48 protein-coding genes (1 of these 48 running past the window's edge) are annotated in these 57,671 nt (G+C 31.4%); 28 read left to right on the forward strand and 20 right to left on the reverse strand.

Features of this window, described 5'->3' with window-relative positions; all coding sequences use genetic code 11:
• Positions 1-142: 142 nt before the first annotated feature.
• The 3 genes from ACEW8E_RS06415 to ACEW8E_RS06425 form a co-directional block, all read right to left on the reverse strand.
• Entirely contained in the window at positions 143-1,948 is a 1,806-nt protein-coding gene (locus ACEW8E_RS06415; protein ID WP_373479508.1) for an aspartate kinase, read from the reverse strand.
• A 125-nt stretch (positions 1,949-2,073) separates the two neighbouring features.
• Positions 2,074-3,282: an argininosuccinate synthase gene (locus ACEW8E_RS06420; protein ID WP_373479509.1), complete on the reverse strand. Its 1,209-nt coding sequence runs from the start codon at positions 3,280-3,282 to the stop codon at positions 2,074-2,076.
• A gap of 114 nt (positions 3,283-3,396) precedes the next feature.
• Positions 3,397-3,981: a molybdenum cofactor guanylyltransferase gene (locus tag ACEW8E_RS06425; protein WP_373479510.1), complete on the reverse strand. Its 585-nt coding sequence runs from the start codon at positions 3,979-3,981 to the stop codon at positions 3,397-3,399.
• Positions 3,982-4,059: 78 nt separating this feature from the next.
• Here ACEW8E_RS06425 and ACEW8E_RS06430 point away from each other — a divergent pair, with 78 nt between their 5' ends.
• The 14 genes from ACEW8E_RS06430 (at position 4,060) to ACEW8E_RS06495 (ending at position 19,573) form a co-directional block, all read left to right on the forward strand.
• A complete protein-coding gene (locus tag ACEW8E_RS06430; protein ID WP_373479511.1) occupies positions 4,060-4,524 on the forward strand; it encodes a DNA phosphorothioation-associated protein 4 in 465 nt (154 codons plus the stop codon).
• 107 nt (positions 4,525-4,631) lie between these two features.
• Complete coding sequence (gene msrB / locus ACEW8E_RS06435) at positions 4,632-5,030, forward strand: peptide-methionine (R)-S-oxide reductase MsrB (RefSeq protein WP_373479512.1); 399 nt, start codon at positions 4,632-4,634, stop codon at positions 5,028-5,030.
• Positions 5,031-5,143: 113 nt separating this feature from the next.
• A complete protein-coding gene (locus ACEW8E_RS06440) occupies positions 5,144-6,487 on the forward strand; it encodes an oligosaccharide flippase family protein (RefSeq protein WP_373479513.1) in 1,344 nt (447 codons plus the stop codon).
• Between the two features lie 34 nt (positions 6,488-6,521).
• Positions 6,522-7,709 (forward strand): glycosyltransferase family 4 protein, encoded by a 1,188-nt coding sequence (locus ACEW8E_RS06445; RefSeq protein ID WP_373479514.1) that lies wholly within the window; start codon positions 6,522-6,524, stop codon positions 7,707-7,709.
• 137 nt (positions 7,710-7,846) lie between these two features.
• Positions 7,847-8,767 (forward strand): sulfotransferase domain-containing protein, encoded by a 921-nt coding sequence (locus tag ACEW8E_RS06450; protein ID WP_373479515.1) that lies wholly within the window; start codon positions 7,847-7,849, stop codon positions 8,765-8,767.
• A gap of 14 nt (positions 8,768-8,781) precedes the next feature.
• Positions 8,782-9,738 (forward strand): sulfotransferase domain-containing protein, encoded by a 957-nt coding sequence (locus ACEW8E_RS06455; RefSeq protein ID WP_373479516.1) that lies wholly within the window; start codon positions 8,782-8,784, stop codon positions 9,736-9,738.
• A gap of 205 nt (positions 9,739-9,943) precedes the next feature.
• Positions 9,944-11,368: an O-antigen ligase domain-containing protein gene (locus tag ACEW8E_RS06460; protein WP_373479517.1), complete on the forward strand. Its 1,425-nt coding sequence runs from the start codon at positions 9,944-9,946 to the stop codon at positions 11,366-11,368.
• Positions 11,362-13,086 carry a cellulose-binding protein gene (locus ACEW8E_RS06465; protein ID WP_373479518.1) on the forward strand — a complete coding sequence of 575 codons (1,725 nt, stop codon included), beginning with the start codon at positions 11,362-11,364 and terminating at the stop codon, positions 13,084-13,086. Before ACEW8E_RS06460 ends, ACEW8E_RS06465 begins: the two co-directional genes overlap by 7 nt.
• A gap of 45 nt (positions 13,087-13,131) precedes the next feature.
• Positions 13,132-14,112 carry a glycosyltransferase family 2 protein gene (locus ACEW8E_RS06470; protein ID WP_373479519.1) on the forward strand — a complete coding sequence of 327 codons (981 nt, stop codon included), beginning with the start codon at positions 13,132-13,134 and terminating at the stop codon, positions 14,110-14,112.
• A gap of 17 nt (positions 14,113-14,129) precedes the next feature.
• Positions 14,130-14,678, forward strand: coding sequence for a serine O-acetyltransferase (locus ACEW8E_RS06475; RefSeq protein WP_373479520.1), 549 nt, complete (start codon positions 14,130-14,132; stop codon positions 14,676-14,678).
• 218 nt (positions 14,679-14,896) lie between these two features.
• Positions 14,897-16,549 carry an alkaline phosphatase family protein gene (locus ACEW8E_RS06480; protein ID WP_373479521.1) on the forward strand — a complete coding sequence of 551 codons (1,653 nt, stop codon included), beginning with the start codon at positions 14,897-14,899 and terminating at the stop codon, positions 16,547-16,549.
• 79 nt (positions 16,550-16,628) lie between these two features.
• On the forward strand, positions 16,629-17,387 hold the full coding sequence (locus ACEW8E_RS06485) for a PEP-CTERM sorting domain-containing protein (protein WP_373479522.1): 759 nt from the start codon (positions 16,629-16,631) through the stop codon (positions 17,385-17,387).
• Between the two features lie 154 nt (positions 17,388-17,541).
• Positions 17,542-18,354 (forward strand): sulfotransferase domain-containing protein, encoded by an 813-nt coding sequence (locus ACEW8E_RS06490; RefSeq protein WP_373479523.1) that lies wholly within the window; start codon positions 17,542-17,544, stop codon positions 18,352-18,354.
• Between the two features lie 67 nt (positions 18,355-18,421).
• Entirely contained in the window at positions 18,422-19,573 is a 1,152-nt protein-coding gene (locus tag ACEW8E_RS06495) for a glycosyltransferase family 4 protein (protein ID WP_373479524.1), read from the forward strand.
• Here the strand turns inward: ACEW8E_RS06495 and ACEW8E_RS06500 are convergent.
• Positions 19,566-20,495 (reverse strand): NAD-dependent epimerase/dehydratase family protein, encoded by a 930-nt coding sequence (locus ACEW8E_RS06500; protein WP_373479525.1) that lies wholly within the window; start codon positions 20,493-20,495, stop codon positions 19,566-19,568. The two genes, ACEW8E_RS06495 and ACEW8E_RS06500, sit on opposite strands and share 8 nt — an antisense overlap.
• A gap of 322 nt (positions 20,496-20,817) precedes the next feature.
• Here ACEW8E_RS06500 and ACEW8E_RS06505 point away from each other — a divergent pair, with 322 nt between their 5' ends.
• Positions 20,818-22,218: a Rieske 2Fe-2S domain-containing protein gene (locus ACEW8E_RS06505; RefSeq protein ID WP_373479526.1), complete on the forward strand. Its 1,401-nt coding sequence runs from the start codon at positions 20,818-20,820 to the stop codon at positions 22,216-22,218.
• Positions 22,219-22,491: 273 nt separating this feature from the next.
• Here the strand turns inward: ACEW8E_RS06505 and ACEW8E_RS06510 are convergent, their stop codons facing one another.
• The 3 genes from ACEW8E_RS06510 to ACEW8E_RS06520 all read right to left on the reverse strand — a co-directional run bounded on the left by ACEW8E_RS06510 (position 22,492) and on the right by ACEW8E_RS06520 (position 26,942).
• Positions 22,492-23,016, reverse strand: a complete 525-nt coding sequence (locus tag ACEW8E_RS06510) for a cofactor assembly of complex C subunit B (protein ID WP_373479527.1) — start codon at positions 23,014-23,016, stop codon at positions 22,492-22,494.
• A 50-nt stretch (positions 23,017-23,066) separates the two neighbouring features.
• A complete protein-coding gene (locus ACEW8E_RS06515; RefSeq protein WP_373479528.1) occupies positions 23,067-25,403 on the reverse strand; it encodes a GumC family protein in 2,337 nt (778 codons plus the stop codon).
• Between the two features lie 108 nt (positions 25,404-25,511).
• Positions 25,512-26,942, reverse strand: a complete 1,431-nt coding sequence (locus ACEW8E_RS06520) for an SLBB domain-containing protein (protein WP_373479529.1) — start codon at positions 26,940-26,942, stop codon at positions 25,512-25,514.
• A gap of 126 nt (positions 26,943-27,068) precedes the next feature.
• Between ACEW8E_RS06520 and ACEW8E_RS06525 the strand changes: the two genes are divergently transcribed.
• Entirely contained in the window at positions 27,069-27,308 is a 240-nt protein-coding gene (locus ACEW8E_RS06525; RefSeq protein ID WP_373479530.1) for a TIGR02450 family Trp-rich protein, read from the forward strand.
• Between the two features lie 287 nt (positions 27,309-27,595).
• Here the strand turns inward: ACEW8E_RS06525 and ACEW8E_RS06530 are convergent, their stop codons facing one another.
• From ACEW8E_RS06530 to grxC, 4 genes are read right to left on the reverse strand one after another with little or no spacing between them, the layout of a single operon-like run.
• On the reverse strand, positions 27,596-29,593 hold the full coding sequence (locus tag ACEW8E_RS06530; RefSeq protein WP_373479531.1) for a TrkA family potassium uptake protein: 1,998 nt from the start codon (positions 29,591-29,593) through the stop codon (positions 27,596-27,598).
• Positions 29,594-29,647: 54 nt separating this feature from the next.
• A complete protein-coding gene (gene cbiD / locus ACEW8E_RS06535) occupies positions 29,648-30,772 on the reverse strand; it encodes a cobalt-precorrin-5B (C(1))-methyltransferase CbiD (protein WP_373479532.1) in 1,125 nt (374 codons plus the stop codon).
• A 43-nt stretch (positions 30,773-30,815) separates the two neighbouring features.
• On the reverse strand, positions 30,816-31,772 hold the full coding sequence (gene gshB, locus ACEW8E_RS06540) for a glutathione synthase (protein ID WP_373479533.1): 957 nt from the start codon (positions 31,770-31,772) through the stop codon (positions 30,816-30,818).
• Between the two features lie 42 nt (positions 31,773-31,814).
• On the reverse strand, positions 31,815-32,075 hold the full coding sequence (gene grxC, locus ACEW8E_RS06545; protein WP_373479534.1) for a glutaredoxin 3: 261 nt from the start codon (positions 32,073-32,075) through the stop codon (positions 31,815-31,817).
• A gap of 168 nt (positions 32,076-32,243) precedes the next feature.
• Between grxC and ACEW8E_RS06550 the strand changes: the two genes are divergently transcribed.
• From ACEW8E_RS06550 to ACEW8E_RS06585, 8 genes are all read left to right on the forward strand, one after another.
• Complete coding sequence (locus ACEW8E_RS06550) at positions 32,244-32,705, forward strand: GNAT family N-acetyltransferase (protein ID WP_373479535.1); 462 nt, start codon at positions 32,244-32,246, stop codon at positions 32,703-32,705.
• 11 nt (positions 32,706-32,716) lie between these two features.
• Positions 32,717-33,301, forward strand: coding sequence for a rhomboid family intramembrane serine protease (locus ACEW8E_RS06555; RefSeq protein WP_373479536.1), 585 nt, complete (start codon positions 32,717-32,719; stop codon positions 33,299-33,301).
• Positions 33,302-33,453: 152 nt separating this feature from the next.
• Positions 33,454-34,698: a DNA cytosine methyltransferase gene (locus ACEW8E_RS06560; RefSeq protein WP_373479537.1), complete on the forward strand. Its 1,245-nt coding sequence runs from the start codon at positions 33,454-33,456 to the stop codon at positions 34,696-34,698.
• 82 nt (positions 34,699-34,780) lie between these two features.
• A complete protein-coding gene (locus tag ACEW8E_RS06565) occupies positions 34,781-35,848 on the forward strand; it encodes a DNA cytosine methyltransferase (protein WP_373479538.1) in 1,068 nt (355 codons plus the stop codon).
• 274 nt (positions 35,849-36,122) lie between these two features.
• Entirely contained in the window at positions 36,123-37,202 is a 1,080-nt protein-coding gene (gene hrcA / locus ACEW8E_RS06570) for a heat-inducible transcriptional repressor HrcA (RefSeq protein ID WP_373479539.1), read from the forward strand.
• A gap of 99 nt (positions 37,203-37,301) precedes the next feature.
• Entirely contained in the window at positions 37,302-37,532 is a 231-nt protein-coding gene (locus ACEW8E_RS06575; RefSeq protein WP_373479540.1) for a photosystem I reaction center subunit IV, read from the forward strand.
• A gap of 34 nt (positions 37,533-37,566) precedes the next feature.
• Entirely contained in the window at positions 37,567-38,406 is an 840-nt protein-coding gene (locus ACEW8E_RS06580) for a DNA-formamidopyrimidine glycosylase (protein ID WP_373479541.1), read from the forward strand.
• A gap of 294 nt (positions 38,407-38,700) precedes the next feature.
• A complete protein-coding gene (locus tag ACEW8E_RS06585; protein WP_373479542.1) occupies positions 38,701-40,392 on the forward strand; it encodes a SulP family inorganic anion transporter in 1,692 nt (563 codons plus the stop codon).
• Positions 40,393-40,447: 55 nt separating this feature from the next.
• Here the strand turns inward: ACEW8E_RS06585 and rpmA are convergent, their stop codons facing one another.
• From rpmA to galE, 5 genes are all read right to left on the reverse strand, one after another.
• Positions 40,448-40,723: a 50S ribosomal protein L27 gene (rpmA, locus tag ACEW8E_RS06590; RefSeq protein ID WP_373479543.1), complete on the reverse strand. Its 276-nt coding sequence runs from the start codon at positions 40,721-40,723 to the stop codon at positions 40,448-40,450.
• 53 nt (positions 40,724-40,776) lie between these two features.
• The gene (gene rplU / locus ACEW8E_RS06595; protein WP_373479544.1) at positions 40,777-41,154 is read right to left on the reverse strand and encodes a 50S ribosomal protein L21; all 378 of its coding nucleotides are present in this window, start codon (positions 41,152-41,154) and stop codon (positions 40,777-40,779) included.
• Positions 41,155-41,402: 248 nt separating this feature from the next.
• A complete protein-coding gene (locus tag ACEW8E_RS06600; protein WP_373479545.1) occupies positions 41,403-42,677 on the reverse strand; it encodes a sensor histidine kinase in 1,275 nt (424 codons plus the stop codon).
• Between the two features lie 47 nt (positions 42,678-42,724).
• Positions 42,725-43,498, reverse strand: coding sequence for an ABC transporter permease (locus ACEW8E_RS06605; protein WP_373479546.1), 774 nt, complete (start codon positions 43,496-43,498; stop codon positions 42,725-42,727).
• 430 nt (positions 43,499-43,928) lie between these two features.
• On the reverse strand, positions 43,929-44,903 hold the full coding sequence (gene galE, locus ACEW8E_RS06610; protein WP_373479547.1) for a UDP-glucose 4-epimerase GalE: 975 nt from the start codon (positions 44,901-44,903) through the stop codon (positions 43,929-43,931).
• A 313-nt stretch (positions 44,904-45,216) separates the two neighbouring features.
• Here galE and ACEW8E_RS06615 point away from each other — a divergent pair, with 313 nt between their 5' ends.
• Entirely contained in the window at positions 45,217-46,299 is a 1,083-nt protein-coding gene (locus ACEW8E_RS06615; protein ID WP_373479548.1) for a PIN/TRAM domain-containing protein, read from the forward strand.
• A gap of 1 nt (position 46,300) precedes the next feature.
• On the opposite strand, the gene ACEW8E_RS06620 is transcribed toward ACEW8E_RS06615, so the two are convergent.
• Positions 46,301-46,840 carry a hypothetical protein gene (locus tag ACEW8E_RS06620; RefSeq protein WP_373479549.1) on the reverse strand — a complete coding sequence of 180 codons (540 nt, stop codon included), beginning with the start codon at positions 46,838-46,840 and terminating at the stop codon, positions 46,301-46,303.
• Positions 46,841-46,854: 14 nt separating this feature from the next.
• Positions 46,855-50,007: a valine--tRNA ligase gene (locus tag ACEW8E_RS06625; protein ID WP_373479550.1), complete on the reverse strand. Its 3,153-nt coding sequence runs from the start codon at positions 50,005-50,007 to the stop codon at positions 46,855-46,857.
• A gap of 203 nt (positions 50,008-50,210) precedes the next feature.
• Between ACEW8E_RS06625 and ACEW8E_RS06630 the strand changes: the two genes are divergently transcribed.
• Positions 50,211-52,214 carry a glycoside hydrolase family 10 protein gene (locus ACEW8E_RS06630; protein WP_373479551.1) on the forward strand — a complete coding sequence of 668 codons (2,004 nt, stop codon included), beginning with the start codon at positions 50,211-50,213 and terminating at the stop codon, positions 52,212-52,214.
• Positions 52,215-52,367: 153 nt separating this feature from the next.
• Complete coding sequence (locus tag ACEW8E_RS06635) at positions 52,368-54,158, forward strand: diguanylate cyclase domain-containing protein (protein WP_373479552.1); 1,791 nt, start codon at positions 52,368-52,370, stop codon at positions 54,156-54,158.
• 57 nt (positions 54,159-54,215) lie between these two features.
• Here ACEW8E_RS06635 and ACEW8E_RS06640 read toward each other — a convergent pair whose 3' ends face one another.
• Both ACEW8E_RS06640 and ACEW8E_RS06645 read right to left on the reverse strand, forming a co-directional pair.
• Positions 54,216-55,772 carry a hypothetical protein gene (locus tag ACEW8E_RS06640; protein ID WP_373479553.1) on the reverse strand — a complete coding sequence of 519 codons (1,557 nt, stop codon included), beginning with the start codon at positions 55,770-55,772 and terminating at the stop codon, positions 54,216-54,218.
• 189 nt (positions 55,773-55,961) lie between these two features.
• Positions 55,962-57,062 carry a Gfo/Idh/MocA family protein gene (locus ACEW8E_RS06645; RefSeq protein WP_373479554.1) on the reverse strand — a complete coding sequence of 367 codons (1,101 nt, stop codon included), beginning with the start codon at positions 57,060-57,062 and terminating at the stop codon, positions 55,962-55,964.
• 116 nt (positions 57,063-57,178) lie between these two features.
• Between ACEW8E_RS06645 and ACEW8E_RS06650 the strand changes: the two genes are divergently transcribed.
• Positions 57,179-57,671 carry the start of an RNA-guided endonuclease InsQ/TnpB family protein gene (locus ACEW8E_RS06650; RefSeq protein ID WP_373479555.1) on the forward strand. Its footprint extends 767 nt past the window's final position, so 493 of the gene's 1,260 nt are visible here — the first part of the coding sequence; its start codon is at positions 57,179-57,181; its stop codon lies off the right edge, out of view.

Consider the following 57,671-nt stretch of genomic DNA (forward strand, 5'->3'; position numbering starts at 1 on the left):
TTTTTGAAATTAGAGCTTGTAACTGTATAATACTACCCTGTTTTTTGAGCAAAAATGCCTAAAACTACGCACTTTTTTATTAACTTAACGATGCCCCAAGCCTTGATTTTAATAGCTTTCTGATTTATTCAGCAAACCCTATTTATCCTTCTTTTGAAGGTACTTCTAAAATCGTATTACCACTTAATTCAAAGGCTTCATGTACTGCTTTTAAGGCTTGAATACCTTGAGATTGAGCAACTACACAACTAATTTTAATTTCTGAGGTAGTAATCATATAGATGTTAATATTTTCCTTTGCTAAAGCCTCAAAAAACTTCCCCGCAACTCCGGGTGAGCCAATCATTCCCGAACCGACTATACTAACTTTAGCGATGTTGGTATCTACGACAATATCCCTGAATTTAATCTCAGATTGTAACTTATAAAGGGCTTTTTTTCCTTGTTCTGCATCTTGTTGTGCAACGGTAAAGGCTATATCTCTCATGGGAATATCATCCACTAAACGGCATCTTTGAGATTGAATTATCATATCAACGCTGATATTTTCTCCCGCTAATACTGTAAATACTTTTGCAGCCATACCGGGTAAATCTGGCACATATAAAATAGCTAATTGTGCTTGATTTTCATCTAAAGCAACTCCTCTAACTGGTACTAAGATATTATTCTTGTCCACAGGATTTTGTATAATATTTGAACTGTCAATATCAAAAGCCGAACATAATGCGGCGATGGCCTGATCACATTCGTCTTGATCTACAATACAACTTACCTTAACTTCTGAAGTGGAAATCATTTGAATATTAACTCTGGCATCGGCTAGAGATTGAAACATTTTGGCCGCAATACCAGGCCTTCCAATCATACCAGCACCAGTAATAGCAATTTTAGCGATTTTTTTCTCAATCAAAATATCTGTATTACCATTTTCATCTAAAATAGGGGCGATGGCCATAGCGACAGATTCAGCGTGAGGTAAAACGCCTTTAACCACAGTGAAAGCAATATCATTACTATTTCCTTCGTGGATAGATTGAATAATCAAGTCAACATCGACGTTTTGACGGGCAATTTCTCCAAAAAGTTTTGCGGCAATACCTGGGCGATCAGCAACCCTTAAAAGAGCTATTTTAGCTTGATCTGAGTCAAATTGAACGGCATCAACGGCTTTTGTAATTTCTAATCCCACAAGAGATCTACCAACATTAGGAGGAGAAATAACTTTAGTACCAACATCGTCAGTCCAACTAGATTTTACCACCAAAGGCATTCCAAAATTACGAGCAATTTCCACCGCACGAGGATGTAAAACTTTTGCCCCTAAACTAGCTAACTCTAACATTTCATCGCTAGTAATTTCCGTCATTAGTTTTGCTGATGGTATTATACGAGGATCGGTGGTTAAAATCCCGGGTACATCGGTATAAATCTCACAACAATCCGCTTGAAGAGCAACGGCTAGAGCTACGGCTGAAGTATCAGATCCCCCTCTACCTAAAGTTGTAATTTCTAAATCAGCTAAGTTAGTTATACCTTGAAAACCAGCAACAACAACAACTTTACCTTTTTGTAATTCTCGATTAATACGATCTGGTTTAATTTCTAAAATACGAGCTTTACTATGATTCGCTTCTGTAACAATACCAACTTGCCCTCCCGTTAAAGAAATAGCAGGTTGCCCGATTTCTTGTAACGCCATACTTAACAAAGAGATTGAAACTTGTTCTCCTGTGGAAAGCAACATATCCATTTCCCGACGACTGGGATTAGTAGAAATTTCTTGGGCTAATTTTACCAAGCCATCAGTGGTTTTTCCCATAGCAGAAACTACCACAACAACTTGGTTTCCTTCTTTGACAGTGCGAAAAATTCTTTGACTAACCGACTTAATACGATCTGTTGAACCTACCGAACTACCACCATATTTCTGGACAATTAGCGCCATATTCTAAATCATGATCAAAATTTACTGATTAATAGTAACAAAATTTGCCAACTAAATTCAAACTTCTTCTTTTGTCATGACTCAGGGATTCTTCGGGCGAATATTCTTCGCCACTAAGATTTTACTTATAAAGAGCGTGTTTTTTCAGCCCAAACTCTGGAAGATAAGCCCCAAATATAAATAAATCCTTCTGCTGCTTTATGATCAAATTTATCATCAGCACCGTAAGTAGATAAATCTGAAGTATAAAGAGAATAATCGGATCTTCTACCCACAATAGTAGCGTTACCTTTAAAGAATTTAATTCTGACGACACCGCTAACTCTTTCTTGAGTTTTATCGATAAAAGCATCTAAAGCAGTTTTAAGAGGGCTATACCATAAACCTTCATAGACTAAACGAGTGTACATTAAATCCACCTGAGAGCGTTTATAATGAGTGACATCGCTGGTTAAAGTAAGACTTTCTAAATCTTCATGGGCTTTGATTAAAACTAATAACGCAGGTGCTTCATAAATTTCTCTCGATTTAATACCCACAACACGGTTTTCAACCATGTCTAATCGCCCAACACCATGATTACCTGCAATTTCATTTAATTTAGTAACCAGAGTAACAGGGGATAATGCTTCACCATCAACGGCTACGGGGATACCTTTTTCAAAAGTAATTTCAACGTATTGAGGTTCGTTAGGTGCATCTATAACGGATTTTGTCAAGTCGTAAATTTCTTCAGGAGGCTCAGTCATGGGATCTTCCAAAGGTCCTGCTTCTATACTACGCCCTAATAGATTACGATCAATACTAAAAGGAGAGGATTTTTTTACAGGAGATTCAATGCCAAATTTTTCGCCATAGGCAATGGTTTCTTCTCTACTCATACCCCATTCTCTAGCTGGAGCGAGGATTTTTAGGCTAGGATTTAACGCTGTAATACCTAAGTCAAAACGTACTTGATCATTTCCTTTAGCTGTACAACCATGAGCTACAGCATCAGCACCGTATTTTTCTGCAACTCGCACTAACATTTTAGCAATTAAAGGACGAGCTAAAGCCGTAGATAGAGGATAACGATTTTCGTATAAAGCATTAGCTTTAATGGCAGGAAAAGCATAATCAGTGACAAATTCTTCAATAGCATTTTCTACTAAAGATTCCACCGCACCACATCTTAACGCCTTTTCTTGAATAGGACCTAATTCTTCTCCTTGCCCTAAATCCGCCGCTAAGGTGATAACTTCTTTAACACCCCATTCTTTCATTAAATAAGGAATACAAACGGAGGTATCAACCCCACCAGAATAAGCTAAAACTACTTTATTAGCACGACTCATAAAATTTACTCTATTATCTATAGAACTAAGTGGTTATTGTAGCAATAAGAGTATTTTTAACCAATTAAAAGTCAAGATTTGCCTACTTTTTCTTGATCAACTTGATTTTATCGGTTATTTCTTGGTAATATCTTTCAACAGTTCATAATCTTCAGGAGTATTACAATTAAATAATATTTCTCTATTGTTTACTAATATTTCTGCTACTTTTTCTTGATTTAACCATTGTTGAAAAGATCGATTTCCTTCACTTAAATACTTTTGTAAAGATTCTCGACAACTAGGGCGATAAAAACCACATAAACAATCCCAACCTTTCTCATTTTTAGGCAAAAAAGCCATGATATTTTCTGACAGATTAGATAAAAAATTAATCCAATATTTAAGTTCAATTACTGTTAAAAAAGGTAAATCACAAGCTAATAATAAAACCCAATCACTTTGGACATAATTTAAAGCCTCATGAAAAGCCATTAATGGCCCTTGAAAAAATTGCGATTCAGGAATAAAATTACAAAATGGTAAGATAGAAATATATTTTTTAGGTTGAGGACAAATAACATAAACTTCTTCTGTACATTGTTGAGCAACATGATAAATATTCCTTAAAAAAACTTCCCCATTTACCTCTAATAAATTCTTATCTTCTCCCATGCGTGAACTTTTCCCCCCAGCTAAAATAACGGTAACAATTTTCATCAATTAATAATTTATAATTAGGCTAATTTACAGATTTTATTTAATTAAAAAAAAGACAAATAATTATTTATTAATACCATGGCTATCAGAATTAAAATTGCTCAAGATAAAGCTAATTTAGTCCAAAGTTTAGTCTTAAATAACCAAAATAGTCAAGGAGTTTTTGCTACTTATGCTGATATTATGGCTTTTGCTGCTGCTTTAGGTAAAAATAATAAAATTAGATTACCATTAAACGCTATTGCTAAAGAACCATCTCCCATAAGTTTAGATGTTTTTAGTACTCGTGGTTATGATTTTTTATTTAAACTTTTAGCTATTACCGAGACTCATAATCCAGACATCATTTCTGCTTATGATATGATTGCGGAAGAAGAAAGAGTAATGATTTTTGAAGAATATGCTAATGGTGGATTAATGAAACTACAAGATCAACTAAAAGGCGCAGTAGATTATAGTGAGAGAATATTATTAATTTTGAATCAAGGAAAAAGTCAAAAATCTCCTACTTTTAGTAATTTTGATTTGACTAAATTTTTATAGTAATTTTTATTTCAAAAACCATCTAGTAATTAATTTCATCCTATTAACCTTTGATCAATTAAGGTAAAATATAAAAGTTATTTTATCTCACAAATTATCACAATATCATGGTAGAAAAAGTCACAAAAACTGAAGCACAATGGAAAGAAATTCTTACCCCTGAGCAATTTCAAGTTACGAGAAAACATGGTACAGAAAGAGCTTTTACGGGAGCATATTACAAAAATAAAGCCGATGGTATTTATAGATGCGTTTGCTGTGACAATGAGTTATTTACTGCTGACACTAAATATGATTCAGGCACAGGGTGGCCCAGTTTTTGGCAACCCGTTAGAGAAGATAGCGTCACCTATAAAACTGATATTAGCCTCTTTATGAAACGAGTAGAAGTCTTATGTGGTGCTTGTGACGCTCATTTAGGTCATGTTTTTGACGATGGGCCAAAACCCACAGGAAAACGCTACTGTATGAATTCTGTCGCCCTCAAATTTGAACCTCAAGAATAATTAATTAAATAACAATTAGCAATTATCAGCAAGAGGAATTAACAATTTTTGAGTAAAAAATTAATTCTATATTTTGACTATTTAGCGAATAAAAGAAACAACATAATTTAGAAATGTCATCCCTCAAAAAATTAGCAATTCGTGGCACAATTTGGACTTTTATTGGTTATGGGGGTAGTCAAGTTTTACGTTTGGGGGCAAATTTAATCCTTACTCGTTTATTAGTGCCTGAAGTTTTTGGCTTGATGTCTTTAGTCAATACTTTTATTATGGGTTTAGTTTTATTTTCTGATGTAGGAGTCGGACCTAGTATTATTCAGAATAAACGTGGAAATGATCCAAATTTTTATAATACAGCATGGACTGTAAGAGTAATAAGAGGATTCTTTATCTGGTTTGCTTGTTTATTAATTGCTTATCCTTTATCGATTTTTTATGATACTCCCGAATTAAAATGGTTAATTCCAATTCTAGGTTTAAATTCCATTGTCACTGGTTTTCAGTCAACGGCTTTACATTTACTTGATAGAAATATCAATGTAGAAAAAAAAACATTATTTGACATAGGAATACAAATTTTTTCTCTAACAATTACCATTATTCTCGTATGGTTTAATCGTAATATTTTATCTTTAGTTATTGCTACGATTATATCAGGTCTATTGAGTACTATTATTAGTCATCAATTAATTAAAGAAGTTAAAAATACTTTTACATGGGATAAAAAATCATTAGAAGAATTATTTTCCTTTGGTAAGTGGATTTTTATTTCCACCATCGGAACTTTTTTAGCAATGCAATCCGATAGATTAATTTTAGGTAGATTATTCTCCATCGAAATATTAGGAATTTATACCATAGCTTTTACTTTTGCGGATATTTCTTTACAGATGATAAATCGCATTAATGGTACAGTAGTTTTTCCTCTTATTTCTAAATCCAGTGACTTACCTAGAAAAATTTTAAGAGAAAAGATTCTAAGTAAAAGAAAGTTTTTATTAGCTATTGGTATTTTATTTGTAACTGTTTTAAGTTGTTTTGGAGATTTATTAATTCTAACTCTATACGATGATCGTTATAAACAAGGTTCTTGGATGTTACCAATTTTAGCATTAGGAATTTGGCCTAATTTACTTGCTGTCACCATGAGAAGTGTACAAATGGGAATCGGAAAACCCATGTATGGTGCTTATGGATATTTGTTAAAATTTATCTACATGATTATTCTACTGCCTTTAATGTCGAATATTATGGGTATATTAGGAGCAATTTTAGTGATTGCCTTTAACGATTTTCCTTTTTATATAGCTGTACAATATGGTTTATGGAAAGAAGGATTAATGACCATTAAACAAGATATTTTAGCAACTTTATTGTTAATAACTATAATAAGTTTAATCATCTTAATTAGATACTATTTAGGTGCAGGTTTTCCTTTAGCTTATTTATCATTATAAAATATAGAAAAAATCAATCGCATTATCATTAACTATGCGTTTATTAATCATTCAATACGGTGGATATTATCGAGAAACCTATCAAAGATTAGTTAATGGAGAAAAAGAAATCTATGGTTATCAAAAATATTCCGTTGATTATGTAGCTAAACTTGCAGAAACCTTAGAAGAACTAACTACAATATGTGTATCTTCAAAAGATAGTTACAACGAATTATTAAAACCTAAATTAAGAGCTATCGGATTAGGTCTAAAAAATAATTATGATCAGCAAAAAATTAAACAAAATATTAGTCAATATATACAACAATTAAAACCTGATAAATTGATTTTAAGATTTCCATCACCAGAAATTTTATCATTAGCAATTAAATACAAAATATCAACTTTAACAACATTTTCTGACTATATAGAAAATAAAACCATTAAACAAAAAATTAAAAACTATTTTCTTGCTAAACAGTTGAATAATTCATCTATTAATTGGGTTGCTAATCATGGTATTTATGCTTCTAAAACATTGCAATATATAGGAGTTAATCCAAATAAAATTATTCCTTGGGATTGGCCTAATGATAAATTTTACGAAGACTTTATTACTAAAACTAAACCTAAAGATAATGAAAATATATCTATACTATACTGTGGTTCAATTATAGAACAAAAAGGAGTGGGAGATGTAATTAAGGCAATAAATATCTTAAATAAACAACGATTATATTTAACTTTAAATATAGCTGGGAAGGGAGATATTGATAAATTTTCTACTCTGGCTAAAAATTTAAAAATTGACAATCAAATAAAGTTTTTAGGCGTAGTAAATCATAACCAAGTATTTTCTTTGATGAGAAATTCTGATTTAATCATTATACCCAGTAGAACAGAATATGCAGAAGGTTTCCCCAAAGTTATTAAAGAAGCATTAACCTGTAAAACACCCATTGTCGCTTCTAATCATCCAGTATTTGTTAATAAATTAATTAATGAAGTTAATGCCATGATTTTTCCTTCAGGTGATTCTCTAGCTTTAGCAAATAGTATTAAAAAAGTTCTTTCTAATGATGATTTATATCATAAACTATCTTTAAATTCTGCTGAAACACTTTTAAATTTGGAAATTCCTTGTAACTTTGGAGAATTAATTGATCATTGGTTATCAAATACTCAGGAAGATATTGATTGGTTATTACAACATAATTTAACATCAAATTATTATATTTAATCAACATCTGAGAAAATTAAGTCTTTCTATAAATAGTTTTAATAACTACATAATAATCTTTATTTTCTGTAACAACATAATGATTTTTATGGAATAATTAACTATAGTTTAGACTGGAATAACCTAAATTTTTATTTATGTCCTTATTGATTCATATTGGTTACCATAAAACAGGGAGTACTTTTTTACAAAAACAAGTTTTTAATCAAGAAAATTTCGGGTTTATTTCTCCTTGGTGTCGTCAAGATTATTATAAAAAGTTACTTTTAGTAAACCCTTTTCTTTTTGATATTAATAAAACTCGTTTATTTTTTGAGGAAAAAATAGAAAAAGCGGCGAAAGAAAACTTAGTTTCTGTGATAAGTGAAGAAAGATTATCGGGGAGTATAACTTCAGGTGGTTATAATAATTATAATATGGCAAATAAATTATATTCCTTGTTTCCACAGTCGAAAATATTAATTATAATCAGAAATCAATTAGATATGATTTGGTCTATTTATAAACATAGATTAAATAGTGATTTAGCGGTAGGAATTGATGAATATTTAGAGCAAATACAAAAAGATTTTCCTAGTTTTGAACCGTTTTTTAACTTTGATTATCTTCAATATCACTGGTTAATTAATCACTATCAAAGTTTATTTGGAAAAGATCAGGTTTTAGTTTTACCCTATGAAATGCTAAAAGATAATAAGGTACTTTTTCTTGAAAAAATATCTAATTTTACACAAACAAACATTGACACTAAAATAAATTTTTCACAAGTTAATAAAAGTAATTTATATTTATCTCTTTATTTTAAACGATGGACTAATTTTTTTGCCCCTAGAATTTGTAGGGTAAATTCATCTTTATATCAAAAAATAAATAATTCTTTTTTTTATCGATTAAATCAAGTTATTGAAAACACAATACCAAAAGCATTAAGTGAAAAAGTGGAGAATCATTTGAAAGAAATAATCGCTGAAAAAATACATAATTACTATATAGAAAGCAATCAAAAAACCAGTAATATAATTAACATGGATCTTTCTCCATATAATTATCAAATGTAATAATTAAGTTGTAAATGTTAAACAATCAATTACTAATTCATATTGGTTATCCTAAAACAGCTTCTACATGGCTTCAACAAGAAATTTTTAAAGACGAGAAAATGGGCTTTTTTTCTCCTTGGAGGGGACATTGGTCTGATAGTATTGCTGTAGATCAATTTATCACAGTGAATAGTTTTTCTTTCTCTCCTGAAAATGCTTACGCCGCTTTTGAAAATGGTTTAAAAGAAGGGAAAAAAAAACATTTATGTACCGTATTATCTCAAGAGATGCTTTCTTGTAATTTTATGGATCAAAGTGGATATTGGGGAAAAGAAGTGGCGCAAAGACTTTATCAAGTTTTCCCTAAAGCTAAAATTTTAATCGTTATTAGAGAACAAAAGTCGATGATTTTTTCTGCTTATGGACATTATATTCGGAAAGGAGGAAGACACTCTATAGAACAATTAATTAGTACTAAAAATATTAAATCAGGCTTATATCCACTCTTGAGATTGTATTGTTTAGAATATCATTATTTAATTAATTATTACTATAATCTTTTTGGGGAAAATCAAGTTTTAGTATTGCCTTTTGAGTTATTAAAAAAGGATAAAAATCTCTATTTACAAAAAATATGTCAGTTTGTAGGTATTGAAAATCAAAGTTTTGATAATATCCCATCAAAAGAGACTAATGTTAATTATAAAGCGGCGACATTAGCTATTCATAGAAAAATTAATAACTTTATTCTTTTTCAAGATAAGAGATTGATTTCTTCCTCAAATTCTTGGAGATGGATAATGATTTGGAAAATCTTGCGTTTACTTGATAATACATTACCTGAAGAACTGCAAAATAAGGCAAAATCTCAGATTAAAGATTTTATTCAAGAATATACAGAAAATATGTTTGTTGAAAGTAATCAAAAAACCAGTGAATTAATTAACATCAATCTCAGGGATTTTGGTTATGATTTAATGGATAAGTAGAATATCAAGATCAGAAAACCTGTGAGTTAAAAGGACAAAATGATTTTAAAAATAACTAACATTGTTAATATAGTAATTTTCTTTGAGTGGTAACAAAATAATAATTTAATTTCCCTCAAAATTGCGTTTAGGGAAGTAAAAATCCTCACAAATGATTTAAGAATGTTATATCATCAATTCATCTCAAATAATTAATGAATCAATAATGAGTTTTCAAGCACAATTAGCCATGATTTTATGGCTGCCGATAACTATATATTTATTTAAAAAATTTCCCCCCAGAAAAGCCGTAATTGTTAGTTTTTTAGGCGGTTTATTATTTCTGCCCAGAAAAGCAGGTTTTGCTTTACCTCTAATTCCTGATTATGAAGGAATGATTGCAACTTGTTATGGTATTTTTATCGCTATTATTATTTACGATTCCCAAATATTTAGGAAATTTAAGTTTAGTTGGTTTGATCTTCCCATCATTTTATTTGGTATTAGTCCCTTTTTTTCGAGCCTCAGTAATTTTTCTGACCTTAATATTATTTTCGCTTTATATGATGGTATTAATCAGTCTATTAGTCAAAGTTTTCAATGGGGAATGCCTTATTTTTTAGGGCGATTATATCTCAATAATTTATCAGGATTAAAAGAGTTAGCCATTAATACTATTAAAGGGGGATTAATTTATGTTCCTTTATGTCTTTATGAAATAAGAATGAGTCCTCAAATCCATAAAATTGTATATGGCTACTTTCCTCATTCTTTTGCACAAACTATACGTTTAGGAGGATGGAGACCACAAGTTTTCATGAATCACGGCTTAATGTTAGGGTTATTTATGATGAGCGCTACCCTTCTGGCTATTTGGTTATGGCAGGGAAAAGTGATCAAAAAAATCTGGGGAATTCCCATGGAATGGGTAGTAGTGATTTTACTTGTTACTTTTATTTTAATCAAATCGTCTGGCGCTTATGTACTACTAGGTTTGGGCTTAATCATTTTAGCTTCGGCTAAATGGTTACGATCAAATTTACCTTTAATTTTATTAATGATTGGTATTGTTTACTATTTAGCCATCGCTTCTACGGGGAATTTCAACGGAGATAATTTAGTACGATTCGCAAATAATTCCTTTGGAGAAGAAAGAAGTGGCTCTTTAGAATTTAGATTAAATAATGAAAAACTATTAGGAGAAAGAGCTAGAGAAAGAATATTATTTGGTTGGGCTGGATGGGGAAGAAATAAGGTATTAACGGCAGATTGGAAAGGGAGGTTAGAAGATAAATCTGTTACAGATAGTTTCTGGATTATTGTTTTCGGAGTTAATGGTTTATTTGGTTTAATTACCTTAATAACATCTTTATTATTACCAGTATTTTACTTTGCAGTTTTTCGTTATCCAGCAAAAACTTGGTTTCATCCACAGGTAGCATCAGCAGCAGTTTTAAGCGTTTCTCTTACTTTATTTGTCATTGATTGTCTCGTTAATGCCATGTTTAACCCTATTTTTCCTTTAATTAGCGGTGGATTATCAGGATTAGTAGTTAATAATGTTCCTTCTAAAAATAAAAAACGCAAAAAGTTAGCTATAAAACCTAAACAATTAAGTCCATTGAGAACATCCATAACAAAAAAATGTTAATCAAAAATTTTAAAATTATCACTTTGTTGTCTTTATTAGCAGTATTAATTTCTGCTTGTCAATCTTTGAAAGAAGAGGCAGTTCAATCTTCCCCTGTTGTAATAGTTCCTAATAAGTCAAATCTTCCTCCACAAAAAGCTAATGTCGGTATTGGTTTAAATGGTATAGCTGATTGGTCAACTCAACTTCCTTTTATCAACCATTTTAAAACTTCTCGTGCTTGGATTACTCAATGTCTTAATTCAGAACCAGATTGTCAAGGAAAGTGGAGTACAGAAGAAAATAAGCTATTAAATTTAGATGAAAATGGTTGGGTAAAATCATTACCGAAGCCAGAAGATCCACAAGAATACACTCGTGTTAGTACATTGTTATTTAGAGGCATACCAAATAAATTTAGGGGAGGAAAATATTTAGTTTTATATGACGGAGAAGGAACATTAGAATATAAATTCGCAGCAAAGAAAATTTCTTCAGAATCTAAAGCAGGAAGAGACGTTATCGAAGTTGATTCAAGTATTAGAGATGGAATACTCCTTACCATAACCGCTACAGATCCTAAAAACAATGGTAATTATATTCGTAATATAAAAGTTATTGAAGCGAAAAACGAGAAACTTTTTAATCAAGGTGAAATTTTTAATCCTCTGTTTTTAGAAAAAATTAAACCTTTTACCACTCTTCGTTTTATGGATTGGATACAAACTAACAATTCCCAACAGAAACAATGGAGTGACAGACCAACTTCAAGTATTTCTTCCTATGCCCTTAAAGGTGCTTCCATAGAAACTATGGTTGCTTTAGGAAATAAACTTAATAAAGATGTTTGGTTTAATATACCTCATCAAGCTACCGATGAATATATAACAAAATTTGCTCAATTAGCCAAAGCAAAATTAAATCCTGAGTTAAAAATTTATATTGAATATTCTAATGAAGTGTGGAATTGGCAATTTAAACAATCTCAATACGTTTTAGCACAGGGTAAAGCAAAATGGAATCAAGAAGGTAATGCTTATATGCAGTGGTATGGAATGCGCACAGCTCAAATGTGTGATATTTGGAAAAAAGAATTTGGAGATCAAAAAAATCGAGTCCTTTGTGTAATTTCTACTCAAACTGCTTATAAAGCATTAGAAAAACCCGTGTTAGATTGTCCGTTATGGGTGAAAGAAGGTAATAAACCCTGTTATCAACATGGTATTGATGTTTATGCCATTACTGGTTATTTTGGTGGCAGTTTAGGTCATCCTGATAATGAATCAAAAGTCAAATCATGGTTAAATGAATCTGATGGTGGATTTAGTAAAGCAATTGAACAATTAAAAACAGGAAAATTACTCCCAGGCAAAACAAAGGATGGTTTACCAGATCTTTTTGATTTATTCAATTATCATCGTCAAGTAGCCCAAGAAAGAGGCTTACAATTAGTTGCTTATGAAGGTGGACAACATATCGTTGGTGTAGGGAAAGTTAAAGAAAATGAACAGTTAAATGACTTTTTTATGGAATTGAATCGACGACCAGAAATGTATGATTTATATACAGAGGTATTAAATAACTGGGAAAAAACTAGAGGAGGTTTATTTATGCACTTTGTTGATATTGGACAACCAAGTAAACATGGTAGTTGGGGAAGTTTAGAATATTTAGATCAAAAAGAATCTCCTAAATATAATGCTTTAATGGATTTTATTCGCAATCATAAGAAGAAATAAATTAATTATTTTAAAATATTTTCACAATAATTTTTACCCTTAGTTATGGCTTTACAAATAAATATACCCAGTTTATATATAGTAATAGTTAACTACCGCACTCCCCAATTAACCATTGACTGTTTAGATTCTTTATCCTCAGAAATCAAAGATTTACCCTCGACAAAAGTATTGGTAGTAGATAATAATTCTGGTGACAACTCTATTATATTGATTCAAAATGCGATCGCCTCCAATGATTGGAAAGAATGGGTTTCCTTAATTTCCTCTCCCATTAACGGCGGATTTTCCTATGGTAATAACTTTGCTATTCGCCCATTAATGGAATCTGATAATTTACCTCAATATATTTTGTTACTAAATCCTGATACCATCGTCAGAAAAGGAGCATTAAATGCCCTGATTGAATTTATGAATGAGAATCCAACGGTTGGGATAGCAGGAAGCAGATTAGAAAATTTAGACACTACTCCTCAACAATCAGCTTTTCGTTTTCGTACAATTTTGAGCGAGTTAGATTCTGGGTTACGATTAGGAATCGTCTCAAAAATACTGAATAAATGGACTGTCGCTCCTCCTGTCTCCCATGATAATTGCTCCACAGACTGGGTAGCAGGAGCAAGTATGATCATTCGGCGAGAAGTTTTTAAAGATATAGGGTTACTAGATGAAGGTTATTTTATGTACTGCGAAGAAATGGACTTTTGTTTACAAGCAAAAAAAGCAGGTTGGAGTTGTTGGTATGTACCAAAAAGTAGAGTAGTTCATCTTGTAGGACAAAGTTCAGGTATTGATCAAGGTAACAAAAAACCTAAAAGACTACCAAAATATTGGTTTGATTCCAGACGTAGATATTTTTTAAAAAATTATGGTTGGTTTTATACTGCCATCACAGATTTAGTTTGGGTTTTCAGCTATATTCTTTGGAGAATAAGACAATTTATACAACAAAAACCTGATCATGATCCTCCTTATTTATTAATAGATTTTTGGATTAATACGGTATTTTGTTATCCTTTTCTATAAAAGTTGAATAAAATTTTATGTCAGATAAACTAATAGAAAACATTGAAAATATTGGATTATTTACACAAATAAAAGAAGACTGGATTGCCCACGGAAAAGATTGGACAAAACCAGGATTTCGTGCTGTTGCTATCCATCGTTTTGGCAATTGGCGGATGAATATTGAGCCAAAAATATTACGAGCTCCTTTTAGTATTTTATATAGAATGTTATTTCGTAAAGTACGCAATACCTATGGCATAGAACTACCTTACACAGTGGTATTAGGAAGGAGAGTTATTATTGAACATCAAAGTGCTATTGTCATTCATGGCAACGCTTTCATCGGTGATGATTGTATTATTCGTCAAGGTGTAACTATAGGTAATCGTTATCTTGATCGTCCGTTAGAAGCTCCAAAATTAGGTAAAAAAGTCAATATTGGGGCAGGAGCAAAACTTTTTGGTAATATTACTATTGGCGATAACGTTAATATTGGTGCGAATGCAGTAGTTTTAAATGATATACCAGAAGGCAATACAGCAGTGGGTATTCCTGCAAGGATAATTTTTCCAAAAGAGAGATAATTCAGTTTTTAATTTATTTATGATTATCGCTCTATTTTCTTATTCTTTATGTAAAATTTTGACTAAAGTATTAATAAGTTTTTTATTTTTTAGATCATAATAAAATCAATTGTATTGTGAAAATTAAATATTTCTTAATATTTATTATATCTATTAATCGTTAAATTACGATATATTCAAATAAATTAAAATTGTTCAATTATTATTTATAAGTAAAAATGGTCACTAAATCTCAACATCCTCTTATAGTTATTGGTATTGATGCCGTTCAACCATCATTACTTGAAGAATGGATGTCTAAAGGATTTTTACCCCATATATCTAGTCTGCTTGATAGAGGAAGTTATGGGCATTTAGAGAATTTTCGAGACTCTAATGTCGAAACTGCTTGGACAACTGTTGCTACTGGTTGCGCTCCTCAAACAACGGGATTTTGGGGAATGATGGGATTAAAAGAAGATACTTACGAAACTGAAACTCGTGGAGCTTATAATTTTCAAGAATATCCAGCTTTTTTCTCTCACTTAAAAGATTATCGGATAGCTACGTTTGATGTACCACAATTAAGAATATCCCCAGACATTAATGGAATTCAAATGGGAGGATGGGGAGCTCATTCTCCTCAAGTACCTAGTTCTTCCGTACCTGAATCTTTTTTTAATGAGATTATTTCTAAACATGGTAATCACCCGGGTTTACATGATGATTATGCAGCTTGTTTAGATTTAGAGCAAACCTTAGCTATAGAGAAAAGACTATTAACGGGTATTGCCAGACGTTCAGCAATTTGTCAAGATTTGTTAACCAGAGAGCCTTGGGATTTATTTTATACTGTTTTTGGAGAATCTCACGGAGGAGGACATCTTTTTTGGCACTTAAGTCAACCCGAACACCCACTCTATGAATTTTTTAGATCCAAAATTGATCATGATCCTTTACTGAATACTTATCAAGCTATTGACAAAGCTATTGGGGAAATACTTAAAGTTGCTCCTCCTCATGCCAATATAGTTTTATTTTCAGCTCATGGTATGGGTACAGCACAAATTGACTTACCTAGCTTTGTTTTTTTACCAGAATTACTCTATCGTTATAGTTTTCCCGGTAAATATGCTCTAGGTTATAGTGATCCTTCCGAACCCATACCATCAATGATCACTACCATGAAGTGGAATTATTGGGAAAGACATATCTGGGGAACAAAATATGACTCTAATTCCTTCCGTCGTTTTTTACGCAATGAACTTCCCAGTAAACTATTTAATCTCTTTGCGCCATGGATTGATCCTATCAGTGAAAATGATTTGATTTTTGATACCTCATTAAGAAAACAAGGTGAAACAGTAGTTCCTTGGTGTCCTGCCCAATGGTATAAGCCTTTATGGTCAAAAATGAAAGCCTTTGCTATTCCTAGCTTTGCGGAAGGTTATGTAAGAATTAATCTCAAAGGAAGAGAACCTCAAGGCATTGTTGAACCTGATGAGTATAATACAGTTTGTGACGAAATTTCTGAACTTCTTTATTCTCTTAAAGATGCTCGTAACGGTCTTCCCATGGTAACTCGTATTGTTCGTACTCGGGAGAATAGTAGCGATCGCAATCCTAAATTACCTGAAGCAGACCTCATAGTAGTATGGAGAGATGAACATATGACGGATGTTGTCGAAACTCCCGACTATGGAAAAATCGGACCTTTTCCCTTTTATCGTTCAGCAAGTCATCGAGAAAAAGGTTTCATCTTAGCTTGTGGAGAAAATATTGCGAAAGGTGAAAAATTACCAGATCATCACGTTTTAGATTTGCCTCCCACAATTCTTCACCTCATGGGTGCAATTATTCCTGAACATTTAGAAGGAAAATCAATATTTTAAACAAATTTAATTAGATTTAAAATAAGGGAGAATATTGTTTATAATGAGGAGCAATTTAGTAAATAATTATGGGTCAAAAATGAACATTAAAAAGATCTTACTTCTAATCACTACGGGATCATTAACCAGTTGTTTAAGCACTATTTTTCATTCTTCTTCAGCAAATGCTCTTATTCTTTTTAATTCGTCGTCCTCTAATGTTCAACAAGCAGATAATTTTTGGAATAAAAGTACAACATTTTTGCCAGAACAAAACGACAACAAGATTTTTGGATTTAATGAAGTGAGTAACATAACCTTACCCAGAAATATTGGTATTCAAGAATCATTTCAAAATATTCAAAATCGTTGGGATACTCGTTGGAATACTACAAACAATACTGGTTTTAGTCAATTTATTCAACAAGGAATGAGAATATCTAGTCATATGATTTACTGGAGTTCAACAGGAGGTCCCAGTCTAAAAACAATACAAGCTGATATTTATTTTAGTGGCATAATATTAGGTCTTGTAGGAGATTTTCGTTTATTCACTCTTGATAATGACTTATTTGCACCAAATCGTATTTTAACAACAAGGAATACACCGACTACAGGCTTAGAAGGAGTCGAAAAGATAGACGGAAATTTACCTGTTGATATTGTAACTCTTTTAGCTCCAAATGCGATTAGATTAGATTGGAAAACTTATAACGGAGTAGATCCTTTGCGAGTATATACTTTAGAGAGTGTACCTGAACCTTTAACAATTATGGGTAGCGGCTTAGGGTTAGGTTTTGGGTTTCTGTTTAAACGTAAATCAAAGAAAATGGCTAAAAAAGAAGATTCTACTAACTAAATTAAGAGATTATTTCTAAAGAAGATTGTTAATAAACAAACATTAACTAATTTTTTATTTCTTTTAAGGATAAAAGTTAAGTACAGATAGGATAAGATTGTTAGTGAATTTTTAAGATCATGAGTTTCTCTTGCAAAAAAACATACATTTAAAAATGCTAAAAAAAACAATCAAAAATATTATTTATCCTCTTATAAAATCACCACCTAATTTTTTGATTATTGGAACACAAAAAGGTGGTACAACTTCTTTGGCTAGATATTTAGAAGAACATCCTCAAATAATACCTAATAATAGTTGGAAAGAAGTTCGATATTATGATGTATCAGAAAATTATAATAAAGGTTGGGGATGGTATTTAGGAAATTTTGCTTTTAAATGGCAAACAAAAGATTTGTTAACCTTTGATGCTACCCCTAATTATTTATATTTTTCAAACATACCAGAATTAATAAAAAAAGATTTTCCACAAATTAAAATGATCGTTTTATTAAGAAACCCCGTTGATAGGGCTTATTCTGGTTGGCAAATGTATCATAGTTTTGGAAATAATAGTTATCAGATGTTAAAAGATATTACCGATTATCGTAGTTTTTCTGAGGCTATTAAAGAAGAATTGAATCCAGCATTAAATACGGCTAAATATCCTTATAATTATATTAATCGTGGGAAATATGTTCAGCAATTAGAAAATTATTACCGCTATTTTGACAAAGATAATCTTCTTATATTAGATTTTGAAATGCTAAAAAATAATTTAGATTTATTACTTAATCAAGTTTGTGATTTTTTAGAAATAGAAAAGTTTTCCAGTTCACAATTAAATAAATTAAAAGAAGAAAAGCATAATGTAGGTAAATATCAAAAAACTGACGAAGATAAAGAAACTATAGAATTTTTAATTGAATATTTTAAACCTTTTAATGAAAAACTATACGAACTTTTAAATTATAGTTATAACTGGTAATTTTTGATTAATATAGCTAAATTATCAAACTTTTAATTATACCTTTTGTAAAATAAAATTAATTTTAATGTCCATTCGTGTTGGTTTTTTTTCAGTTAATAATTATTTAGATAAGACTTCTTTTTCTGGTGCTTTATATTATATGTATCAAGCACTGGCAAAACAAGATGTTACGATTACTAATTTAGGAACTCCTCAAAAACCTTTTTTAGGTTTAAATATCATCAAAAAAGTAAAAAAATTACTCAAAAATAATATAATAAATACATCAAAAAACCTCTCTGATGATGATAATTATCAAGATTTTATTACCATAGTTCACAAACAATTAGAAAAAAATAATTGTGATTTAATTTTTGCTCCTATCGCTAGTAAAGAGTTAAGTTTTTTAAAGAGTAATTTACCGATTATTTTTTTATCTGATGCTACTCCAGAATTAATTAAAAATAGCTATCAAATTTATAAAAACGAAAAAGAATATTCTTTAGCGTGTGAAACAGAATTAATGGCCATATCAAAAGCACAAACATTGATTTACACTTCTCAATGGGCGGCAGATTCTGCTGTGTCTAATTTTAATGCAGATCCAAATAAAATTAAAATTGTTTGCCTAGGTGCTAATTTAGATTTTACTCCTCCCGTATCACAAATATATGAAAAATTAAACTCTTCCAAGTTGAGATTATTATTTATTGGTGGTAATTGGAAAAGAAAAGGAGGAGATATTGTTTTGGAAACATTTAATTCCTTGATACGGTTTGGTATTGATGTTGAATTAGTGATAGTTGGTGCTATACCTACAAATGCGGTGAATGATTCTCGAATTGTCACTATTCCGTTTTTGAACAAAAATAAACCATCAGACTATAAAAAATATGTTAATTTATTTAGACAATCACATTTTTTAATTTCTCCTACCCGTGCAGATTGTTCTCCTCTTGTTTTTAGCGAAGCAAATGCTTATGGTGTACCTGCCATAACTACAAATATAGGCGGAATACCAGATTTGATCAAAGAAGGTATAAATGGTTATACATTACCATTAAGTGCATCTGGTGATAAATATGCTCAATTAATCTTAGATATTTTTAATGATCAAAAAACCTATAAATTATTAATAGAATCTTCTCGAAAGGAATATGAAACAAGATTAAATTGGGATGTATGGGCGCAACAAATACATTCAATTATGGCACAGAGTATTGATAAAGTTAAATAAAATTATCTCGAATGTGTTGCCATGTCATGGATAAACCTTCTTTAAAATCTATTTTTGGTTGCCAATTATAAATTTTTGAAGCTAATTTATTACAAAGAATATTAACTTTTACATCACCGTCACGAGGGGGAATAAATTCTCGCTTAATATTTATCTGAGTAACTTCTTCAATGGCTTCTATTACTTCCATAATACTATGACCAGTACTGGAGGAAATATTAATAATAGAAGATCCCGTTTTTTGAGAAGCTAAAATTAAAGCATTAATAACATCATCTATGTATATATAATCTCTAATTGCTTCTCCTTTTCCATAGATTTTTATAGTTCTATCGTAACAGACACATCCCATGGCAACTGAAATAATACCTTGTACTCCTAGAAGTTTTTGCCCCGCTCCAAATGGATTAGAAATTCTTAAGATATTTACGTCTAAATTAGTTGAACGAGCATAAAAATTGAGGTAATTTTCAATGGTTAATTTACTTTGTCCATACATAGATGTTGGATTTAAAGGATGAGATTCGGTAATGGGAATGTCTTTAGGTTCTCCATAAATAGTACCTCCAGAGGAAGCATAAACAACTTTTTTGACGTTATTAGTTAAACATAGTTCTATTAAACGAATTGTGGGAATTAAATTAGAAGAAATATCATAAACATTACTTTCTCTTGTGGTATTTGGGAAAGTTGTTGAAATTAAATGAAAAACAATATCAACTCCTTGAATGGCTTTTCTTATGGCAAAATCATCCATAAAGTCTCCATAAACTACTTCTGTGGAGTCTAAAATATCATTGATATTATTAAGAGAGGAACTTGAACGGGTGAAAATTCTTGGTTTATGCCCTTTATTAACTAAAGATCGGGCTAAATTTCCCCCAATAAAACCAGATCCTCCTAAAATTAAATATTTAGTCATGATTTGTGTATGCTTAAATTTTATGTTTTTTCTTCTTCTATTTAAGATACATTAAATTTGATTTTTAGCTTCTTCCGTGAGAGGTTTCTCCACTCTGACTTTAATAAAAAAGTCCCATAAAATCAGCGTGGTATAAATTACGGTCAAAATAAAATACCAGTTTAATAAAATTCTCTCTTAATCAATAGTCTAATTATTTCACGGAATATCAAATCATGATACTGACAATATATTCTGATATTACTAAAAATATTAAACCTAATTTAATGTTAAGTTTTGTTACACTGAGAATAAGTAATTTTTGCCATAATCACTCAATATCATGACTTTAGCAGAACCGTTGAACAAAAAAGACCAAAATACCTCCCAAAGCCTCCCTATCGGTGGTACAGACTCAGATAAATTCAATTATAAAGAGGTATGGTATCCCTTATTTTTCCTCGATGATTTACATAAAGATAAGCCGAATCGCTTTACTTTGTTAGAGGAAGATTTGGTGATTTGGTGGGATAAAATGGAGCAACAATGGCGGGTTTTTGCGGATATGTGTCCTCATCGTCTTGCACCACTAAGCAGTGGTAGAATTAATGATCATGGTTTATTAGAATGTCCTTATCATGGTTGGACTTTTTCAGGAAAAGGTAGTTGTGAGTCAATTCCTCAGCAACCTTCAGGGGAGAAACGACATGAATCTTCTCGCGCTTGTGTGAAATCCTATCCGAGTGCGATCGCTCATGATATGTTATTTGTGTATATAGGAAATGCCGACAATGCGCCTTTAACTCCCATGCCTATTATCGAACCTTTGACGGAAAATGAGGAAAAATGGACTATTTTAAAAACTTTTCGGGATATTCCCTATGATGCCTTAACCCTCTTGGAAAATGTTTTAGATGCTAGTCATGTGTCTTACACTCATCATGGTACAGTAGGAAATAGGAAAAATGCCGCACCTGTGGAATTGGAAGTAAAAACCACTGATAGACAGGGATTCACTGGATTTTGGGCTGAAGGACCCAGAAAAGGGCGACTAGGAAGTCAAGCTACCACTTTTATCGCTCCAAATTTAATGTGGCATGATTTAACCTCAAAACAACTAGGACGCACCATGACGGTGGTTTATGCTACTCCTATTAGTAAGGGAAAATGTCGAGTTTTTGCGTTACTTCCTTTTCAATTTGCCTCGAAAATACCTCAATTTTTTATTAAATTAACTCCTCAATGGTATTCTCATCTTAATCAAAATACAATCCTTGAAGATGACCAAATATTTTTACATTACCAAGAAAGATATTTAGACAAATTAGGGGGAAGTGAAAAGTTTAATAAAGCCTTTTATTTGCCTACTAAAGCTGATTTATTTGTCAGTGAATTAAGAAAATGGGTTATTAAATATAACGCAGATTTATTTCCTCATCAAAAATTCCCTGAAACTCCTAATCATGATCAATTAATTGAAAGATATTATTCCCATACTCAACACTGTAAAAGCTGTAGCAATGCTTTAAAGAATGTTAAAAAAATTCGCTTTACCACTTTAATTATTTTGGGAATTTTATGGTCATTAATTCCTGTTATTTTTCTTTATATAGATAATTTACCTAGTGGTATTATCACGATAATATCGATTATAAATTTAATTAGTTTTGCTCTATATTTATATTTAGGAAAATTAGAAGCTAAATTTTATCACGGCGAAAAAAATCCTTCTCGAAATAAATAAAATCTAGGTTAGGTGAGAGAGTGTATATCGTAAGTAAGTAAAATTAATTGTATATTTACTTTATGATCATGCACTCATAGGTAGGTAAGAGACAACAAAGATTATTAGTTATTTAATTTTAAAATATATGATCTCTAAATGCTTTTATATCTATAAAGTGTTTTTGTGCATAAAAAGATAGAGAGCTTTACTTTCACCTTAACTTCAATGCTCTCTATTTTAACAACTTAACTCACCTAAAGATGATTAATTAATTCCCGTTTAGGATAATAATTAAACAGTTTCTTTTACGGAATAAGTAAAGGGAAAATTACTTTGTAATTGGATTAATTCATCTCGATGAGCTTGAATGGTAATGACTGTATCAGAAGATTTTTCAGTATTATTATCTAATCTAAAAGCGACTTTCTCGATTTTTTTTGCTCCTTTCCAATAGAAAAAACCAGCTAAAGGTGCAAGTATTAATAAGCCTAAAAATAGATTATTTTCAGTGGCAAATAACATGGATAAAACTAAAGCGAAACAAAATAAACCACAAGCAGCTAATAAACTTAAAAATAAGGCTAAAAAAATACTTGGATAAACCATTCCCTCTAAGGTTACTTTATTAGTTTCGGTGTCTATAGCCTTTACTTGATAAGATCTTTTTTGAAAATAATCTCTTAAATAACTAAGAATATTATCTTCGGTATCTTCACAGGCAATAGTAACAATTTCTGTACGATCTTTTATACTTCCTTTAATGAAGAAAAACAAGCCAATCATTAACAAAATTGTCAGAGATAAAATAGAAATCATAAATAATTAGTAATGAATATTTAGAGAATGTTTATAATTAATAGCGGTGATTAAATAGTTTTTGAAGATTTATAATAATTGTGGTAATTCGAGCGATAATATCCCCCTTGATCATTATATTTGATTCCGTTAGCAACAATACCCAAAAAAGGAATATGAGACATTTTTAATTGCTCTGTAACTTGCTGTAGTTCTGTTCGTTCTATTTTACCTAATTTAACCACTAAAACTAAACCATTAGTATTTGGTGCAATAATTTTAGCATCGGAGAAACCCAAAACCGATGGACTATCAAAAATAATTAAATCAAATTGTTGAGATTTTTTTAACTGTTTGATGATTTCCTGCATTTTTTGAGAATGTAATAAACGAGTAGGATCTGGTGGTATTTGTCCTGCGGTGATGACAGATAAATTTTCCCATTGAGGTACTTCTTTAATGGCTGAGTTTAAGTCAAATCCCATAGCTAAAACATTGCTTAAGCCGTTATCGTTATCTATTCCCATCAGGCGATGTAATTGCGGTAATCGCAAATCCGCATCGATTAATAATACTTTTTGTCCCATTGCAGCCGCCCCTTGTGCTAAATTGAGGCTGATGGTTGATTTACCTTCGGCGGGATTTCCTGAAGTAATGACTAATGAATTGACAGAAGAATCCGAACCTAATAAGCTAACATTGGTATAAAGATTACGAAAAGACTCAATCCAATAAGATGATGTATATTCTTGAGATTGGGGAGTTTTCGGCATCCCACTAAGGTTTGATTCCACCGTAGTATTAAAAGATGGTAAGGCTTTACGAATTACATCTTCTACAGAATGAATGTTTTTATGAATGGGAATTTTTCCTAAAATTGGTTGTTTTGTTACTTCTTTTAATTGTTCTAATGTATGAATTGAACCGTCTAATTTATCTACTATTAAAGATGTTATTATACCTAAAATTAAACCGCCAATAAATCCTATAATTAGATTATTTCTTGGGATAGGATAAATAGGATCTTCAGGAATTTTCGGAGGAGTAATTACTTTCCAATTTACTGTTTTTTGTGCTTGTTCTAATTCTAATTTTTCTCTAGTTTCTAAAAATCGTTTTAAACTATCAGTATTAGATTGCAATTCTCTTTGTATATCTGTATATTGTCTTGTTAAAATAGGCATTTGTTGAACACGTTTATTAAGATCTTCTAATACTGTTTTAAAGCTATTAACTTTTGTTTCTAACATCTTAATTTCGTTCACTTTTAACAATAATTCTTCTGTTAATTTCGTCCGAATTTGATTTGGTGAAGATAAGGTAATTGATTGTTGTATGGTAATATCTCCAAATTGTTTTGATAACAAATTTTGACTTTCTTGTTTTAATAAATTAGTAAGATTTTCTCTTTTTTCTTGTAGAGTAATAATCTGTGGACTTTCATCGGTATAAATTGCTGATTGTACTGCTAATTCTACTTCTAATTCTTGTAATTGTTTTAAGAGATTTTGATACTTTGGTGATTCGGTTAAATAGTTAGCCGCTATGGCTTGTTCTGGAGATAAATTTAATTGTTTTTGGATATTATTATAAGCAGAATTTGCTTGTTTTAATTGAACTTGAGTAGAAAAATATTCTTTCTCTATATCTATTAATTGTTGTGTTAATTCTGTGGCTTTAATTTGGGGATCAATAAAACCATATTCTTGTCTTAAAGTTTGTAATTGAGTTTGTAAAGAAGTTACTTTATTTTGTAATTGGGGTACTTGAAGACGAACAAATTTTAAACCTTCATTAATATTATTTTTATTTTCTGCTAAATTATTTTCTAAATAACTTGTAGCTATTTTATCTAAAACAAATTTAATTTTTTCTGGGTTTTTATCTTTAAAAGATACTTCAACTATTTTAGTATTTTCTAATTTTTTAATACTTAAATTTTCTAATTTTTCAAGGTTAATATCATTATAAATATCTGGATATTTAACAGAAACTTCTTCTAAAATAGGCATTAAAATACTCGCACTGCCTAAAATTTCTATCTCTGTATTGTAATCAATAAGTGAAGGTTGAGATGGAGATAATGTTTGGTTGATATTATTATTATTATTTCCTTGAGCTTTTTCCTGAGATTTTTCCAACAATAACATGAATTTTCCCTGATAAATAGGGGATTGTTGATAAGTCCAAAAACCTACTATGGCAGTCACCCCAATGGTAACGGTAGAAAAAACTAACCAACGTCTTTTAATAAAAGAGAAAACCTGAGAAAAACCATCAGGATGATCTAATTCTATATCAGATTTTTTTGACATCATAGAAAGAGAAGGAATAATATTATTTTCTTGAGCTTGAGGATTATTATTAATAGATTTTAATGGAGAATTTGAGTTTTTTTTCTTAAACATTGTATTGATAATTGACCATGAATAGTTAACACTGAAAAAGTGGAAATAATAAAAAGTTATAACACATTTACTATGGACTAATTATTTTAAAATAAATTAAAAAATTTTTTAGTTGTTATCAAATACATTAAATAAATTTAACACAGAAAAAGTTCTACCAATAGGTCCTAAAATAGTCTCAACACTGTCAGTAAATGCCGTAATACCATTTCTATTGACAATAATAACATCATTATTTTTCAGGATAGGATTTGTTTCCTCATTAACTCCAATGGATAAATTGATAGATATATTTCTTTTAACTACTGTACCGTTAGGATTAACTCTCACTAATTGAACCATTGTACTATCAGCACGACGTTCATCAAAACCACCAGAAGCTAAAATAGCACTATTTAATGAAGAATTAGGAGTTATTTTTAAAGCCCCGGGTTGCCTAACAGATCCTATCACATTGACGATGATTTCATTGGGAGAAAAATTAGCGGAGGCGATTTTTTGGGCTTCGGTGGGATCAAGTTCTTCTGCTCTTGGCACTATAATTGTGTCACCATTGCGTAGAATAATGTCTGTATTAACATCTCCAGCTTCTAACATTTCCCATAAATTAATTTTAATATTTTGTTCTTCTCCATCTCTAGTGGTACGATTAACCACTACTTCTCGAATATTTGCCATTTCTCGAATACCGCCACTTTGTTGTAATGCGATAGTGAGCCTAGGAGGACCTGTTTCAATGGGTACAGTATAAGCACCCGGGCGATTCACTTCACCGATAACGGTAACGCTAGGAGGTTGAGCATATTTAATTCCAAAACTAGCATCGGCTAATTGACGATATTCCACCGCATCAATAGTTTCTTTTTTCGGTACAATAACGACATCTCCGTCTCGTAAATCTAAATCTTGAGATAAATCTCCTTGTTGTAACAATTGCCAAAAGTTAACGGTATAAATTCTTTCTCCATTATTATCACTTCTTTTAAGTTGAATATCTCTGACGTTAGCTGATACCGTTAAACCCCCTGCTTTTTCTAATAAATCGGTAATTTTTGGTCGTTTTCTATCTCCTAAGTCTGGATTTAAAGTATAGTTACCCGGTGCATTTACTTCCCCGGCAATGGCTAATCGTAAAGGTCTTTGCGCTAAAAGTGATACAGTGACAATGGGACGTTTTAAAAAACGTGCATATTCTTTGACAAAAAGTTCGTTTACTTGTTGAATAGTCTTACCTTTAACATTAAAAGTACCAATAAGAGGAACAGTCACAGTACCGTCAGTAAAGATAATAAATTCACCCCCTTGATCTGGTAAATCAAATACGGTAACTTTGATAACGTCACCCGGTGCTAAAGTATAGGCAGTAACTTCTGGTATAATGGCTGAGGAGTTAGAAGATAATGAAGGTTCAAGAGGTTTTAATGAAGGACGTGGAGAACTTTTTGAGGTGGTTTGTGCTGAAGAATTACTGATAATTAATAATTGTATCGGCACATAGACAGTCATAACAAAAATGAATTTAGTTAGTTTTATATTCATAAAGATAAAAATTTAGCCATAGAATTTAATTTAGCAGTTTAATCATAATTGATCATAAACTCAAATACATTGTTCCTCTATTTTCTTATTTATAGTTTGATCACTTTGAAATAAAATACATCAATCATGGCTCAAAAACAAAAATTTCCTTATCTTTTAGGCTCAAAATGGACTGCCAAACAAAAAAGTTGGGGATGGCGACATTTTGAAGTAATTAATCGTAAAAATGAAGATAAATGGGTATTTGCTGAAATGAAGGCTTCTTGTGATGATAGTGTCCGCTTTTGGATTAATGCAAAACAATTGAAAGATAGAGATTTATGGACTCCGGGTTGGATTACCTTAGAAATGATTAATTCTATTTAGGGTTTGCTTATAAAAATAAGAAAGCTAATCAGCCGTCAGTTATCAGCTATTATCAAAGGTTAATCTTAACTATACCTAAAAGCTGAAGGCTAAAACTACTCCATCACAATAAAAATACTATGAGGTAAACCCTCTTTAACTGAGATCTTGCACTAGATCAAAAATACTTAATAAGCAAAAGTAAAAAATCAATTTTAGTATAGTTTGAGTCAATTTTAATCCCTTTGCCCCTTGCTCCTTGCCCCTTGCCCCTTGCCCTTTGTGGAAATAGGTTGCGAGATTTAAGTTTAAGTGTTGTGATGCAATTTACTATAAACTTGACATTGTTGTAATGTTTTTATCAGTCTTACTCCTTGATGACGATATACATTAAAGGGTAAAACTTGAGGTGTATTTTCTATGGTTTCTCTGGCTATTTTTAATGGACAACCAGTAATTCTAGCTATAACATTTGTACCTTCAAAAATACTCATATCAGATTTTGCCGCAGTGATTTCTATTTGCCACTGTTTAGGTTTAATTTTTCCTTGTTCAATACTTTTTAAACTTTCAATGGTAGCTAAAATAATTAGGCGATCGCCATTAGCTAAAAGGGTATCATCAGAAGGCATTGAAGTAAAATTATAACTACCATTAGCACGATAAAAAACAGGAATAACTCCGTATCCATAAGCAACATCGGATAGTAATAAGTTATTGAGGGTATCTCCTGTAGTAATTTGATATTCTGTCACTAAAATAGTTTGTTGATCAAAACGATATAATTGTAAGATATTTTCGCCAAAAGCTGCCCCTGTAAAAGCCTCTGCTGCCACTTCATAGGCACTAATAACGGAAGCACAAGGTAATAGTTGAGTTAAATTATCACTGAAATCATCTCCATTAGTACGAATAACAATATTGAGATTAGAATTAATATTTTGCGCCATTAAAGCTACTTCAAGATTAACAATATCATCATCAGTAACAATAACAATACTCTTAGCTTTTTCTAAATTTGCACTAGGAAGAATATCTTGTAATTTACCAACAATTAAAGGAAAATTTAACCATTGAGAAACTTCTATATTTGAGTTTAAACTAATGGCTAATACAGATTGTTTTAAGTTTTTGAGTTGCTCTGCAATTTGTTGTCCTATTCTACCAAAACCGATGATAACGATATGATTTTCTGTAGGAATAGCAGGTTTTTTTGTGGTAAATTGAAATTGAGAAGATAATAAAGCCTGTGTTAATAAAGCATATAAAACCCCCACAAAAGCTGTTCCAGTTAGGGTTAAAAGTAAACTAAAAAACTGTAACCATTCTGGTACAGAATCGATGGGTTCGAAGCTATCAAATAAGTCTGAATATCCCCCTAAAAGTAGAATTGAAGTTACATAAAAAGAAGATAAATAACTAGCATTTTCATGATAATTTTGAAATAAAATAGTTCCAGTAATTAATAAAATTAGTGTTATTAAAGAAGAAAAAATTACTACTCCTCTAATCTTTTGTTTACTATTTAACAAGGAAAAATCTTGAACATATGTGACACATTTATTTTTAACTTCATTAATACTATTTAGTAAATTTCTTGAGAAAGATTGATTAATAATTGTCTGGTTTATATTTTGAGAAGAAAGACGAAAATTATCTTCCGTCTCCACACAAATAATTGTATCTTGAGGTAAAATTCGAGTGTAAGGATTCCATTGATTAAAAGTCCGTGAAACTGATTTTGACGGTGGATAGTGACTCAGAATGCGGCGACTACGATTATTTAATTCATCTAAAGATTCATAGTTACACCAAGGATGAAATTGATCAATTTTTACTTTTGTAATTCTAATCTTTTCTTCCTCGAAGATGAAAAAACCTAATATTTCTTCTCCTAAGGCTGATAAAGCGTAAGCATTCGCTGGTAGTTGTGTTGGTTCGTAAGCAATAAAATTACTTAATTGTTCACTCAATAAATTATTCAAATTTTTCTGTGCCGATCTCATTACCAGTCTTGTTTTCTGGTTTAATTGTCTAATGGCAATAGCTGTGGCAACATTTACTTTTTCCGACGTAGTGACAATCAAGGCTGCTCGACATTCTTCTATGTTACTTTGTAATAATATGTTGCGATCGCTACAATCTCCAATAATTAATAAGTCAATCAAAGGTAATAAATCTTTAATGTCATCATTGTGGGGGGGATTTTTTTCAATAACAACAACTTTCACCCCAAATTTTTTTAAAATAGTAACGCAATTTTTCCCTAAACTACCTAATCCGCAAACTAGAAAAGTATCTAACATAAATTAATAATCAACAGTTAATCATAACCATAACAATTAAAAATTAAGATTAGATTAACAATTAAGAGAAAATATGTCTTGATTATTGATCATTAATTTCCCATTATTTCCTATAGCAATTATATTACGATTTCTTTCAAATAAAATAGTACCAATTTTTACGGTAAAATCAGAATGTTTTTGGATATATTTTTGAGCATTATCTTCAATTCGATTAGCTATAAATTGATAAATTTCCTTAGTAAAATTAGTCTTATTTTCTTGATCAAAATTTTGCAAAATTTGTAAAGCTGACTCTGTAGTTTCTGCTATAAATATTTGTTTAATAATACTATTTGGTAACTCTAAATAAGCACCAATCGCCGTTAATATTTCTAATCTTCCATCCGCTAAATGATGATGAGTATGAAAAATATTTCCTGCTAATTTAATTAATTTACCATGATAACCTAATAAAATTACTGACTTAATTTGTGCCACAGAAGCACTTACTAACATTGAGCCTAACCAGTTAGCGGTTTTAATTAATTGCTCAGAATTAAACCCTAATTTAAGTGCTAAATCTAAGCCATTTTCACCAATACAGAATACTAAATTATCAAATTTTTTCGCTTTATTAAATAACTCTTCTTGATATAAATCTAACTGTTTTTTACTTGTTAAAGGTTGTGAAATTCCCGTTGTACCTAATAATGATAAACCTTCTATTACTCCAAAAGCAGAGTTAGAAGTTTTTTGAGCAAGTCTTTTTCCTTCAGGTAAAATTATTTCTACATCCACAATTGCCGTAATATTTAAGTTGTCTAATAAATTTTTTTCTAAGAGTTTTTGAGCATAAGAATAAATAGCAGATTTTCCTTCTAAATTAACAATTTTTCCAACTCCTTCCCCTCCATTAATTCTTAATTTAGTTTCATGATTTGGAGTTAAAGTCACTATAGCCCATATAGGTGTATCACGAGTTAAATCTAAATTATCTCCCGGATTTGATTTAGTAATAGCTAAGGCTTGATTATCACTTATTTTTGCGATTTGCTCAACTTTAATAGTGGCAATTTCAGAGGGTTTAATTAAGTCAATTTCTACTTGATTATTTTGATAATTATTTTGTAAATATTGTAAAGCAGCCACCGCCGAAGCAGTAGCAAAAACAGGTAACGTATAACCAGAATTAACCATAAAATAAAATCATAAATATTACTTTTTATATCAGGCAAATAATTTAAAAAGCAATAGCGTTAATAACATCCTGTCCTAAGTTAACATTATTTAGAAGATCTATTTCCCTAATTCCTGTAGGACTTGTAACATTAACTTCTGTTAAATAACCTCCGATAACATCTATTCCTACAAAAAATAAACCATCTTCTATTAGTTTTGGTGCAAGGATTTCAGAAATATTTAACTCTCTTTCCGTGATGTCTGTTTGAGCTACTCTACCACCTACAGCCATATTTCCTCGAAATTCTTTCCCCGTTGGAATACGATTTACTGCACCAATGGGTTTACCATTTAGTAAGATGATTCTTTTATCTCCTTCTTTTGCTGATGGTAAATATTCTTGTACCATTATCGGTTCTTTTCCTTGTTTTGTGCTAATTTCAATTAAAGAGTTAAAATTGCGATCGCCTTGTTGTAAGAATAAAATACCTTCTCCTGCTTTACCACCAAGGGGTTTGAGAATTAAGGCTTCTTTTTGGGATAGAAAGTCAGCAATGACAGATTTACTCTGAGTAACGATGGTATCAGGAATAACAGAAGGAAATTGTAAAGCATACATTTTTTCATTAGCTGCGCGAATCCCTTGAGGAGAATTGACCACTTTTGTTTTTTTGGGATCAATTAAGTCTAAAATATAGGTAGCATAAAGATAAGGAGTGTTAACAGGAGGATCAGTACGCATAAAGACGGCATTATAAGATTCTAGGGGTAAAAAAGTAGATTCTTCTAATAAATACCAATTTTCTTCTGCTTTCCAGTGATTATCAACTAATTTAACTGGTTTAAGAGTAATTTTTTGTAAATGTGCGTAGGCTTTTCCTCCCACCACACTAAGTTCATTAATGGAGGTAATATAGACTTCATGCCCTAAATTCCCCGCAGATTCCATCATAGCCACACTACTATCATGAGTAGGATCTAATTTAGCTAATGGATCTATAATAAAAGCAAATTTCATATTATTTAAGTGTATTTGTCAAAAGAAGATGTAAAGACTTTTCTAATCTTGTAATAATTTATCTAATTCTCCCAAAGCGTTAATCTCATATAAATCGTCACATCCGCCGATATGTCTATCATCAATAAAAACTTGGGGTACGCTAGTACGTCCATTCGCCCTCTCTGACATTTTCATTCTTCCTTGATTATCCCCATCAATACAATATTCGATAAACTCTACTTGTTTCTGTTTCAATAAAGCCTTTGCACGAATACAGAAAGGGCAACTACTCCAAGTGTAAATTTCTACTTTGGCACTCATATAATTATTAATAATAAAAAGAAGTTATTGTTAAGTATTGTAAACTATAATCTACCAATTCCAAATTATTGATGAATAATTAAAGATTCAAGATTAAATGTATATTTGTTACTATACCGCCAAAGCTGATTATTGATAGCTAACACTTTAAACAAATTTTATTCTTCTATGTTTCGTTTAGCTGTAGAAAAAGATTTTGATACTTTAAGACATATTTATTCTTATACTGTCACAAAACTTGCCCCTAGTTTATATTCTCCTTCACAAGTTATGGCTTGGTCATCAGCACCTGATAATATTAGTAAGTTTCATGATTTTATCTTTGATGCTAATACTTATTTATTAATTGAAAATGACGAAATTATTGGTTTTTGCGGTTTAAAAAATAATGGCTATATTGCCTCTTTCTATATTCATCCTCATTTTACTCGTCAAGGTTACGGCACAAAATTATTATGTTATGTTTTAGATATTGGTATCACACAAGCCGTGAAAAAATTTTACACTGAGGCTAGTTTTTTCTCTCAACCTGTTTTTTCTCGCTGTGGTTTTACTATTTTAGAAATGGAAACAGTTTTTTATGGAGATGTTTCTTTTGAGCGCTATAAAATGGAAAAAATAACTTCCTAGGATAATAACTCATGAGTAACCAAAAAATGAAAGGATTAGCTAAAGAATTAAAAACTCAATTTACTATTATTGGTATTTTTATCGCTATCTTTTGGATTATCGAAATTGTTAACCAAATGTTTTTTGGCGATCGCTTAGATTACTTTGGTATTATACCAAGAAGTGTTGTAGGATTGAGAGGAATAATATTAGCGCCTTTTCTTCATGCAGATTTTCCTCATTTAATAGCGAATACACTACCGTTTGCGGTGTTGGGTTGGTTAGTAATGTTGCAAGAAACCAGTGATTTTTATATAGTGAGTTTATGCTCAATTTTAGTTAGTGGTATTGGTGTCTGGTTATTCGCCCAAACAAACTCTATTACCGTAGGTGCAAGTGGCGTTATTTTCGGTTATTTTGGCTTTTTGATCATGCGAAGTTATTTTCAAAAAAATACACGCTCTATTGCTATATCATTATTAGTCTTTTTCCTTTATGGTGGAATGATTTGGGGTGTATTACCTTCTAATCCTCATATATCATGGTTAGCTCATTTATTTGGTTTTTTAGGAGGAATTTGGGCAGCAAAATTGATTGCAAGAGAAAAAAGCGTCTAAATATATCATAAAATGTCAAAAAGATGACATCCATTAAGTGCTACCTGAACTGGTCATTTTGATTACGACACCTAGTCGTTTACTGATTTCTATCACCAACCCTCGTGGAAAACACTTAAAGTTAAATAACAGTTAAATTCTCCTCAGTATAATTGATGAAAAGACCTATAGCGATTGATTTATTTTCTGGATGTGGTGGAATGTCTTTAGGTTTAGAAGCGTCTGGATTTGATGTTACTGTGGCGGTAGAATTTGATGCAATTCATGCCTTAATTCATCATCTTAATTTTCCCTACACTTCAACTATTTGTGAAGATATAAATAACTTAAAAACTGATTATTTAAAAGATATTCTTAAACAAAAAAAAGTTGATAATGATATTGATTTAATCGCAGGTGGTCCTCCCTGTCAAGGTTTTTCTTTGATGGGAAAAAGACAATTAGATGATCCTCGTAATTCTTTAGTTTTTGAATATTTTAGAGTAATAAAAGACTTAAAACCGAAATATTTTATCTTTGAAAATGTACCCGGAATTGCAGTGGGAAAACATCAACAATTTTTGGCAGAATTAATTACAGAATTTGAAAATATTGGTTATCGCATCGCTAAACCTTTTAAAATCCTTGATGCTAGTCTTTTTGGTGCTCCTCAAAAACGAAAACGTTTAATTCTTATGGGTAGCCGAAATGATGTCAAACCCGTTAATTATCCCCTCGAAATTCAAGAGTTTAATAATGTAGAGAGTGCGATCGCCGATTTAAGTTCAATTCCAGCGTTTATCGGTGAAAATAAAGGTATAAACTCAAAAAAACTGGATTATTCAGGATTTAGATCTAATTTTGCTTTAAATTCTCAAGGTATCTATAAATTCTGTCATCATCGACAACGAGATCATTTTATCTATAATCATGTAGGTTCTAATCATACAGATAAATCTATAGAGCGTTTTCTGTCAACACCCCAAGGAAATATAGAAAAAACCAGTCGCTTTTTAAAACTTTCACCTACAGGATTATGTAATACGTTAAGGGCTGGAACTGCTAGAGATAAAGGTGCATATACAGCAGCTCGTCCCATTCACTACAGTCAGCCTAGATGTATTACAGTAAGAGAGGCAGCACGATTACACACTTTTCCTGATTGGTTTTTATTTCATGAGACGATTTGGCATGGTTTTCGAGAAATTGGTAATGCAGTTATTCCTATGTTAGCTAAAGCTATTGGAGATGAAATAATTAAGGTTTTAGAAGTAGATATTAACCAATTAGAAGTAACAAAATTAGAAAAAGTTGAGCCAAAATTTATGGAATATAATATGGATAAAGCGTCTAATTATTGGAATATTTCTAATAATATAATCCCAAAAAGAAAAAGATTAGAAATGAATTTATTATGAGTAAATATGATGATGTTATATCAACAAAAAATAATCTTTATAATCAAAAAAATAAATATATTTGTGAACAAAAATAAAATTAATGATTTATAAATTTATTGATTTATTTGCAGGAATTGGAGGATTTAGATTAGGTTTTGAAAAAGTTGGTTTTCAATGTATATTTAGTTCTGAAATTGATGCCCACCCTAGAGAAATATATTTTAATAATTTTGGAGAATTACCTTTTGGAGATATACGAGAAATAAATATAAAAACTATTCCTAATTTTGACATTTTACTTGGGGGTTTTCCTTGTCAACCTTTTAGCATTGCAGGAGAAAAAAAGGGTTTTAACGATATTAGAGGAACATTATTTTTTGATATTGCTAAAATACTTGAATATCATAAGCCAAAAGTAGTAGTTTTAGAAAATGTAAAGCACTTTAAAAATCATGATCAAGGTAAGACATTAAACACTATTTTAAACACCTTAAATAATCTTGGTTATACAACAAATTGGGCTTTATTAAATGCCATTGATTTTGGTGTACCACAAAATAGAGAACGTACTATAATTATTGGTTATTTAGGAGATATTGAATTTGATTTTAATAAATTAAATACAGTTAAGCAAACAAAATTAAAAGATATTTTAGAAGATGATAGCGAAGAATTTGAGTATTTAAAAGAAGATGAATATACCTTAATTAAAAATCCTAAACAACAAGTTTCAGGGTTAATTTTTGCAGGTTATCGTAATAAAAATATCAGAATTAATGGTATTCGCCCTAACACAAAACATTTATCAAGAGTACATAAACAACCAAACAGAATTTACTCATCTCAAGGTACTCATCCCACATTATCTTCTCAAGAATCCGCTGGAAGATATTATATTTTACACAAGGGAAAAGTGAGAAAATTAACCTTAAAAGAATGTTATCGTTTAATGGGTTTTCCTGATGATTTTAAATTAATTGGTAGTAAAGGAAAACTTTATAATCGAGTGGGAAATTCTATCGTTATTCCTATGGTTGAAGAAATAGCTAAACAGGTAGAAAAACAATTATTTAATACAGATTATACTTTAAAATATTTATTCAAACCAAAACAAATGTCTTTATTAGATTACGGTAGCCCATTCGATTCAATACTTGGTTCATCGTAGTTGGTTTAGGTAATTGTTCATCTTGATAACCGATTTTTGATCTGGTGTCAATTTATGATGTGGTAATTACTTTTTACTCAATTCTTTACTCCTTATCTGTAACTCCATCTTTTTATTCCACCTTGTCAATTATCTGGTATTTTTATTTCTGAAAATCACCTAAGGTAAATTTAACCTAATAATTAATAACTTGAAAGATTCTTCATTATTCATTGCTATACTATTTATCAGAATATTAAATTTTGATTAATTTTTTTAACGTATATATTATAAGATGACTGTTCAAATTACGCTCAATGAACGCCATCAAAAAATTTTACAAGCAACCGTAAAGCATTATATCGCTACGGCTGAACCTGTTGGCTCAAAAACTCTGATTAATGAATATGATTTTACTATTAGTTCTGCAACTATTCGTAATGTATTAGGAAAATTAGAAAAAGCAGGTTTTCTATACCAACCTTATACTTCTGCGGGTAGAATTCCTTCTGATTCTGGCTATCGTGCTTATGTTGATCAATTAATCAATATAAAAAATTCGGTTAAATTTCCTTTTAATAAATTTGTAGATTCTTCTATCAAAAATAGTTATGGTCGTTATGAAATTTTATTTCAAAAAATTACTAATATTTTAGCTGATTTAAGTGGTTGTATTGCTTTAATTACTTTACCTCAAATTGCTAGTAATATCTTATATCATTTACAGCTTTTAAGAGTTGCTGATGATAAAATTATGTTAGTTATGGTTATTGATAATTATCAAACAGAATCAATTTTACTGGAAACTAATCAATTAAAAATTCCTCATGATGATAATTTTAATGACGTTATTGATCGTGAGCTAGAAATTTTATCTAATTTTTTAAATCATAAACTTAAAGGAGAATTCATTACTAAAATTAGTAATTTAGATTGGAGTGAATTAAACGAAGATTTTTATATTTATGCTGATTTTATCAATAATTTATTAACAAAAATAAAAACAAATTATCGTCTTTCTAATGCTACTCCTATTCTCATACAAGGATTTTCTAAATTAGTACAACAACCTGAATTTTCTCATATAGAACAGGTAAAAATATTATTAAATTTGTTAGAAAAAGAACAAGATCAGCTTTTACCTTTAGTTTTTAATGTTACTGATATTGATCATTCTTCCTCGGAAGTAAATATTCGTATCGGCTCGGAAAATCCTTTAGAATCAATGCAGTTTTGTAGTCTCATTTCTGCTTATTATTATCAAGGAGAATACCCAGCAGGAAGTGTAGGTATTATTGGACCTACTCGCATGGCTTACGAAGAAACCATAGCCCTAGTTCAATCCACAGCAAATTATTTATCACAGACTTTATAACAAATAACTTAATAAAACTTAAAATAAAATTGATGTAATGGAGACAAACAAGTAGTAATCTGTTATTTAATGGTCATTTTCACAAGAATAATTTAACTTATGGCAATTCAACGTGGTTCAAAAGTAAGAATTTTACGCAAAGAATCCTACTGGTTCAGAGAAGTAGGAACTGTTGCTAGTGTTGATAAAAGCGGGATCATTTATCCTGTAATCGTTCGTTTTGATACCGTCAACTATAACGGTTTCAGTGGTAGCCCCGGTGGTGTTAATACTAACAATTTTGCTGAACATGAATTAGAAGAAGTTTCCGCCCCTGTTGCGAAAAAATAATCTAGTTTAATGTAAATCTGATAGGGCTCAATTTATGCCTGAATTACCTGAAGTAGAAACAGTGTGTCGGGGGCTAAATAAGGCAACCTCCGAACTCACTTTTATTGGTGCACAAGTTTTATTATCTCGCACTTTAGCTTATCCAGATCTTGACTCTACATTTATCGAAGCCATTAAGTCACGAAAAATTATCACATGGCATCGACGAGGTAAATATTTATTAGCTGAATTATCTCGTGGTTGGCTTGGGATACATTTACGCATGACAGGGCAATTACTATGGCTAACTCAAGATACTCCTTTACATAAACATACCCGTATTCGTTTCTTTTTTCCTGATAATCAAGAATTACGTTTCGTAGATACCAGAACTTTTGGTAAAGTTTGGTTTATTCCCGATGATGATTCCCCAGAAAATATTATTACGGGTTTACAAAAATTAGGTTATGAACCTTTTTCGGCTGATTTTTCTAATTCTTATTTACAATCAAAGTTAAGTAAAAGTCGTCGCTTCATTAAAACTATTTTACTTGACCAAAGTTTAGTCGCTGGAATCGGAAATATTTACGCAGATGAAGCTCTTTTTCAATCTAATATTTATCCTCTTACTCTTGGCTGTGATTTAACATTTTCTCAAATTTCCGCCCTCAGATTAGCTATTATTACGATCTTACAAAAGGCGATCGCATCTGGAGGGACAACTTTTAGTGATTTTTTACAAATAACAGGAGTCAACGGTAATTATGGCGGAATTGCGTTAGTTTATGGGCGGAAAAATCAACCTTGTCGAGTTTGTGACACATTAATTGAAAAGATAAAAATTGGTGGAAGATCAAGTCATTTTTGTCCTCAATGCCAAATAAAAAATAAATAATAGACTTCTGGGAAAAATTGAGTATTGGGTTTTAGATATTTTTTAATTAATTCTTATCTGAGTGAACTATTAACAATTTCTAATAGATTGAACTCAGATGTTTTCATGAAATTGTTAAAAAAAAGTTATCTAAATTATTTAAAAATATCAAGATTACTGACTTTTCATTCTTACGCCGATACCTTATCATATTCAATATAGACTTTTTTCTATTTATATTTAAAAAAATATTGAGTTTTTTCTATGATAGACTCTACTGATAATTAATTATTTCAATTAAAGAGGAAAACCTAAGTGCAGATAACAAATAAAATAAATTTTCGCAATATTCAAGGGGATGTATTTGGTGGTTTAACCGCCGCCGTCATCGCTTTGCCCATGGCTTTAGCCTTTGGTATCGCTTCTGGTGCTGGTGCATCTGCTGGTTTATGGGGTGCAGTATTAGTGGGGTTTTTCGCCGCTTTATTTGGTGGTACTCCTACTTTAATCTCAGAGCCTACAGGACCTATGACGGTGGTAATGACGGCGATAATTGCTAATGCCATCGCTACTAATCCAGAAAATGGCATGGCTGTAGCTTTTACCGTAGTGATGATGGCAGGATTATTTCAAATTTTATTCGGCTTTTTAAAGTTGGGTAAATACGTTACTATGATGCCCTATACCGTTATTTCAGGGTTTATGACGGGTATCGGTTTAATCCTAGTTATCTTGCAAATTGCACCTTTTTTAGGTCAAGCTAATCCTAAAGGTGGTGTTATAGGTACAATTCAAAATATTCCGAATTTGCTGTCTAATATTAATCCTCTGGAAACTGTTTTGGCGGTGGTAACAGTAGTTATTCTTTATGCTGTACCTTCTAAATATAAGCGTATTGTCCCACCTCAGTTATTAGCCTTAGTTGGTTGTACTGTAGCATCTATAGTGTTTTTTGGAGACGCTGATATTCGTCGTATTGGAGAAATTCCCACTGGTTTACCCGCTTTACAAATACCTACTTTTGAACCTAGTCAACTACGCACGATGGTATTTAATGCGTTAGTTTTAGGAATGTTAGGCTGTATTGATGCTTTATTAACTTCTGTGGTTGCTGATAGTTTAACTCGTACGGAGCATGATTCTAATAAAGAGTTAATTGGGCAAGGTTTAGGTAATTTATTCTCTGGTTTATTTGGTGGGATTGCTGGTGCAGGTGCTACTATGGGCACAGTGGTTAATATTCAAACTGGTGCAACCACAGCATTATCTGGTTTAACTCGTGCCATCGTTTTATTTGTGGTGGTAGTATGGGCAGCACCTTTAACTTCTAGTATTCCTTTAGCTGTCTTAGCTGGTATCGCTTTTAAAGTGGGTATTAATATTATGGACTGGGGTTTTCTCAAACGAGTTCATAAAATTTCATGGAAAGCCGCCGCCATTGTTTACGGGGTAATTATTCTTACGGTTTTTGTTGATTTGATGGTTGCCGTTGGTGTAGGTGTCTTTATCGCTAACGTTTTAACTATTGATAAATTATCGGAGTTGCGATCTAAATCCGTTAAAATTATTAGCACAGCAGATGATCAAATTATTCTTAATTCTGAAGAAAAACAAGTCCTAGACTTAGCCGCAGGTCGTGTGTTATACTTCCACTTAAGTGGCCCTATGATTTTTGGTGTTGCTAAAGCCATCTCCAGAGAACATAATGCGATCGCCAATTATGATGTTTTGATTATTGATTTAACAGAAGTACCTTTATTAGGAGTAACATCTTCTCTAGCCTTAGAAAATGCCATTAGAGAAGCTGTAGAGAATACTCATGATGTTATTGTGGTAGGTGCAACGGGGAAAGTTAAAAATCGTCTTGAAAAATTAGGTATTGTAGGTTTGATTCCTGAATATCATTGGATGAATGACAAACTGATGGCTTTACAAGAAGGTTTAACTATTGTCAGAGAAAAAGAAAGCCAAGACTATAATGCAGGATTAACCGTTAATAATAATTAGGAGATAGAAGATAGTAGATAGTAAGAATCATCAACTATCTACTATCTTCTATTATTTAAGCTACTTCAGTTTGAGCAACTACAGGATAAACACTGACTTTTTTACGACTAGCGGTTTTATATTCAAAAGTGACAATTCCTTCTACAAGGGCAAAAAGAGTGTCATCTTTACCGATACCAACATTATTACCTGGATAGATTTTAGTACCACGTTGACGAACTAAAATATTACCAGCTTTAACAGTTTCACCACCGTAACGTTTAACGCCTAAGCGCTTAGAATTAGAATCTCTCCCGTTTCTTGTACTACCTGTACCCTTCTTATGTGCCATTAAATTATACTCCTAGTAAATTTCTTTTATTTGTTAATCTATTGTGCTTAATCTTAAGCCTCAAGGGTAACTTCAGCTTCTTTGATGTCAATTTCTTTTTCAGCTAAGACATTATCACCTAAACTGATAGATTTAATCAATAAACGGCTTAATTCCTGTCTATGCCCTCTTTTTTTACGGGTTTTCTTTTTAGGTTGCATTTTATAAACGATAACCTTTTTACCCCGACGATGACCAATAACAGTACTACCTACAGTAGCACCTTCAACGTAAGGTTGTCCAATATGAATTTGATCTTCATGGTGAATTAATAATACTTTATCAATCACTAATTCACCGTCTAACTCTACATCAATTTTATCTAAATCATAAAATCTACCCGGCTCAACTTTAACTTGTTTACCGCAGATTTCAATTACCGCATAAGTCATATTAATTTCCTTTTTATTTACTGCCGTACAGGTAGCAGACTTTTATTTTTCTGCTTTATATAATGTCTTACCTGATCCGAACAAGATTTAAGACACAACCGTTAATTCTATCATGACAGTTTAAACTATGTCAATAGCTAAGGTTTTGTTTTGTCTCATTGTATTTTTTTTCAGCAACCCCAGTTAAGATTAGCTTTCTCCATAACAAATACCTGATACCTATTAAATAACATCTGAATTAGTGGGTATTAAAAAGATTCATTAATGGAAATAATTTTTGAATTAGGATCTAAAATAGGTAGAGATAACGTAAAACAACTACCTTTATTCTCTTCTGAAATAAGGGTAATATCTCCTCCGTGAAGTCTTGCTAATTCTCTAGCAATAACTAAACCTAAACCTGTGCCTCGATGGTGACGATGTAAGGGAGTATTTAATTGAAAAAAAGGTTGAAATAATTGTTGTTGATATTTTAAATTAATACCAATACCCGTATCAATAATATTAAATTTTAAATAGTTATTTTCTTGTTTTACATCTAAAGTAATTGAACCAACTTCGGTAAATTTTACCGCATTAGAGAGTAAATTTAATAATACTTGTTTGATGCGACGTTGATCTACATAACAATATTTTACATCATTAGCTATAGTTAATATTAATTGTAAATTTTCCTCGTCAGCTTTGGTTTTTATTAAAGCTAAAGATGATTCGCATAACTCATTTACCAATATTTTTTCAATGACTAAATCTTCTTTTTTTGCTTCTATTTTAGATATATCTAATAAATCATTAATTAAATCTAATAAATATTTTCCTGATTGATAAATAGCATCTATATATTGATCTTGTTTTGGGTTTAAATCACCATATATTTTTTGCTGTAACATTTTAGAAAACTCTATTATAGCAACGAGAGGGGTTCTTAATTCATGATTCATATAAGATAAATATTTACTTTGATTTTCTTTACTTTTTTTTAGTTTTTCTTCTTCTTTTTGTAAGTCTTTTTCTTTATTTTCTATGGATATTTGATATAAATAAATAGCTAAATATTGGGTTATTATATTTAAGACTTTTTTTACTTCAATTTCTGAATAATCAAAAATTTCTACTTCTAATAATAAATAACCTAAGGCTTTTTTTTTAAAATTTAAAGGTAAAATATCGATATAATTTATTTGATCATACTTTTGATCTTGACTATTTAAAAAATTATTTTCTCTTTTTAAATTATCATTATTTAAACATTTTTCTCGAGATGCAATAAGCTGATTATAAATCTTATGTAAATATTCTTGATATGGGGTGTTATTTTCTTTACTATAAACAACCTTTATTTCTTCAAATTTATCTATAACTGTATCAATAATAATAAAAATATTTAGCTTCAAGTATTCAGATAACATTTCATCGCAACATTGACAAAAATAATCAATATTGTCAGAAGTTTCTAATAAAGAAAGCAAATTATCATTAATTTTTCTATAATTAATCTTGTTGAAAATAAGGTTGTTTTGCATATTAAACGGAGTTTTATTAGATAAAAATAAAAGGCAATAAACAACTGTTAGAATTGTCGGCGAGAAAAGATAAAAATAGTAATGCTTAATAATAATATGATATACAAGATTGCATAGATTAAGCTACTAATTAATTCCCCCGTGTTAGGTAAAATATTGTAAACAGCTTCATTTTTTAAGTTTAATCGAGCTAAATCGGGTAAGATTAAAAACAGAATTTTAGTTATTTTTTCAATACTCGGATTCTCAGTGATTTTACCTAATTGTAACAGATCTCTACTTAAGTGTCCCATTATATACACACCAAAGCTCAAAAGAGTTGCTAAAATTGAGCTAGTAAAAACCCCAAACGTCATGGCAATAGCGGTTAATAAGGCTAATTCTAGGAAAATATAAGCCATAGCGATTAACAAACTTTGTAAAGGATAATTAATCTGCAATAAACTCATTAAAGCAAAATATATCATCGTCATGGTAGTAATTAATACCACCAATACTCCTGATAAGCCTAGATGTTTCCCGATAATAAATTCTGTGGTAGTTAGAGGTTTTGGTACTAATATTAAGACAGTTTTTTTTTCAATTTCTTTATTGATTAATCCTGTGCCTACAAAAATTGCAACAATAGCACCTAAAAAACTAATAGCGCCAATACCTAAGTCTAAGAATATTTTTTCATCAGTACTAACCGCAATGGGAGGTAAAATACGGGAAGCTAAAATCAGTAACAGTACAAAAAAACCGATTACATATAAAATACGATCTCTAATTACTTCCCGAAAACCATTACTAGCGATGGCAAAAATTCGATTAATATTCATTAGTGTTTTGCATATTAAGTTAGCTAATTAGTATTTTAACCAATGAGTTACCATTAACACTAAAAGTCTTTATTTATTCCTAAATATTCATGATCAACTGAGATAATTTATAATTATAATCTTTCATAATAAAGAATTATCTTATAAAATTTTATTGTTAAACATCTTAATTAATTAACCTAATTTGATAATTTATTCAGTAAAAAATTAAACATTTTAAAGGATATTATCAGGGTGATAAAGGAAACGAGGAATACTTTAGAGGTGAATTGGTTTCACCCTCTTAATAGGAATTAAAAAAGAAACAGAGAATGATATTAAATAGTCTAATAAATAAATTAACTAAAAGAAAAAACCATTAGTAATTTGATGTCTATAAACTAATTCTTTAAAACCTAATACCTAATACCTAATACCTAATACCTAATACCTAATTATTTTGATGCCATTGCCAAGCATGACTAATAATTGTCTCAATGTCTGGATATTGAGGATTCCAACCTAATATTTTTCTAGCTTTTTCACTACTTCCTACTAACATCGGCGGATCTCCAACTCTGCGATCGCCAATTTGTATGTTAAAATCTTTTTGGGTGACTTTTTTGGCAGCTTCAATAACTTCTTTGACAGAAAAACCGTTACCATTGCCTAGGTTGAAAACATCACTTTTACCGCCTTTTAAGAGGTATTCTAAACCTAATAAATGAGCGGAGGCTAAATCTTCCACATGAATATAATCACGAATACAAGTGCCATCAGGGGTAGGATAATCATCTCCTAAAATAAAAATTGAATCTCGTTTTCCTAAAGCTGTATATAATACTAAAGGAATCAAATGAGGTTCAGGATCATGATCTTCTCCAATTAAACCATCAACGGAAGCACCAGCCGCATTAAAATAACGAAAGGCTACATATTCCCAATTATAAGCCCGTTGAAAATCTGCTAACATCTTCTCTACCACTAATTTTGTATAACCATAGGTATTGATAGGATTTTGAGAGTGACTTTCGGTAATCGGAATCTCCTTAGGTATTCCATAGGTTGCACAAGTAGAGGAAAAAACAATATTTTTTACCCCCGCGGATTCCATCGCTTCCAATAGGTTAAGAGTAGAAACCACGTTATTACGATAATACTTAGCTGGATTTTCCATAGATTCTCCTACATAAGCATAGGCGGCAAAATGAATGACTGCTTCAATATTATACTCTTGAAAGATTTTAGCTAATAATTGGCGATCGCACAAGTCACCATGAATAAAATTAACATTTAATTTATCTATGATATATTGATGACCATAAACTAGATTATCGAAGACAAGAAGATCATAACCCTTACTTTTGAAAAGTTTAACAGTATGAGAACCAATATAACCAGCACCGCCTGTAATTAAAATAGTCATAATGAAAATATCTAAAATTATGTCAATAAAACTTGCTAATTATACTATAGGTATCCTCTGAGTCGTGAGAAATAATCATGTTTAATTAGTAATCAGTTATCAGCTATAGCTATCAAAAATATCGAAAATTATCATAAATAATTTAGGAAGAATATATTGTTACACACATGAAGAGAAAGAAAAGGAAGATAAAATCCGCAAAAAAAATAAGGATAAAAGTTAAAATAGATCGTACATTAACTCTTCTTAACAGATTAACAGTAAGTGAGAGACTATAATAAATTATCTATGTCCAAATTTAGGATCAAATTTTATGATTGATATAATTATTATTGGTATTTTTATTTTCGCCTTTGCGGGTATAGGCTTTGATGTGATTCAAATTTTACCTGCGGATATTCAAAATCAAATTTCTAATATTCAAGCATTACGGTGGTTAGCGGCGGGATTTGCTTCTATTATAGGTTTAGCTTTAGGTTTAGTTGCCCAAACTACATATCGTCGTTTAGAGCAAAAAATCCGTAAAACACCCATAGAAGTTATCATTACAAGAGCAATAGGTTTAGTCATCGGGTTATTATTAGCCAATTTAATGTTAGCACCAATTTTTCTCTTACCAATTCCGGGTAACTTTAGCTTCATTAAACCGATGATGGCAATTTTAGGCAGTGTGATTTTCGCCGTATTAGGAATATCTTTAGCGGATACTCATGGGCGCACTTTTTTGCGTTTAATTAATCCTAACAGTATCGAATCTATGTTAGTAGCAGAAGGCACTTTAAAACCCGTTGCTACCAAAATTCTTGATACCAGTTGCATTATTGACGGTAGAATTCAACAACTTTTATCCACTGGTTTTGTGGAAGGGCAAATTTTAGTGCCCCAGTTTATCTTACAGGAATTGCAACAATTAGCTGATGCCACAAATGATCAAAAAAGAGTCAGAGGAAGAAGAGGTTTAGATATTCTCAATCAAATGCAAGTAGAATATCCTGAAACCATCGTTATTCACCCTGCGGAATATGAAGATGTAACTACAGTGGATGCAAAACTATTACATTTAGCCCATGACATTAACGCCATGTTAATTACCAATGATTTTAATTTAAGTAAAGTAGCGAGTTTGCAGAAAATCCTCATTCTTAATGTTAACGATTTAGCGCAAGCCGTGCGCCCGATTTATCTTCCGGGGGATTATATCGACTTAAAAATTCTTAAAAATGGCAAAGAACCAACTCAAGGTATTGGTTACTTAGAAGATGGTACAATGGTGGTGGTAGAAGACGCCAATAATCATGTTGGAGAAGAATTAAGAGTTACTGTTACTTCTGCTTTACAAACTTCAGCGGGTAGAATGATTTTTGCTAAAACCAGTGTCTCTACGGTTGCTTCTTAACTTAGTTATTAAATTCCTTAGTTTCATTGTTTCCCTTGAGTTTTTCTCTCTCGAAATGCAAATTTTCCTCCAATTGTTGTAATTCTTCTCGCCGAGTTTCTATTTCTAGGCGTATGCGAGTTAAATCTTGACTTTGAGAGGTTAACTCTTGTCTCCATTTTTCAATACGATTTTGTTCTTCAGGAATGTTAAGATTAGCGTTAGAATGTCCTTCCACTAAATACTCCCTCACTAAATTTAACACCCAGTCTTTCGCATCTCGACAACGAATTATGTGGTTATTTTCATCTAATTGTAATAAAAGCAATAATCCTTCGACAAAAGTTACTTCAGAGTCTGAATTTAAAGGTAAAAAATTTTCGTGACACAATGTCCATTGTAGTTTAGATTCTTCTACTGCAAGTAAATGTAGTTCTAAATTCCCTGACGCAATATTTCTAGTAACTTGAGCAAGATATAACATTTTACAATGAACAATTAACAGTGAACAATTAACAACGAAAAAAGTCAAGAGTAATAAATAACTAAACCCATTACTCATTACTCATTCTTTAATTATCTTAGTAAGTCAATACGTTTTTGCAGAATTTCTCCTTGAATTTTACTTTCAGTTAAGGCATTTTGTGCTGTGTCAATAATATCTTGAGGTGCTTTATTGATAAAGTTAGGATTATTTAATCTACCTTCTAAAGACTTAATTTCTCCCTCAATTTTACTGAGTTTTTTCTCTAGTTTAGTAATTAATTTCTCTAAATTAATAATACCGTCTAAAGGTATCAATATTTGAATTGTACCAACAACCGTAGCAATTGCCTTTGATACTTCTTCTGTTAAACTATCCGTAATGGTGAGGTTTTCAACTTTTGCTAACTCTTTGATATAACTTTGGGTTTGATTTAAAATTGCCCTTTCAATGTCATTTTTTGAGTGTAAAATAGCGTTAACCTTAACACCCGGTTTTATTTCTGCCTCCGCGCGGAGGTTACGAATCCCCCGAATTGTCTCAAATAAAAGACTAAAACTGTTTTCTAAGTCTTCATCAATCACCGTAGTAATAATAGGAAAAGTTGAGGAAGGCAATTCTATTTTTATCCCGTTATCAGTGGAAGAATAGCCAAAAATTTCTTGTTTGAAGTTGTTTAACCTGCCGAAAGTTTTTCCTCTGGATTCGGCAAATAGTAGATTTTGATAAGTAAACCATAAACCATATAATAATCCCAATAATTGTAAAAAGGGTGCTAAGAGAGGAAAATCATGAATAGCGGTGAGAATAGAAGTAATTAACTGTAAAACGACGAAAGTAATAAAAATTATCGATAATAGAGTAAAAGGTTGTTGATATTTACGAATAAATCCGCTAACTTGATCTGGTAATAGATTAACAACTTGATTACCTAATTTAATAATTTTACCATCCTCACTTTCATTTATAGTCATCAAAGGAGTATTTACAAGAGGAGATAAATTGATTAATTCGTCAACTTCAGGAAAAGATTGTAAGGCTAAACTATCATTGTTATTTTGGGTTAAAGTGTGCCAAATTTCTTCGGTGATATGAGGCATAAAAGGATGTAAAAGTTTTAATATACCTTCTAATACATAAGCCAAAGTTTGTTGTGCTACCACACGAGAAGAAGATTCTCCTTTTATCCATAAACGAGTTTTTACTAATTCGATGTAAGAGTCGCAAAAATCACCCCAGATAAATTCATATAATCCTTTTGCTGCTTCTCCTAATCCATAATTCTCGATATTTTCTCTTGTTTGTTTGATAACTTGGTTAAATCTTGAAAGTATCCACCTATCGGATAATTCTAACTGCTGTAAATTCGGATAACTTAACTGTTGGGGAGTTTTACCTTCTAAATTCATCAACACAAAACGGGCAGCATTCCATAATTTATTGGCAAAATTACGACTAGCTTCCACAGATTCCGACTCATCAGTTTCTCGATTATATTGTAAACTAATATCTTGCCCCGCCCCTGCCACTTCACGAATTAAAGTATATCTTAGGGCATCTGTACCGTATTTATTGCTTAATAATAAAGGATCAATACCATTATTGGCGGATTTTGACATTTTTTTGCCGTTTTCATCCCTTACCAAGCCGTGAATATAAACATCTTTAAAAGGCATTTTATCAGTAAAGTGACCTGACATCATCGTCATTCGGGCTACCCAAAAAAAGATAATATCAAATCCTGTTACTAAAGTTGTGTTAGGATAATATCTAGCTAAATCATCGGTATCATTGGGCCAACCCATGGTAGAAAAAGGCCATAATCCAGAAGAAAACCATGTATCAAGCACATCTGGATCTTGAGTTATGATTATATCTTCTCCGTATTGCTCAACGGCTTTGTCACTCGCAGAAATTTCATCAAATGCTACAACAAAAGGAGTCTCATCGGTAATTTCTCCTCCAGTTTTACTAATAATATACCAAGCAGGAATTTGATGTCCCCACCAAAGTTGACGAGAAATGCACCAATCTTGAATTTTTACTAGCCAATCTCGATAGACTTTTTGCCATCTTTCCGGTACAAAATGAGGAGAGTGATTATTATCTAATTCTTGTAAAGCATTTTGGGCTAAAGGTTCAATTTTCACATACCATTGAGTAGAAATAAGAGGCTCAACGGGTACTTTTCCTCGATCACTATAAGGTACACTATGACGATAGGGCTCAACTTTGACTAAAAATTGTTCATCATTAAGACGATTAACAACATTTTTCCGTGCTTCAAATCTATCTTGCCCTTGAAATTCACCACCGTTTTCGTTAATTGTACCGTCTTTGTTTAAAATATTGATAAAAGGTAGATCATGACGCTTACCCATCTGAAAATCGTTAGGATCATGTGCTGGTGTTACTTTAACACATCCTGTGCCGAAAGTTGGATCTACAAAATCATCGGCGATAATGGGAATTTCTCTAAAAGTGATGGGTAAAATAAGGGTTTTACCGATAAGATGTTGATAACGCTCATCATTAGGGTTAACAGCTACGGCGGTGTCTCCTAACATGGTTTCGGGGCGTGTGGTAGCCACTTCTAAGTATTCATCGCCTTCTGTCAATGGATAACGCAAATGCCATAAATTACCGTCAACTTCTTTATTTTCTACCTCCAAATCAGATACGGCGGATTGAGATTCTGGACACCAGTTAACCATATACTTTCCTCTATAGATTAACCCTTCTTCATATAGTTTAATGAAGGCACTTTTAACGGCGGTGCATAAATTTTCATCAAGGGTGAATCTTTCTCTACTCCAATCTGCCGATAAACCTAACCTTTGTAGTTGGTTAACAATCGCCCCTCCTGATTCTTCTCTCCATTGCCAAGCCTTCTCTAAAAATTTCTCTCTCCCTAAGTCGTAACGAGTTTTACCTTCTTCTTTGAGTTGTTTTTCAATAATTGTCTGTACCGCAATACTAGCATGATCTGTACCGGGTAAACAAAGGGTATTTTTCCCTGTCATGCGATGGTAACGAATTAAGGTATCAATCAGGGATGTATTAAAAGCATGTCCCATGTGCAACTTTCCTGTAACGTTAGGAGGAGGAATGACAATAGCATAAGCCTCTCCCTCATTATTTGGATTAGCTTTAAAGGTTTCGTTTTGTCGCCAAAATTCCTGCCATTTAGCTTCGGTGGTTTGAGGTTCGTATTGAGGAGGTAATATAGGGTGAGAATCAGTCATAAAATAAGAATTTATATAAGTTTTAATATTAATGTTTTTCTCATTATCAGTTATTCCCTCTCAATTATCAACTGTCATGGTAATTCATCAATTTTTCAAGGTTTTTATACTTCCTTCAGATATTAAGAACCATCAGTTGGTATGATTTATTAAGAATTATTTAATATTTATAAAAGTCAGTATTCGTATATATAGTTAATATCATGATTAATCACCAAAAATTAAGTTTATGGATTAGTATAAAAAAATTATTGCTTTTAGTGAGTATTATTTCTTCTCCTCCTGTTTTTGCTCAAAGTCTTGATTCTAATCATAATATAGATTCGGTTTCTTCAAGTTTCATAAATAAATCATCTAATCTTCACGCTTCATTGCCTGTTAACTCTGTTTCAGGAAAAGAGATTAATCAAATGGTAGAAGAATTACAAGATTTAATCTATCGAGTAGAAAGTACTTTAATTACGGTAGAAGCTAAACAAGTAAAATATGATGCACCGATGACGACGGTGGCAGATTATGTTTTAAAAAATCCTGCTAAGTCTAACTCTCGGAATAATGAAAGCAAGAGTATTAATCGTTATGGTAATAATTCTGCTTCAAAAGCCATCGCCAATGGTAAACAAGTATTACAAGATTTTCCGATTTTAGCCCGACAAAATTATAGTCAAGCAAGACAAATGTGGCTAGAAGCTCGTCGTAGTCTATGGGATAACTACCCCGTGGATAGTCATTTTGCTCAACCAGAAGTCAGAGCTATGTGGGTTGATCGAGGTACAATTGTTAAGGCAAAGTCAAAAGAAGATCTTAAACCGTTATTTGATCGTATGGCAGAAGCGGGAATTAATACCATCTTTTTTGAAACTATTAACTCTAGTTATCCTATTTATCCTAGTCGAGTTGCACCAGCTCAAAACCCCATGACGAAAGGATGGGACCCCCTTCAAGCATCCATTGAGTTAGCCCATGAAAGAGGCATGGAATTACACGCTTGGGCATGGATTTTTGCGGCGGCTAATCAAGGACATAATCGTATTTTAGGGCAACCTGAGAATTATTTAGGTCCTGTTTTATCTCGTAATCCAAGTTGGGTACTAAAAGATCAAAATGGTCATGTTTTTAATCGTACTCCGGGGTTTAAAAAAGCATTTTATGATCCTGCTAATCCGGAAGTTAGACGCTATTTATTAGCTTTGTTAGATGAAATTGCCACTAATTATGATGTAGATGGTATTCAATTAGATTATATTCGTTATCCTTTTCAAGATAAAATTACTAGGCAAAATTTTGGTTATACCGATGTTAGTCGCAGTTTATTTAAACAAACCTATGGTATTGATCCTAAAACCATTAAACCATCTTCTCCTGCTTGGAAACAATGGACAAATTTTCGGATTCAACAAATTAATAGTTTTGTGGCCGAAAGTTCTCAACGGCTTAAAAGTAAACGTCCTGATTTAGTAGTCTCTACGGCTGTATTTCCTATGCAACGTCTTGAACGTTTATCTACTTTACAACAACATTGGGAAGAATGGATTTATAGCGAATGGGTAGATATGATGGTATTAATGACTTATGCTTTAGATACTGGTAGTTTTGAAGATCGCACTAAAGCTGTTTTCGCCTTCTCTCAAAAAAATCCTAGTTTAATTATCCCCGGTATTCGTTTATTAAACGTTCCTAATGCCGAAACTTTTGACCAAATGCAATCCATTCGTAATATGCCTTCGGGGGGTTTTGCTTTATTTGCAGCGGAAAATTTTAATTCTGATTTAGGTGTTATGTTTAAACAAACTCAAGGTATCGCACCTGAAACTCAAGAGCCGACTCCCCATCGTCAACCTTTTGAAAGTGCTTTTTCTCGTTATCAGGCTTTACTTAAAGAGTGGAATTTTCTCTTAATCAATCATCAAATTACCATGGATTCTCGTTCTCTTAAAGAGTGGGCAACCCAAGCTGATCAATTAGGCGATCACCTAAAACAGTTAGCACAAAACCCTTCTGGGAATAATTTGCTCTTAGCACAAAAAGAATTATCATCACTAAAAGCAAAACTACCTAGATATTTAGCGAAACATCAACAGAAAAATGCTTTACAAGTGGAAACTTGGAATAATCGACTAATGACGTTAGAAAACTTACTTCAATACGGAGAAAGAACTATTATTGCTAATTTAGAAAATCCTCAGAAAATAACAACGAATAGATAAAGTATCCATTAAAAAAATTTAATCTTGTTAATAATCCATTTCTTGATTTCCGTATTTATACTGAGTATAATTAAGTAACTCTACTATACCTTTATTGAATTTTAATTAATATACTGAAGAGAGATGAATGATATTAATTATTATAATGGAATCATGAAAAATCAATCTTCTTCTGGGTTTGATAACGAAGATGAACAATTAAAATGTTCTTTACAAAAGGTTTTAGATTCTCAGAAAAATAATTTAACTGAAGAAGAGTTGGATAAAATTCATTATTTTTATTTGCTGATTATTGAGGATGGAAATAATCAAAGAATTATCTATTTACAAGATGAAATTTATGAAATTGGTCGTCGTCATGATGCAGAAATCGTAATTTATGATCAATCGGTTTCTCGACACCATGCTACTATTGTAAAAGAATATAATCAAGAAGAGAATCTATTTTTTTATAAAATTTTTGACGGAAATTTATCAGGTAATCTGAGTACTAATGGTTTAATTATTAATGATAAAAAATATGATAATAAATATTTAGAACATGGAGATTTAATCAAATTTAGTGAAGAAGCAAAAGCAAGGTATTTTGTTATTGATAAAAATTCAAAAATAACTGATATTTTTACTACTATTGACTTAGAAAAAACTTTAGATAAAGATAATAAACAAGAAGATTATGATAAACGAACATTAACAAAAGATAACTATAATATTGATAAAATATATTTAGATAAAGACAATATTATTGACTATATTTCTAAACTTAGCTCTTTTGCTGAACTTAGTCCGTATCCTATTATTGAAATTAATTTACAAGGAAAGTTAACTTATTATAATCAAGCAGCAAGTTTATGTTTTCCGAACTTAATAGAAGAAAAAATGACTCATGTAGTGTTATCTAACTTACTAAAAGCAGACCATAAAATACAAGGAAATTTATTTGTAAGAGAAGTACATTATCACCATAAAACTTTTGAGCAATATATTCATTATTTACCAGAATTAAAACTGATTAGAAGTTACTTATTTGATTTTACTGAACGCAAACAAATTGAAGCAAAATTTAAAGATAGCGAAGCAAAATATCGAGCTGTTATTGAACAAATTTCGGAAGGAATTATCTTATTTACTGTCGATGATTTTATCATTATTGAAGCAAATATTGCTACTACAACAATCCTTAAATATTCTTTCGGAGAATTAATACATAAAAATATAGAAGAATTATTAGCTAATAAACACCCAGAATTTAAGCATAAATTAACACAACTAAAAGAAAAAAAAATTAGTTTTAAAAAAGAATTAAAATTAAAAGTAAAACGATGTGAACCTGTAGATGTTGAGTTAAGTGTAAGTTTAATTAACTATCAAAATAAATTAGTTTTTTGTGCTGTTTTTAGTAATATTAGTGATCGAAAAAAATTAGAAAATCAACTAAAATATCAGGCTTATCATGACAGTTTAACTGGTTTATATAAACGTAATTTTTTTATTAATTGCCTATCTCAAACCATAGCTAACGCTAAAAGAAAAAATATTTTAGTAGCAATTCTTTTTTTTGATGTAGATTACTTTAAACAAATTAACGATAATCATGGTCATGATATTGGGGATTGTTTACTAAAACAGTTTTCTCGACGACTGAAACATTGTCTTCGGGAAAGTGATTGTCTCGCACGGTGGGGAGGAGATGAATTTATCGCTTTATTACCCGATATTGCCTCTAAAGATGATTTAATTGTCATCATTGATCGTATTATTAAATCTGTCACAAATCCTTTTGTTTGTCATGGTGTTACGCTTCAAACTTCTACCAGTATTGGGGTTGCGATTTACCCTCATCACGGTGAAGATATTGACTCTTTGATTAAAAAAGCAGATCAAGCCTTATATATTACCAAAGCTAAGGGTAGAAATGGTTACACTATTTGTGACTTTGAATAAAATAATACAAAATAGAGACGTAAGATATTACGCCCCTAGGAAGTTAATTGTTTATTGTTATTGAGCTTTTTCTCTTTGCCAATTAGAAATATTACCAATGGTATAGGTATTTTTAGTTACTCTTTTATCACTACCTAAATATTGACTATAAGTACCAACAGCATCAACTTTTACTTTAGAATTACCAGAGCTAGAATCCCATGATTTAATCCACATAGAACCTTTAAAGTTACCGTTAGTATTACCACCACCATTAACACTACCAACGGCAGCAGGAGCATGAACAAAGGCTTTCACTGTACCAGTACCGTTAAAATGAGCTTGTAAAGTAGGACATTGACTGCCGACAGCTAAAGAGCCACAACCGTATTTTGTTTCATTACCCGTAGTGTAAGTATTTCCATAAATTTGTAAGTTAGCAGATGTGTTCACTGCACTAGGATTGATGTCTGGATTACCGCTTAAGTTGATATTACCTCTAACATAAAAAATTACTTTTGTGTTATCTTTGATGGTTACATTGCTACCGCCATTAATATCTAAATTGTCAATTAAATAATGATAATAACCGCTAGAGTCTGGAGCATCTCCTTGACTTGCAGGAATAGCTGGAACGGCGGGAGTTATTAAAACACCTTTTTTATAAACTGCTTCTTTAGCTGGAACTGCTGGTGTACCATTTCGAGGAAAAGTCATTCCAGAGACAGATCCCTCAACAGTATAGTATGAAGACGGTAAATTCGGCGTATCTGGCATAGCTTCAGGAGAAACGCTAATGGATTGAGCCTCTTCATCATAAAGATTATCTTCATCAGGAGCACCTGTTATTTGGCTTAATGTTTTACAAGAAAATATTTTAATATCACCATTAACTTTATCTCTTGCCCAGTCGTTACCGACATCAGTAATCCAAAGCCCAGGGACTTCTTTAGTATTATCAGCCGCAGTAGAACCCCCTAAACTAGCATCAAATTCTACTTTAATTCGTGCCATAGAGCCGTTATCACCACCAACTTTGCCTAAAATAGCTAAAGTACCAATTCCGTCATTGTTACCATAACTAATAAGTTGATATTGACGTTTATCATCTAATGAAACCCAACCTTGAGGAGTTCCACTATCTTGGGTGGTGTCTCCCATAGTATTATTATCTGGTATGCCTAAAACTTGTGCTTGTAAGCTATCAATTACTTGTTGTGTTTTAGAGTTAGTTCCTTGATTACTACTACAGCTTGTCTGAGTTGATTCGGAATCGGCCAGTTCATTTAAGTTACCGTCTAGTTTATCAGGTCCATCATTTACGATTTCTTGCCATTGTTCTTCATCTAATACTAGAGCTAAACGAGGTTCTTGGATAAATAAACCTTGAATGCGTGAAATACCTGTTTCTGCTACCGCAATGGCTTGTTTTGTTTGTTCATCAGCGATAGTATTAGTTTTTTCACTGTTTGCTTTTGCCATAGCTAAACCTGCCGCACCAATAACCATCATCCCCATAACTGTTGCTACTACGAGGGTTGTTCCTTTTTGACTATGTTTATTAAGTGCAAGAAGTCCATAAAGAAATTTAGTACCAAAAGATTTTTTATTACTAATTTGATTATTGTTGAACATGGTCTTATCCTCTTTTATTCAGTCATGGTGAAGGCAAATAAAATTATAATTACAGTCTTTAGATCACTTTATTTATCTATCTTTTATTGTTACCTAAAATACTGTTTTTCCCCATGTAGTAATTACTGAACTTTTAGATGAAAATTCCATAAAACTCCTTATATATACGGAGAAACAAGATTTTTTATCCTAATAAAGAGGCTTAATTTTTAACTGTTTTTTTTGTTGGTGTGATTCTTGAGTTAAATCCATTAATAATTGTGAATAATATCCTTCTTTTAACGAAGGTTGTAAATTAATATTGGTGTCAATAGAATTGACTAATTGATCAACAACTCTAATAAAAGGTGCTAATCTGCCATCAGTGTAAACTTGAGGAAAAGCTAATCTTTTTGGTATTTCTACCTCTGTTAACGGTTTATCTCCATCAGAAGCGTATAATTTAAAACCATGAACATAGTCTTTAAGATTGCTACTTCCTAATACTAATGTGCCTTTTTCGCCGTAAATTTCTAACCAATGTCCTCTTCCTTGATAAGTTACAGAACTTAGGTTAATTTGTACTGGTGTGCCTGTTTTTAATTCAAGGGTGATTAAACAAGTATCATCTGCTGTAACAGGTTTTAGTTGGTTATTAGACAAAGGATCTGGCCGTTGGGCGATGGCACAACTTAAATGAGCGGAAATCGTATCTACTTCACCGAATAACCAATGAAGATAGTCGAAAACATGAGAACCAAACGCACCTAATGCACCTCCGCCTTTTTCCTTGACAGAATACCAATTCCATGATCTATTAGGATTAGCACGAGAAGGCACTAACCAATCTATTTTTATCAGTCGAATATTACCAACATAATCTTGCTCTAAATATTCTTTTAATAGTTGCCAAGCAGGAATAAAACGAAATTCAAAATCAGCAATGGCAATCTTACCTTTTTCTTGAGCTAATTGGTCTAATTTTTTTGTCTCATTAGCATTAAGATTAAGAGGTTTTTCCATGAGAATATGTTTATTATTTTCAAGGGCAATTTTCCCCATTTCATAATGTAAAAAAGGCGGTGTTGAGATACTAACCACATCAACATCAGACAAAGAGCAAATTTCTTCTAAATTATCACTACCATAAGGAATATTATACTCTTGGGCGATCGCTCTTGCTTTATCTAAATTGCGATGATAAATAGCAGTAACTTCTGTGGAAGGATGAATTTGAAATGCTGGTAAATGAATTTGTTTACCAAAACCCGTGCCAACAATGGCAACACCTATTTTTTTTTTCTTATTCATCAAAATCTTTGGGTTTGAAACCCCCTCCTTCTAGGACGGCGTTATATTATTCTATCTCAGTGTTGACATTTCTTTTTTCTCGCTGTAGATTAAATATATATTGAATAAATAACAATATGTATAAAACACAGAAGAACCAAATTAGAGGACTGTCTAAATCTGAATTTGTAGCTTTACAAGGGTTGTGTCGATTAACAAAAAATTTATACAATGTAGGGCTATATCAGATCAGGCAGTTTTTCTTTTTAGAGAATGGTTTTCTGCGTTACGAGTCCAATTATCACCAATGCAAGACTAATGAAAACTATAAGTTACTAAATACCAATATAGCTCAACAGACTCTGAAGGTTGTAGATAGAAGTTTCCGTTCTTTTTTCAACTTAATTAAAAAAGTGAAGTCAGGCAATTATCAGTTCAACCAAATTTCTTTACCACGGTATCTCAAGAAGGATGGTTATTTCCCCCTGATAATACCTCGAATTATAGTTAAGGATGGGTGGTTTAAAGTTCCTATGTCTAGGGAATTTAAGAAAGATTATGGGGAAATCAAAATTCCTTTTCCTCAACGATTAGATCCTGATAAATTAAAGGAAGTCAGAATACATCCTA

It is taken from the genome of Geminocystis sp., assembly GCF_041753295.1.
In the GTDB taxonomy this organism is placed as follows: Bacteria; Cyanobacteriota; Cyanobacteriia; order Cyanobacteriales; family Cyanobacteriaceae; genus Geminocystis.

Coding starts and splice junctions, on each gene's coding strand:
- ACEW8E_RS06415 (WP_373479508.1), bottom strand. CDS start 1,948: ATGGCGCTAATTGTCCAGAAATATGGTGGTAGTTCGGTAGGTTCAACA.
- ACEW8E_RS06420 (WP_373479509.1), bottom strand. CDS start 3,282: ATGAGTCGTGCTAATAAAGTAGTTTTAGCTTATTCTGGTGGGGTTGAT.
- ACEW8E_RS06425 (WP_373479510.1), bottom strand. CDS start 3,981: ATGAAAATTGTTACCGTTATTTTAGCTGGGGGGAAAAGTTCACGCATG.
- ACEW8E_RS06430 (WP_373479511.1), top strand. CDS start 4,060: ATGGCTATCAGAATTAAAATTGCTCAAGATAAAGCTAATTTAGTCCAA.
- msrB (WP_373479512.1), top strand. CDS start 4,632: ATGGTAGAAAAAGTCACAAAAACTGAAGCACAATGGAAAGAAATTCTT.
- ACEW8E_RS06440 (WP_373479513.1), top strand. CDS start 5,144: ATGTCATCCCTCAAAAAATTAGCAATTCGTGGCACAATTTGGACTTTT.
- ACEW8E_RS06445 (WP_373479514.1), top strand. CDS start 6,522: ATGCGTTTATTAATCATTCAATACGGTGGATATTATCGAGAAACCTAT.
- ACEW8E_RS06450 (WP_373479515.1), top strand. CDS start 7,847: ATGTCCTTATTGATTCATATTGGTTACCATAAAACAGGGAGTACTTTT.
- ACEW8E_RS06455 (WP_373479516.1), top strand. CDS start 8,782: ATGTTAAACAATCAATTACTAATTCATATTGGTTATCCTAAAACAGCT.
- ACEW8E_RS06460 (WP_373479517.1), top strand. CDS start 9,944: ATGAGTTTTCAAGCACAATTAGCCATGATTTTATGGCTGCCGATAACT.
- ACEW8E_RS06465 (WP_373479518.1), top strand. CDS start 11,362: ATGTTAATCAAAAATTTTAAAATTATCACTTTGTTGTCTTTATTAGCA.
- ACEW8E_RS06470 (WP_373479519.1), top strand. CDS start 13,132: ATGGCTTTACAAATAAATATACCCAGTTTATATATAGTAATAGTTAAC.
- ACEW8E_RS06475 (WP_373479520.1), top strand. CDS start 14,130: ATGTCAGATAAACTAATAGAAAACATTGAAAATATTGGATTATTTACA.
- ACEW8E_RS06480 (WP_373479521.1), top strand. CDS start 14,897: ATGGTCACTAAATCTCAACATCCTCTTATAGTTATTGGTATTGATGCC.
- ACEW8E_RS06485 (WP_373479522.1), top strand. CDS start 16,629: ATGAACATTAAAAAGATCTTACTTCTAATCACTACGGGATCATTAACC.
- ACEW8E_RS06490 (WP_373479523.1), top strand. CDS start 17,542: ATGCTAAAAAAAACAATCAAAAATATTATTTATCCTCTTATAAAATCA.
- ACEW8E_RS06495 (WP_373479524.1), top strand. CDS start 18,422: ATGTCCATTCGTGTTGGTTTTTTTTCAGTTAATAATTATTTAGATAAG.
- ACEW8E_RS06500 (WP_373479525.1), bottom strand. CDS start 20,495: ATGACTAAATATTTAATTTTAGGAGGATCTGGTTTTATTGGGGGAAAT.
- ACEW8E_RS06505 (WP_373479526.1), top strand. CDS start 20,818: ATGACTTTAGCAGAACCGTTGAACAAAAAAGACCAAAATACCTCCCAA.
- ACEW8E_RS06510 (WP_373479527.1), bottom strand. CDS start 23,016: ATGATTTCTATTTTATCTCTGACAATTTTGTTAATGATTGGCTTGTTT.
- ACEW8E_RS06515 (WP_373479528.1), bottom strand. CDS start 25,403: ATGTTTAAGAAAAAAAACTCAAATTCTCCATTAAAATCTATTAATAAT.
- ACEW8E_RS06520 (WP_373479529.1), bottom strand. CDS start 26,942: ATGAATATAAAACTAACTAAATTCATTTTTGTTATGACTGTCTATGTG.
- ACEW8E_RS06525 (WP_373479530.1), top strand. CDS start 27,069: ATGGCTCAAAAACAAAAATTTCCTTATCTTTTAGGCTCAAAATGGACT.
- ACEW8E_RS06530 (WP_373479531.1), bottom strand. CDS start 29,593: ATGTTAGATACTTTTCTAGTTTGCGGATTAGGTAGTTTAGGGAAAAAT.
- cbiD (WP_373479532.1), bottom strand. CDS start 30,772: ATGGTTAATTCTGGTTATACGTTACCTGTTTTTGCTACTGCTTCGGCG.
- gshB (WP_373479533.1), bottom strand. CDS start 31,772: ATGAAATTTGCTTTTATTATAGATCCATTAGCTAAATTAGATCCTACT.
- grxC (WP_373479534.1), bottom strand. CDS start 32,075: ATGAGTGCCAAAGTAGAAATTTACACTTGGAGTAGTTGCCCTTTCTGT.
- ACEW8E_RS06550 (WP_373479535.1), top strand. CDS start 32,244: ATGTTTCGTTTAGCTGTAGAAAAAGATTTTGATACTTTAAGACATATT.
- ACEW8E_RS06555 (WP_373479536.1), top strand. CDS start 32,717: ATGAGTAACCAAAAAATGAAAGGATTAGCTAAAGAATTAAAAACTCAA.
- ACEW8E_RS06565 (WP_373479538.1), top strand. CDS start 34,781: ATGATTTATAAATTTATTGATTTATTTGCAGGAATTGGAGGATTTAGA.
- hrcA (WP_373479539.1), top strand. CDS start 36,123: ATGACTGTTCAAATTACGCTCAATGAACGCCATCAAAAAATTTTACAA.
- ACEW8E_RS06575 (WP_373479540.1), top strand. CDS start 37,302: ATGGCAATTCAACGTGGTTCAAAAGTAAGAATTTTACGCAAAGAATCC.
- ACEW8E_RS06580 (WP_373479541.1), top strand. CDS start 37,567: ATGCCTGAATTACCTGAAGTAGAAACAGTGTGTCGGGGGCTAAATAAG.
- rpmA (WP_373479543.1), bottom strand. CDS start 40,723: ATGGCACATAAGAAGGGTACAGGTAGTACAAGAAACGGGAGAGATTCT.
- rplU (WP_373479544.1), bottom strand. CDS start 41,154: ATGACTTATGCGGTAATTGAAATCTGCGGTAAACAAGTTAAAGTTGAG.
- ACEW8E_RS06600 (WP_373479545.1), bottom strand. CDS start 42,677: ATGCAAAACAACCTTATTTTCAACAAGATTAATTATAGAAAAATTAAT.
- ACEW8E_RS06605 (WP_373479546.1), bottom strand. CDS start 43,498: ATGAATATTAATCGAATTTTTGCCATCGCTAGTAATGGTTTTCGGGAA.
- galE (WP_373479547.1), bottom strand. CDS start 44,903: ATGACTATTTTAATTACAGGCGGTGCTGGTTATATTGGTTCTCATACT.
- ACEW8E_RS06615 (WP_373479548.1), top strand. CDS start 45,217: ATGATTGATATAATTATTATTGGTATTTTTATTTTCGCCTTTGCGGGT.
- ACEW8E_RS06620 (WP_373479549.1), bottom strand. CDS start 46,840: ATGAGTAATGGGTTTAGTTATTTATTACTCTTGACTTTTTTCGTTGTT.
- ACEW8E_RS06625 (WP_373479550.1), bottom strand. CDS start 50,007: ATGACTGATTCTCACCCTATATTACCTCCTCAATACGAACCTCAAACC.
- ACEW8E_RS06630 (WP_373479551.1), top strand. CDS start 50,211: ATGATTAATCACCAAAAATTAAGTTTATGGATTAGTATAAAAAAATTA.
- ACEW8E_RS06635 (WP_373479552.1), top strand. CDS start 52,368: ATGAAAAATCAATCTTCTTCTGGGTTTGATAACGAAGATGAACAATTA.
- ACEW8E_RS06640 (WP_373479553.1), bottom strand. CDS start 55,772: ATGTTCAACAATAATCAAATTAGTAATAAAAAATCTTTTGGTACTAAA.
- ACEW8E_RS06645 (WP_373479554.1), bottom strand. CDS start 57,062: ATGAATAAGAAAAAAAAAATAGGTGTTGCCATTGTTGGCACGGGTTTT.